At 45.1% G+C, this 57671-nt stretch carries 46 protein-coding genes and 1 riboswitch (2 of these 47 cut by a window edge); of the genes, 21 read left to right on the plus strand and 25 right to left on the minus strand.

Going from position 1 to position 57671, the window contains the following annotated elements; all coding sequences use genetic code 11:
• Both recB and recC read right to left on the minus strand, forming a co-directional pair.
• Positions 1-203: the 5' end (the start) of an exodeoxyribonuclease V subunit beta gene (gene recB / locus MHO32_RS03645; RefSeq protein WP_239210669.1), read on the minus strand. Its footprint begins 3436 nt before the window's first position; only the first 203 of its 3639 coding nucleotides appear in the window; the start codon lies at positions 201-203; its stop codon lies beyond the left edge, outside the window.
• Positions 204-815: 612 nt separating this feature from the next.
• Complete coding sequence (recC, locus tag MHO32_RS03650) at positions 816-4292, minus strand: exodeoxyribonuclease V subunit gamma (RefSeq protein ID WP_239210722.1); 3477 nt, start codon at positions 4290-4292, stop codon at positions 816-818.
• Between the two features lie 359 nt (positions 4293-4651).
• Between recC and MHO32_RS03655 the strand changes: the two genes are divergently transcribed.
• On the plus strand, positions 4652-6475 hold the full coding sequence (locus tag MHO32_RS03655; protein WP_045488863.1) for a DUF3413 domain-containing protein: 1824 nt from the start codon (positions 4652-4654) through the stop codon (positions 6473-6475).
• A 183-nt stretch (positions 6476-6658) separates the two neighbouring features.
• On the opposite strand, the gene MHO32_RS03660 is transcribed toward MHO32_RS03655, so the two are convergent.
• Positions 6659-7633 carry a TDT family transporter gene (locus tag MHO32_RS03660; protein WP_005450908.1) on the minus strand — a complete coding sequence of 325 codons (975 nt, stop codon included), beginning with the start codon at positions 7631-7633 and terminating at the stop codon, positions 6659-6661.
• A gap of 112 nt (positions 7634-7745) precedes the next feature.
• Here MHO32_RS03660 and MHO32_RS03665 point away from each other — a divergent pair, with 112 nt between their 5' ends.
• From MHO32_RS03665 to dapD, 5 genes are all read left to right on the plus strand, one after another.
• Positions 7746-8663, plus strand: a complete 918-nt coding sequence (locus MHO32_RS03665) for a LysR substrate-binding domain-containing protein (protein WP_005450906.1) — start codon at positions 7746-7748, stop codon at positions 8661-8663.
• A gap of 159 nt (positions 8664-8822) precedes the next feature.
• Positions 8823-9122 (plus strand): YebG family protein, encoded by a 300-nt coding sequence (locus MHO32_RS03670; protein ID WP_005380208.1) that lies wholly within the window; start codon positions 8823-8825, stop codon positions 9120-9122.
• A 156-nt stretch (positions 9123-9278) separates the two neighbouring features.
• Positions 9279-9354: riboswitch (Fluoride riboswitch) on the plus strand.
• A 260-nt stretch (positions 9355-9614) separates the two neighbouring features.
• Positions 9615-10307 carry an iron-sulfur cluster assembly scaffold protein gene (locus tag MHO32_RS03675; RefSeq protein WP_005450903.1) on the plus strand — a complete coding sequence of 231 codons (693 nt, stop codon included), beginning with the start codon at positions 9615-9617 and terminating at the stop codon, positions 10305-10307.
• A 23-nt stretch (positions 10308-10330) separates the two neighbouring features.
• Positions 10331-11314: a GGGtGRT protein gene (locus tag MHO32_RS03680; RefSeq protein ID WP_005450901.1), complete on the plus strand. Its 984-nt coding sequence runs from the start codon at positions 10331-10333 to the stop codon at positions 11312-11314.
• Between the two features lie 323 nt (positions 11315-11637).
• Entirely contained in the window at positions 11638-12669 is a 1032-nt protein-coding gene (gene dapD, locus MHO32_RS03685) for a 2,3,4,5-tetrahydropyridine-2,6-dicarboxylate N-succinyltransferase (protein ID WP_005391708.1), read from the plus strand.
• A gap of 396 nt (positions 12670-13065) precedes the next feature.
• Here dapD and glpQ read toward each other — a convergent pair whose 3' ends face one another.
• Positions 13066-14121, minus strand: a complete 1056-nt coding sequence (gene glpQ, locus MHO32_RS03690) for a glycerophosphodiester phosphodiesterase (RefSeq protein ID WP_239210671.1) — start codon at positions 14119-14121, stop codon at positions 13066-13068.
• 53 nt (positions 14122-14174) lie between these two features.
• Entirely contained in the window at positions 14175-15542 is a 1368-nt protein-coding gene (glpT, locus tag MHO32_RS03695) for a glycerol-3-phosphate transporter (protein ID WP_009707471.1), read from the minus strand.
• Positions 15543-16415: 873 nt separating this feature from the next.
• Between glpT and MHO32_RS03700 the strand changes: the two genes are divergently transcribed.
• From MHO32_RS03700 to mltC, 5 genes are all read left to right on the plus strand, one after another.
• Positions 16416-17270, plus strand: a complete 855-nt coding sequence (locus tag MHO32_RS03700) for an MIP/aquaporin family protein (protein ID WP_005450895.1) — start codon at positions 16416-16418, stop codon at positions 17268-17270.
• 58 nt (positions 17271-17328) lie between these two features.
• Positions 17329-18846 (plus strand): glycerol kinase GlpK, encoded by a 1518-nt coding sequence (gene glpK, locus MHO32_RS03705; protein WP_005450894.1) that lies wholly within the window; start codon positions 17329-17331, stop codon positions 18844-18846.
• A 190-nt stretch (positions 18847-19036) separates the two neighbouring features.
• Complete coding sequence (locus tag MHO32_RS03710) at positions 19037-19828, plus strand: DeoR/GlpR family transcriptional regulator (protein ID WP_005450892.1); 792 nt, start codon at positions 19037-19039, stop codon at positions 19826-19828.
• Between the two features lie 179 nt (positions 19829-20007).
• A complete protein-coding gene (gene glpD / locus MHO32_RS03715; RefSeq protein WP_050932214.1) occupies positions 20008-21567 on the plus strand; it encodes a glycerol-3-phosphate dehydrogenase in 1560 nt (519 codons plus the stop codon).
• 176 nt (positions 21568-21743) lie between these two features.
• A complete protein-coding gene (mltC, locus tag MHO32_RS03720) occupies positions 21744-22856 on the plus strand; it encodes a membrane-bound lytic murein transglycosylase MltC (protein ID WP_239210673.1) in 1113 nt (370 codons plus the stop codon).
• A 318-nt stretch (positions 22857-23174) separates the two neighbouring features.
• Here mltC and MHO32_RS03725 read toward each other — a convergent pair whose 3' ends face one another.
• Entirely contained in the window at positions 23175-24359 is a 1185-nt protein-coding gene (locus MHO32_RS03725) for an NnrS family protein (RefSeq protein WP_050903545.1), read from the minus strand.
• Between the two features lie 249 nt (positions 24360-24608).
• On the opposite strand from MHO32_RS03725, the gene MHO32_RS03730 reads away from it, so the two are divergent.
• Positions 24609-25160, plus strand: a complete 552-nt coding sequence (locus MHO32_RS03730; protein ID WP_005450884.1) for a gamma-glutamylcyclotransferase family protein — start codon at positions 24609-24611, stop codon at positions 25158-25160.
• A 38-nt stretch (positions 25161-25198) separates the two neighbouring features.
• Here MHO32_RS03730 and MHO32_RS03735 read toward each other — a convergent pair whose 3' ends face one another.
• Together MHO32_RS03735 and MHO32_RS03740 are read right to left on the minus strand one after the other, a co-directional pair.
• Positions 25199-25813 (minus strand): outer membrane beta-barrel protein, encoded by a 615-nt coding sequence (locus MHO32_RS03735; protein ID WP_005450882.1) that lies wholly within the window; start codon positions 25811-25813, stop codon positions 25199-25201.
• Positions 25814-25956: 143 nt separating this feature from the next.
• Positions 25957-26289, minus strand: a complete 333-nt coding sequence (locus MHO32_RS03740; RefSeq protein WP_009698684.1) for a tRNA-binding protein — start codon at positions 26287-26289, stop codon at positions 25957-25959.
• Between the two features lie 176 nt (positions 26290-26465).
• On the opposite strand from MHO32_RS03740, the gene MHO32_RS03745 reads away from it, so the two are divergent.
• Positions 26466-27464, plus strand: a complete 999-nt coding sequence (locus MHO32_RS03745) for a substrate-binding domain-containing protein (protein ID WP_009698687.1) — start codon at positions 26466-26468, stop codon at positions 27462-27464.
• 144 nt (positions 27465-27608) lie between these two features.
• On the opposite strand, the gene galM is transcribed toward MHO32_RS03745, so the two are convergent.
• From galM to galE, 4 genes are all read right to left on the minus strand, one after another.
• Positions 27609-28667 (minus strand): galactose-1-epimerase, encoded by a 1059-nt coding sequence (gene galM / locus MHO32_RS03750; RefSeq protein WP_239210674.1) that lies wholly within the window; start codon positions 28665-28667, stop codon positions 27609-27611.
• Positions 28668-28696: 29 nt separating this feature from the next.
• Positions 28697-29857, minus strand: a complete 1161-nt coding sequence (galK, locus tag MHO32_RS03755; RefSeq protein WP_038898357.1) for a galactokinase — start codon at positions 29855-29857, stop codon at positions 28697-28699.
• A 263-nt stretch (positions 29858-30120) separates the two neighbouring features.
• Positions 30121-31173: a UDP-glucose--hexose-1-phosphate uridylyltransferase gene (locus tag MHO32_RS03760; protein ID WP_005449058.1), complete on the minus strand. Its 1053-nt coding sequence runs from the start codon at positions 31171-31173 to the stop codon at positions 30121-30123.
• A gap of 150 nt (positions 31174-31323) precedes the next feature.
• On the minus strand, positions 31324-32343 hold the full coding sequence (gene galE / locus MHO32_RS03765) for a UDP-glucose 4-epimerase GalE (RefSeq protein WP_239210723.1): 1020 nt from the start codon (positions 32341-32343) through the stop codon (positions 31324-31326).
• Positions 32344-32799: 456 nt separating this feature from the next.
• Here galE and mrdA point away from each other — a divergent pair, with 456 nt between their 5' ends.
• The 6 genes from mrdA to MHO32_RS03795 all read left to right on the plus strand — a co-directional run bounded on the left by mrdA (position 32800) and on the right by MHO32_RS03795 (position 43606).
• Positions 32800-34704 carry a penicillin-binding protein 2 gene (gene mrdA / locus MHO32_RS03770; protein WP_050908448.1) on the plus strand — a complete coding sequence of 635 codons (1905 nt, stop codon included), beginning with the start codon at positions 32800-32802 and terminating at the stop codon, positions 34702-34704.
• A 370-nt stretch (positions 34705-35074) separates the two neighbouring features.
• Positions 35075-36967, plus strand: a complete 1893-nt coding sequence (locus MHO32_RS03775) for an enterotoxin (RefSeq protein ID WP_017817716.1) — start codon at positions 35075-35077, stop codon at positions 36965-36967.
• A gap of 234 nt (positions 36968-37201) precedes the next feature.
• Positions 37202-38188 (plus strand): transcriptional regulator EbgR, encoded by a 987-nt coding sequence (ebgR, locus tag MHO32_RS03780; RefSeq protein ID WP_005449063.1) that lies wholly within the window; start codon positions 37202-37204, stop codon positions 38186-38188.
• Positions 38189-38531: 343 nt separating this feature from the next.
• Positions 38532-41630 carry a beta-galactosidase subunit alpha gene (gene ebgA, locus MHO32_RS03785; RefSeq protein WP_239210675.1) on the plus strand — a complete coding sequence of 1033 codons (3099 nt, stop codon included), beginning with the start codon at positions 38532-38534 and terminating at the stop codon, positions 41628-41630.
• Between the two features lie 3 nt (positions 41631-41633).
• Positions 41634-42083, plus strand: a complete 450-nt coding sequence (locus MHO32_RS03790) for a beta-galactosidase subunit beta (protein WP_009698695.1) — start codon at positions 41634-41636, stop codon at positions 42081-42083.
• Between the two features lie 89 nt (positions 42084-42172).
• The gene (locus MHO32_RS03795; protein WP_005449069.1) at positions 42173-43606 is read left to right on the plus strand and encodes an amino acid permease; all 1434 of its coding nucleotides are present in this window, start codon (positions 42173-42175) and stop codon (positions 43604-43606) included.
• Positions 43607-43706: 100 nt separating this feature from the next.
• On the opposite strand, the gene MHO32_RS03800 is transcribed toward MHO32_RS03795, so the two are convergent.
• Positions 43707-44633: a LysR family transcriptional regulator gene (locus MHO32_RS03800; protein WP_239210676.1), complete on the minus strand. Its 927-nt coding sequence runs from the start codon at positions 44631-44633 to the stop codon at positions 43707-43709.
• 112 nt (positions 44634-44745) lie between these two features.
• Here MHO32_RS03800 and chrA point away from each other — a divergent pair, with 112 nt between their 5' ends.
• Positions 44746-45885: a chromate efflux transporter gene (chrA, locus tag MHO32_RS03805; RefSeq protein WP_239210677.1), complete on the plus strand. Its 1140-nt coding sequence runs from the start codon at positions 44746-44748 to the stop codon at positions 45883-45885.
• Between the two features lie 110 nt (positions 45886-45995).
• Entirely contained in the window at positions 45996-47102 is a 1107-nt protein-coding gene (locus MHO32_RS03810) for a phosphatase PAP2 family protein (RefSeq protein ID WP_005449076.1), read from the plus strand.
• Between the two features lie 61 nt (positions 47103-47163).
• Here the strand turns inward: MHO32_RS03810 and MHO32_RS03815 are convergent, their stop codons facing one another.
• The 12 genes in view from MHO32_RS03815 to MHO32_RS03870 are tightly spaced (at most 25 nt apart) and all read right to left on the minus strand, a layout consistent with a single transcriptional unit that may run on beyond the window.
• On the minus strand, positions 47164-48177 hold the full coding sequence (locus MHO32_RS03815; protein WP_017189178.1) for a tetratricopeptide repeat protein: 1014 nt from the start codon (positions 48175-48177) through the stop codon (positions 47164-47166).
• A 20-nt stretch (positions 48178-48197) separates the two neighbouring features.
• The gene (locus tag MHO32_RS03820; RefSeq protein ID WP_239210678.1) at positions 48198-49142 is read right to left on the minus strand and encodes a type II secretion system F family protein; all 945 of its coding nucleotides are present in this window, start codon (positions 49140-49142) and stop codon (positions 48198-48200) included.
• Between the two features lie 2 nt (positions 49143-49144).
• Positions 49145-50113: a type II secretion system F family protein gene (locus MHO32_RS03825; RefSeq protein ID WP_239210679.1), complete on the minus strand. Its 969-nt coding sequence runs from the start codon at positions 50111-50113 to the stop codon at positions 49145-49147.
• 11 nt (positions 50114-50124) lie between these two features.
• The gene (locus tag MHO32_RS03830; RefSeq protein WP_005449081.1) at positions 50125-51573 is read right to left on the minus strand and encodes a CpaF family protein; all 1449 of its coding nucleotides are present in this window, start codon (positions 51571-51573) and stop codon (positions 50125-50127) included.
• A 12-nt stretch (positions 51574-51585) separates the two neighbouring features.
• A complete protein-coding gene (locus tag MHO32_RS03835; protein ID WP_045488808.1) occupies positions 51586-52794 on the minus strand; it encodes an AAA family ATPase in 1209 nt (402 codons plus the stop codon).
• 12 nt (positions 52795-52806) lie between these two features.
• A complete protein-coding gene (locus tag MHO32_RS03840) occupies positions 52807-53325 on the minus strand; it encodes a TadE/TadG family type IV pilus assembly protein (RefSeq protein ID WP_017817711.1) in 519 nt (172 codons plus the stop codon).
• Entirely contained in the window at positions 53322-53786 is a 465-nt protein-coding gene (locus MHO32_RS03845; protein ID WP_053052961.1) for a TadE/TadG family type IV pilus assembly protein, read from the minus strand. The genes MHO32_RS03840 and MHO32_RS03845 overlap by 4 nt, the downstream gene beginning before the upstream one ends.
• A 1-nt stretch (position 53787) precedes the next feature.
• Complete coding sequence (locus MHO32_RS03850; RefSeq protein ID WP_239210682.1) at positions 53788-55050, minus strand: TadE/TadG family type IV pilus assembly protein; 1263 nt, start codon at positions 55048-55050, stop codon at positions 53788-53790.
• Positions 55051-55075: 25 nt separating this feature from the next.
• The gene (locus tag MHO32_RS03855) at positions 55076-55300 is read right to left on the minus strand and encodes a hypothetical protein (RefSeq protein WP_009707503.1); all 225 of its coding nucleotides are present in this window, start codon (positions 55298-55300) and stop codon (positions 55076-55078) included.
• A 12-nt stretch (positions 55301-55312) separates the two neighbouring features.
• The gene (locus tag MHO32_RS03860; protein ID WP_239210683.1) at positions 55313-56779 is read right to left on the minus strand and encodes a type II and III secretion system protein family protein; all 1467 of its coding nucleotides are present in this window, start codon (positions 56777-56779) and stop codon (positions 55313-55315) included.
• A gap of 7 nt (positions 56780-56786) precedes the next feature.
• Positions 56787-57542, minus strand: a complete 756-nt coding sequence (gene cpaB, locus MHO32_RS03865) for a Flp pilus assembly protein CpaB (RefSeq protein ID WP_005449090.1) — start codon at positions 57540-57542, stop codon at positions 56787-56789.
• Between the two features lie 12 nt (positions 57543-57554).
• Positions 57555-57671, minus strand: the 3' end of a protein-coding gene (locus tag MHO32_RS03870; protein WP_239210684.1) for an AAA family ATPase. The gene runs 1197 nt beyond the window's last position; 117 of the gene's 1314 nt are visible here — the last part of the coding sequence; its start codon lies beyond the right edge, outside the window; the stop codon is at positions 57555-57557.

A 57671-nucleotide genomic window follows, 5' to 3' on the forward strand; every position in this document is an offset into this window, starting at 1 on the left:
GTAAAAGTCACTACCAGAATTTGATCCACAGTCAACGGCACGCGATGTTTCGTATCGGCAGTGCCATGCCCTAGTAAGAGTCGCAGATACAAACCTGCGATGGTAAAGGTTTTACCCGTACCCGCCGATGCTTCAATTAGCCTTGCACCATGCAGCGGAAAAGTCATGGTTTGCAGTGGAGTTGGAACTGACATTTGCGCCATAACGCTGAATCTCTCCAAGTATTCAACAAGGACATGTGGATCTTCAAAGGCGTTTTGCATCTAAAGATCAACAAACCCTATAATGTGATCTATCGTTAAAAATTTTATTAATGAGTCTAATAGGTTGGAATATTTAAACCTTTGTGAGATCTCACTCACGGTTATCATTACGGAGTACCGTTAGTATGCGCCTCACGAGATAAGCCAAGCCATTCAGGCGGCTACACTCAAACGAATCATGGTCCCTCTGACCTTGTGGCCGTACAGCGAACGCCCTACAAAAAATAATGATTTTCTGGCGGCCACCCTACTCTCTTCTTTATCTAAATAATCCAACTTATTCTTATACCCAAGTGACTTCAAGATACAGGATTCAGAGCGTTGTCACTGATTCCCTGTTTATCGAAAATAAGCAAGGAAAACAACGCTGTGTAATAGATTGCTCTTTCCAAGTTGTTTGACGATGAAATTGCTTCAGTGACACGCTCCCGAAGGGCGAGTTGTCTTGGCTCGTATACTTCGTTGACGATTTTTAATTTAGAGCCACTAGATCTTCAAATCATCGCCTCGCCTACAAGCCAAGTCAATCTCGCTGAACCAAGCATCTTGAGGTTACTTGGGTATACTTTCAGCATCCATCGCCGTCAATCTTGCGCCTTGAAGAACCAATGCAGTCAGTGTGCGAACTTCTGCTGCAAGCTCATCATTCCAAGCAGACCAAATACGCGAAATATACGCATTGTTTCCTTCGCCTGGGCTCATGTACCCATCATTGAATGCGTCCGCCATTTTCTTCAGCGATTTCTCTTCGTCATCAGCCCAGTGGCCACGACTAAAGCCCGCCTCGACACACGCCAGTGCTGTTTTCGGGAAATATGGCAATGGCTTAGTCATGCCTTCAAAAAACAGACGTACTAATTCAGCAAGAAATTGTTTCGCTTGCTCAGCGTCTGCCATTGCAGGGTAAACTAAATGCACCGCGCCTTCCTTGCGGTCATAACCGATAACGTGGGTCTTTCTAGCCTGACCAGAGGCAGACATAGCAAGATGATCAATCCATGCAGCTAGGTAATCCTGCGCACGAATTTTACCGCTTCGGTAGCGAATCAACCCAGACTGATAACACTGAGTTAGCCAACCGGTTAGACGGATGTTTTTTCCTTCACCAAGCACATCGAAGGTAAGGTCGATTTCTAAATCGTCTTGCGGTGCGCCGGATAAAAACGCCAACTTATCCACCAGCTCTTCCGCTTGCACGCGGTTGGTTTCAAACTCGATATCACCAAATGCGCCAACCGGTAATTTGCCCTGCGCGCGTTGCTCACTCATGAAGTGCTTGAGTACGTCTGCTTTTGCGGACGGTTGAGTAATGGCGGTTTCGAGCAAGGTTTCTAATAACTCATCGCGCATCTGATAGCTTTCTAAGCCACCTAAAACAAACGGCTCATCGTCTTCCATCACAGGTAACGGCGGCTCGAACATCACTTTCAAACGACGGTTAAAGAAATACTGCACAGGCAAACGCCAGAAGCGTTGTAATTCCACCAAATCCAATTCGATTGGGAAGGTTGCGCCAAGCAAGTAATCATCCAATGCGCGGTTAAACTCGCCACGTGCATGACCTTGCGATTGATTGCTTTGGGTCAACGCAGCTGGAATCCACTCTTTGGCATAGCTTGAATGAGAACCTTGGAATGCGCTTGGGCTGAATGGCACCATGGCATGTACGTTCACTAACTCGTTGAGTAGTTTATCTCCGGAGTCATCGACAGGCTGGTCTTGATCGCCATCTAGGCAGTAGTTCTGATGGCAATATTCCATCAACTCCGACACCAGCACAGACGGCACGCGCTCAGTGTTGTCTTGGATAGAACGTCCAACATAACTGATGTACAAACTTTGCTGTGCAGACAGCACGGCTTCTAAGAATAGGTAACGGTCATCGTCTCGACGTGAACGGTCGCCCGGTTTAGTACGCCCTGTCATTAGGTCAAAACCTTCTGGTGGCATTGAGCGCGGGTACACACCATCGTTCATACCGAGTAAACATACGGTTCTAAATGGGATCGAGCGCATCGGCATCAGCGTACAGAAGTTCACTTGTCCAGCAAGGAAGCGCTGGCTGACCCGCGTCCCTGACAGCTTGTTTTGTAGATACTGGCTAACAATGGAAGGCGACAAGGCATCATCAAATGCCGCATCAGCTAGCTGTTCTTTCAGTTGGCTCAGGGTATCTCGAATGGACTTGAGCGCCATTTCCCCTTCTAGCTCAACGGAGAAGAAGTCATCCAACATCGCCACCAAGGTTTCACGCCATGCATCAATCGACTGAACATGGGAAAGTTTGCAGCGATATTGGCTAATTTGTTGAATAAAGTGGGCTAACTTACCAGCAAGTTCTGCGCCCATGCCTTGCACTTCATTGTATGGTGAGAGGCTACCTTCTTGCGCTTCAAACAAACCGGCAGATTCTGGCATCGCGTAGCCTAATAACATACGCTGAATACCAAATTGCCATGTGTTTTGGCGTGTTTCTGGCAGTTCAAATTCGCTGCCCGTATGGCTATCTAGCCCCCAGCGAATGCCGGATTCTTCTACCCATTGTTTGACTTGAAGGAAATCATCTTCGCTTAAGTCGAATCGCTTCAAAATCGCCGGCGTTTCTAACAACTCAAGTAATTCAGAAGCCAAACAACGTGTATTCGGTAAATTAACAAGTTGCATGAAAGCCGCCAAAATTGGGCTTTCTTGATCGGCCGTTCGGTCTGAAATCGAGTAAGGAATAAATCGCTCACCCGGCGCATTGCCGAACACCGCCTGAATCGCAGGGCTGTAGGCATTGATGTCTGCCACCATGACAATAATATCGCGCGGTTTCAGTGTCGGATCGGCATCGAACATCGCCAGAAGCTGGTCATGTAGCACTTCCACTTCTCGCATTGGGCTGTGGCAAGAGTGCAAGCTCAGAGATTTATCACCCAAACTCACCACTTGTTTGTGCTGACTGCTGTCGATTTGCTCGTCGTCTTGGTGCTCTTCTAAATTAAGAATGTCAGCTTGAAGTTGATGGAGCAGACTGTCGCGCTCAACATCAACAAAAGCTTCTATCTCATGGGATTCAAGCTGCGACAACAGATACATGTTATCGCGTCCAAGTTTGCCCATCGAAGCCAACAAACTGTTACCCACCACATCGGTATGCAGCTCATCCACCACGTTTTCTTCTAGTGAACCTTTTAACTGCTCAGTCTCACCTTGCACTTCAGAATGGTCTTCTTGCCACACCACGTGCTGACGATGTTTTGCTGCTAAGCGAGCTAGGAATTTACGGTCGCGTACTTCACCCCAATAATAACGGCAGGGGTTAGTAAACATTAGATGGACATCAATATGTTCACCAATGGCTTTTAGCGCATCCATGTAACGTGGTGGCAGTGAAGAGATACCAAACACAAACAGACGCTTCGGCAGATGATCAAAATTGCCGTTGAAGTTTTCTAGCGTATCAATGAAGTGTTCGTACAAATTGGCACGATGATAAGGCGATTGCCCAAGAGTAACCGTGTGGTCGTACAATGCTTGCCACAAAATCGGCTGCCATGGATGCTCGTCTTCAAGTTCAGGCACCGTTTCTCCTGCTTCCCAGCTTGCAATCCACTCTGGGCGGTACACCAAATAGCCATCAAAGATATCGGCAATTTTCTCTGCTAATTGATACAGCTTGGAGTTGTCACTGTCGTCTTGAAGATAACGTGCCAAAGGTTCGAATGACGCTTCGTTCAACAAACCCGGAAGCAAATGCATCAGCTTCCACGTCATGGCCTCTTTGTTGAAGGCACTGCGCTTTGGCACATCAGCCAATACTTGGGTAAACATTTCCCAGATAAAGGTCGCTGGCAGCGGAAACTCTAGGTTTGCCGCAACACCAAACTCTTTCGCCAATTCCATTTTTAACCACTGAGACATACCCGGGCTCTGCACCAGAATTTGCTCTTTTTCGAATGGGTTTTCTAATGGGTTGATGCGAATCAGTTCAACAAGAAGTGATTTGAGAACATCGACCTGATTGGAGTGATAGACAGTAAACAAAGTAAGTGCACCGAATGCCAATGGAAACTGCTAGCAAGCTTAGCACAGCCGCATTTATTCCTAGAGCGATCTCGATAGCTTAAATAACAAAAGGTTAGAGAACACTCAAACTGTGCTCAAATAACCAACAACTGACATTTGTAAGCAACGTCTTACACGCAAATACAAAGCGTGACATCAGTCACAAGTATTTCATGATAAAAAACACTGTTTTATAATCATCACAAATTTTTATAACAATACCCATCATATTGAATATTGGTTTGAAACCAACAATTGGAGGCGAAATTGCACCTCTCTTCGGTGGATATCCACTCTAAGTTCAATTAAATGGGCGAGAAATACTGGAATATCAAAGTATGTTACGCAAACTTTCTTCTAATAGTGCTTGGCTGATGGCTTTTTTTGCCTGCTTTGCTCTTTATCTGTCGATCGCTTGTTACCCATTTTTGCTGTCAAATAGCCAAGCAGAACCGCTCACATTTCTGCAAAAGTACTACTTAATCGCGACACAACTAGGCTGGCTGGGATTGATTGCTATGCCAATGATGTTAGGTTGTTTATTGCTGTCCTTTCTGCCGACACGCATGTTCAAAGTCGTTGTGATCGCCATTGCAATCGCAATCTTGATCATGCTGAAAGTCGATATCCTCGTTTTCCAGCAATACAAACTGCACATCAATGGTCTACTGATCCGCATGTTCTTTGAAGGCGGTCGTGACGTATTTGAAATCTCTTGGATGAGCTGGCTGATCTTTGTTAGCGACATTGCACTGCTTATCATTGGTCTCGCATGTACCGTTTGGCTTAGTCACAAACTTGTTCAGAGCCGGGGGAAGTTTATCCTGCTCAGCATTTGGTTTGCTTTGCTGCTAAGTAGCCAGATGATCCACGCTTATAAAAATGCGCTCTACGATGATGAAGTCAGCCAATTTTCAAATAACTGGCCACTGTATTACCCACTCACTGCACGCCAATTTATCTACCGTCACGGTTTAGTTGACCAAAGCATCGCATCTCAAAACCGAGTAGAACTCAAGAATATTGAAAGCAGTTCACTCAATTACCCATTGGCGCCTATTAAAGTCGAACGTAAAGATAAACAACCTAATGTCCTTTTCATACTGGTTGATGCGTGGCGCTACAGCGATGCAACACCTGACATCATGCCAAATGTCAGCAAGTTCACCGAAAAAACGGTCAACTTCTCTCAACACATGAGCGGTGGTAACTCTACTCAAGCGGGCATTTTCAGCCTGTTCTACAGCTTACCAGCAACGTATTGGAACAGCTTTTATGCGAGTCAGAAATCGCCTGTATTCATGGATACATTGCAAAACCAAGGCTATCGAATGGGCATTTTTGGCTCCGCACCATTAACCAGCCCACCTTTGTCTCGCACTGTCTTTAAGAAGGTGAAAGATCTTACGTTAAAGCAGACTGGCGAAACACAAATCGAACGAGATCAACAGATCACCGATGAGTTTATTCAGTTTCAAAAGCAGGATAGCGACAAACCATACTTTAGCTTCTTGTTTTATGACTCTGCCCACGGCACCAGTTTCCCAGAACCTGAATTTGCCAAATTCAAACCTTACTGGGAGCGCGTCGATCATATTCTGCTCGATAACGATTTTGACGCCTCGCTTTACCACAACCGCTATAAGAACTCGTTATATTTCATTGATAGTTTGATCGAAAAAGTTCTGAAAAACGTTGATCTGGAGAACACCATTATCGTGATTACCTCCGATCATGGGGAGGAATTTAACGATCATAAAATGAACTACTGGGGTCATACGGGTAACTACAGTGATACTCAAGTACACGTGCCGCTGTACGTTTATCTGCCAGATCATCAGCCGGAACAAATTAATTACCGCACAACGCACTTTGATATCGTGCCAACCCTAATGAACGAGCTATTCGACGTTAAAGGGGAAACCCAATCTTACAGTGTAGGACGAGACTTGTTTGACAATTGCGTTCCGCGAGATTGGTTCATCGCTGGAAGCTATTACAACTATGCGCTGGTAGGTAAAGAAACTATGTTAGTGGTAAACCCTGGTGGGCACTCTCAGCAACTCAATAACCAATTGAAAGTTGATAACGAACACCAAGTACCAGTGAACGCCATCCAACAATCGTTGGATGAAATGTCGCGCTTTTACAACAAGGGATAACCAGTCCCTAGTTTGATGGATTAGTATTGTGTCGAACTTTCCTGCCACCCTATTCGGGTGGCTTTTTTATCGACTCGTCAACATAGAATCTATTCGTCGACGTATAACCTAGTCTACCAATATAAAAAAAGCCTCTTGGCGAGAGAGACCAAAAGACTTTGCTTTACGAGTAAAACTTCAGCTTTATGCGTGATGTGTGGTCATCAAGCGTGGTTGAATGAGCAAGTTATTGATGTATTGCAAACCTACGTAAGTCACCACAATCGTTGCCACAATTAATTCGATGCCTGCTAGACCACGAACTTGTTGTACATAGTGCGCTGCTAGACCATTTGCTTCCATCCAATTTGCTGTTTTGAACAGAGCTGTCGCACCAATCACCATTGGGAAGGTAAACGCTGCATAGCCAGGGCTAAATGGCAGTCTTAGCAGTTTAAAGAAAGCTAAGTAGATGATGGCTGTCATCAATACCGCGATACCAAACAATAGAGCAATAATCACTGGTGAAGGCGTCGCTGTTACAGTTAGGTAACCGGCCAACGATAGGCTTGCTGGTGCCGCCATGATTGCCATTGTTGGTTTTGCTGCATCTGGAATTTCATGAGTGAACATGAAACGGTAGATCATCATTGGCAGCATCACAGCATAAGCCACCATACCGAAGATCAATGCACCATGTGCAATTGGTGCAAGCACTGGGTTACCAGAGAAAGACACGTCTGCAACGATAATACCCACTGGCGGTACAAACCAGCTTGGCACCATGTGGTGTAGTTCGAAGTCTTTCGCGCGGTGGTACAAAAAGCTCACAAGGAACACGATATGTAAAGCTACCGCCACTAACCAAAGCACGTCACCTGCAACAGAGAAGAAATGCCCTAGTGAGTTTGAAACCACCATAGTTCCCATTGCGAAAGTTGGAACGACACTACCCACCACAGGGTGCGCAAGATCTTGTCTTAACAAGTGATTGTGAAAAAGAAATTTAACCGCCAAGATTGCTAGCAATACACTTGCAATACCTGCGCTAATCCACTGTCCATAGCCATGTAATTCGGCGAAGTTTTCCCAACTCCAACCCAAGCTCGCAATACCAAGAGCCAGACCCGCCATTGGGGTTGGTGCTCCCATTACTTTTGCTTTTGTTCTTTGAATCATTACGACCTCAAAATCTAGGCTAACTTTCTATGGGGTGTATATTACTCTTGCACTTCGTTCCAATATATCTAATTATTTAAAACTAACGTTCAGATTTACTTAACGGAATATCATGCCTAGTCATATCTCTCTTAAACAACTGAAAGTTTTTACTACGATCACTCAGCACAAAACGCTGACAGCGGCTTCAGAAAGCCTGTTTCTTTCGAAAGCAGCGGTAAGTATGGCGCTGTCTGAGTTAGAGAAACAAATCGGACATCACCTATTTGACCGGGTGAACAACCGCTTAATTCTCAACCAAGAAGGACAAAAACTTTTGCCCCTCGCGGATGAACTCCTCAACCGAGCTCGGGATATTGAGAGTGTGTTCGATGGCGACCAAACCTTATCAGGGCTGCTTCGCATCGGTGCCAGTGACACCATCGGCAACCAAGTTGCGCCTTACCTGTTAAGTGATTTTCGTGATGAAACGAATCACCAATCACAGAGTTTGTTCATCTCCAACTCTGCCCAGATTTGTGACATGTTGATCGCTTACGAACTCGACATCGCGCTCATTGAGGGCAAGACCATACACCCAGAGCTAGAATCAACGCAATTCAGCGAAGATGAAATGTGTGTGATTTGTCCACCTGATTACCCTAACTATGACGAAGGACCTATCAGCCTAAATGAACTCGAAGACACCGAGTGGATTCTGCGTGAAGCTGGTTCTGGTTCTCGAGAGTTTTTTATGCGCGTTATCGCTCCGCGTTTAGAGCATTGGCATGAGGCTTTTCAGCTCAACACTACTGAAGCGCTGATCAATTCGGTATCTGCTGGGCTTGGTTTAGGTTGTTTGTCGCGCTTATCCGCAGAACCTGCAATTCGCGATGGTCGAGTGAAGATGCTCAACATGCCTTTGGATATGAAGCGCCGCTTCTGGCTTTTGATCCACAAAGAGAAGTATCAAAACCCACTTCTGCGCACGTTTATTGAATTCTGCCAAAATTGGGAACGCCCAGAGAACCCGCACCTTAAAGATGACTAGTTCGAGGTGGATAGTTCAAGGTAGAGAATCCAAGGTAGATAGCTCAAATGCTGGTCAGTTAGTTGTACCCGGCTCTCATTCTGAGGCTTGTAGCTAGACTTAATTGGTCAAAAACTGTATAAAAAGCCAGTATAAATTCATCAAGTTAGAGGACCAACCATGGCTGTAATCGTCAAGTACGTGGTAGAACGCAATGGAGAAGAGAAAATGACTTTTACCTCTAAAGCGGAAGCTGACGCATACGACAAAATGCTGGATATGGCGGACGAGTTATTCTCACTGCTAGGTAAAAGTGAACTTCTAGAAGACGAAGGTAAGCAAGAAGATCTTGCAATGTTCCTTGCGCAAAACAAAGAAGAAGTACTTTACGCTTTGGGTGCAAAACGTAAGCCTGCGCCAAAAAAAGCAAAGAAGCTTGAAGCTGTTGAAGAAGATAGCGAACAAGAAGACGCTGCATAAGCCTCTCATTTGTTTCAAAAAAACGTCGCACCATGCGGCGTTTTTTTATGCGTTGCATTAATCGCCATATATCTCTGAGAATATAAAGAACCGATTTAATATCCCAAATTGCTCTAAATTTCATGTTGCAGATTAGTGTGACTTAGATCTAATCTAAATGGGCACGGTGATGGGGTACCACCGGAATCGAAAGATTCAAACCGCTTTTAAAGCTGATGACTCCTACAGAAACGAGAACAGGTAAGCCCTGTTGGAAGTACTTTTGCCTCTAGTGTAAAAGTAAGAGTTCTGTAGTGAGCAATTCAACTCTTCTCCAACCCCGCTCCTGTTTTCTCAAAAATTAAAAAGATATCCAAAATAGTTGTTAACTCAACAAGGCGACAAACGCGTAAGCCTCCTGAACATAGTTTTTCTATTTGATGGAGCGAATAAGAGCAGTCAACGCCGTTGAGTCTGACCAATATGCTGGATATCGTACACTGGGAAAACATTATGCAATACTCACACGAAATCCAATCAATGTGCCCGATTCAACGCGGCGATCTTCATGCTTCTGCACCGATCCCTGTTGAAGGCGCAATGATCAATCCAAAAGACGTTATCGCGATTTCCGGTCTTAGCCACGGCGTTGGTGCTTGTGCTCCTCAACAAGGTGCAGCAAAACTGACCCTTAACGTCAAAAACGGCATCATCGAAGAAGCTTTGATCGAAACGATCGGCTGTTCAGGCATGACTCAATCTGCAGCGATGGCCGCAGAAATCCTAACCGGTAAAACCATTCTTGAAGCACTCAACACTGACTTAGTGTGTGATGCTATCAACGTCGCGATGCGCGAAATCTTCCTTCAATTTGTTTACGGTCGTACTCAATCTGCTTTCTCTGAAGGCGGCTTGGAAATTGGCGCGGCACTGGAAGATCTTGGTCAAACTCAACGCAGCCAAGTGGGTACAAGCTACTCAACCAAAGCAAAAGGCGTGCGTTACATGGAGTTAGCTGAAGGCTATGTAACCAAACTCGCGCTAGACGAAAACAAAGAAGTGATTGGTTACCAATATCTCAACCTAGGCAAGATGATGAAAGCCATCAACGAAGGCGTATCTGCAGCAGAAGCAGCAGAAAAAGCAACGGGCACTTACGGTCGTTTTGACGAAGCCGTAACGACTATTAACCCACGCCAACAATAATTGCCACCAAGAGGAAAGAGATTATGAACACTCCAATTACTGAATCTGTACGTCGCACATTAGACGAAATGCAACTTTCTTCTCTGGAAGCGGCTTACCAATACTGTATGGATCGTGGTATCGACCCTAAAGCACTAGTGATGGACACTCAACCTATCGCGTTTGAAAGCGCGGCAGATGCCTACACACTGGGCACCGCTTTGGCGATTTTCCGCGGAGCAAAAACAGCAGAAGAAGCAGCAAACATCATCGGTGAAGGTCTTCAGGCGTGCACTAAACCCGGCAGCGTGGCAGAGCAACGCCAAGTGGGTATCGGTCACGGTGCATTGGCGGCTCGTCTATTGAATGAAGAAAGTGGCTGTTTCGCTTTCCTTGCCGGTCATGAGTCATTCGCAGCAGCAGAGGGCGCAATCAAAATCGCACTAAACGTGAACAAATCACGCAAAAATCCGTTGAAAGTGATCCTGAATGGTTTAGGTAAAGACGCCGCTTACCTAATCTCACGCATCAATGGTTTCACTTACGTACGCACTCAATACAACTACCAAACTGGTGAGTTAGTGGAAGTAGAACGTCGCCGTTTCTCCCAAGGTCCACGTGGTGAGATCCTTTGCTACGGTGCAGACGATGTACGTGAAGGCGTGGCTATCATGCATAAAGAACAAGTGGATGTGAGTATCACTGGTAACTCAACCAACCCGACTCGCTTCCAACACCCAGTAGCAGGCATCTACAAAGCAGAACGTAACCGTGAAGGCATGCCTTACTTCTCTGTGGCATCAGGCGGTGGTACTGGTCGTACTCTACACCCAGATAACGTGGCGGCAGGTCCTGCCTCTTACGGTATGACCGATACCATGGGTCGCATGCACGCCGATGCACAATTCGCAGGTAGCTCTTCAGTACCTGCACACGTAGCGATGATGGGCTTCATCGGTATGGGCAACAATCCAATGGTAGGTGCAACTGTTGCACTTGCCGTAGCCGTCGGTGAACTTAGCCTTTAAGCCGATTTAATCGCTTTCTATCCAAAGCGATTAAATCCAACAAACCCAGTGTAGGGGGAGTGACTTCGGTCCTCCCCTTATTTTTTGCTGCGCCCCTTTTCCAACTTCACTTTGTCTTTACCCCAAATCGGTCTGAGAAGGCTTTTGCGACACATTTCTCATCAGACAAACATATCTCTAAAAAGACAAAAGGTATCCATCTACAGACTTTCTCCATTTCCCCTCTTTAAACTCCCCAACACTCTCTTTATGATGACTGACAACTTAATTATTTCTTGTCAGTGAACAGACGAGACACAAGACTCAACACATGGAGATCAACTATGGCTTTCTTCTCTCTAGCCTTTGGTACGGCAACTAAAAATCGCGACGGCAAAATCATCGAAGCGTTTTTCCCAAACCCAGTTCTTAACCCAAGCGAAGCGCTTGTTAACGCACTAGCAGCAGTAGCAGGTTACGAGCAAGGCAACCAAGCTATCGAGATCTCTGCAGCACAAAGCGCAGAACTGGCAGCAGCATTTGAAGCAAACGGCGATGCGGCAAACGCTTCTTTCGCAGCAAAAGCAGCAGAATCAGCACAACCACTTGTACTGGTTATCCTTGCAACTGACGAGCAGCCACAAAGCGTTGCTGAAGGTTTCCTAAAACTTCAACTTATCTCTAACCGCCTAGTTCAACCACACGGTACGGTACTAGACGGTATCTTCGGTCTACTACACAACATCGCATGGACTAATGAAGGTCCAATCGACCTACCTGAACTGGCAGAGCGTCAAATCGAAGCTCGCCTAGCGGGTCGTGCACTAAGCGTAGATTGCGTAGACAAGTTCCCTAAAATGGTGGACTACGTGGTACCAACTGGTGTTCGTATCGCTGACACTTCTCGCGTACGTCTTGGCGCACACGTTGGCGAAGGCACAACGGTAATGCATGAAGGCTTCATCAACTTCAACGCGGGTACAACTGGCGTGAGCATGGTAGAAGGTCGTATCTCTGCTGGCGTAGTGGTTGGTAACGGTTCTGACATCGGCGGTGGCGCATCTATCATGGGTACGCTATCTGGCGGCGGTAAAGTTGTAGTTTCTATCGGTGAAAACTCTCTACTAGGCGCAAACGCAGGTCTTGGTTTCCCAATGGGTGACCGTTGTACTATCGAATCAGGTCTATACGTAACCGCTGGCTCTAAAGTGCGCATGCTAGATTCTGCAGGCCAAGAAGTAGAAGTAGTAAAAGCACGCGATCTTGCTGGTGTTTCTGACCTACTATTCCGTCGTAACTCTGTAACAGGTCAAATCGAGTGTCTTGCAAACAAGAGCGCGGTTGAACTGAACAGCGAACTGCATAAAAACAACTAATAAGAATACCCAAATAACCTCGAGATGCTTGATTCAGCGAGGCTGACTTGGCTTGCAGGCGCAGCAACGAGTTGAAGATCTAGTCAATCTAAATCAAAGCTCGTTAACAAAGCATGAAAGCCAAGACAACTCGCCCTTTGGGAGCGTGTCACTATCACGATTCCCACGTCAAATAACTTGAAAATAGCGAGCTATTTCACTTCGTCATTTTATCAGTGACCAGACTCTGAACTGAGCATCTTGAAGTCATTTAGGTATTGCAGTGAATTAGCCCTACGAAAAATCCCCCAACAGGAAACTGTTGGGGGATTTTTTATTGCCTGAGAGAGGGCACATTGTTACGACATGGCGTGTGACGTAATACTGAGAACTTCAAATACTCAGCTTTTTAGAATTTTACTTGTTCAGAAAGTTGACTGCTTTATCAGGGAAGTCAGTAAACAAACCATCCACTTTCACCTGATTGTAGAAGATGTCCATCATGCCATCGAAGCTGTCGGTGTAAGCAGGAATACGCCCTGGATCCGCGCGGAAAGTATAAGGATGCACTTGCAAACCCGCGTCTTTTGCCGCTTTCATCAAAGGTTTGATGATGATGTTATCCTTGGTTGATTTGTCATCCACCAACATTGGTTTCCAAGGACCGATCCCTTCCGCGTATTCCGCGACCTTCTTCATACCATTGGCTTCAAACATCCAGTCATAACTGTATGGTGTTGCCCTGTCGCCTTTATACTCCATGGTCTCGTTCCAATCGGTGTAAGCCATAAGCTGAACGAGCTTTAAATCCATGCCCATTGCGGGCATGAGTTCACTATTGATGCGCTGAAGCTCATTCGCATCAAAACACTGAAGGTATACTTTGTCGTCTTGCGAATCGTAACCGTATTGTTTTAAAACTTTAAGCACCGCTTTTGAGATGTCTTTGCCTTCATGACGATGGAACCACGGCGCTTTGATTTCCGGGTAAATACCGATGTCATAACCCAGCGTTTTGTTTAAGCCTTGGATCAGCTCAATCTCTTCAGCAAAAGTAGGTACGGTGAAGTCTGATTTCCACATTGGGAATCGTGTCGGATAGCCAGCAACCTTGTTACCTTTATCATCAATGTTAAAGCCTTCAGTGACTCGCAATGATTTGATTTCTGCCAACGTGAAATCAATCGCATAGTAACGACCATCTTTACGAGCACGATCCGGGAATCGCTCAGCTACATCGGTCACGCGATCGAGGTAATGATCATGCAATACAACGAGTTGATCGTCTTTGGTCATCACCACATCTTGTTCGATGTAGTCTGGTTTCATCGCGTACGCCAACGCTTTTGCTTCTAAAGTATGTTCTGGTAGATAACCCGATGCGCCACGGTGCGCGATAACAAGCGGTTGTGCAATAGCTCCAGCTGAGATGCTCAGAGCGAGAACCGTCATGCAAACTGACGTTGTTTTCATTGTTCTTTCCTTAGCTTATTGAAGGGGCAGTATTCCACCGCCCCTTTAATGATTTATGACGCCAATGCTTCTTTCTCACGCGCTTTTTGTTCATGGTGAGCACGCTCGCCAAGAAATGCGTAAGTTAGACAAACGATAGAGGTGATACATGAACCGATTAGGATGATAAAGCCGCCATCCCAGCCGAAGTGGTCTACTGTATAGCCAAGAATCGCGTTTGCCGCTACCGCACCACCCAAGTAACCAAATAAGCCAGTTAGACCTGCAGCCGTACCTGCCGCTTTCTTAGGAGCAAGCTCTAGCGCATACAAACCAATCAACATTACCGGACCGTAAATCAAGAAGCCGATTGCAACCAGCGCCATCATATCTACTGCTGGGTTACCTGCTGGGTTGAACCAGTAAACCAACACCGCTACGGTTACTAACGCCATAAATAGAATACCGGCAGGAGCACGACGACCTTTAAATAGCTTGTCTGAAATCCAACCACACAATAGCGTACCTGGGATACCAGCCCACTCGTATAGGAAGTAAGCCCAAGAAGATTTATCAACCGAGAAGTCCTTCGCTTCTTTAAGGTATACCGGCGCCCAGTCCAGCACACCGTAGCGGATCAGGTAAACAAACGCGTTCGCAATCGCAATTGACCACAACAACTTATTAGAAAAGACATACTTGAAGAAAATTTCCTTCGCCGTCATTTCTTTTTCGTGTGACTTGTCGTAATCATCAGGGTAATCGTCTTTATACTCTTCAATTGGCGGAAGACCACAAGACTGCGGTGTATCTCTTACGGTGAACCAAATAAAGACAGCTACGAGCGTGGCAAAAAATGCAGGTACATAGAAAGCGGTGCGCCAATCGTCGTTGAATGCCCAAAGACCAAGGATGAACAGCGGACCAATTAAACCACCACCCACGTTATGTGCCACGTTCCAAACCGACACTATCTCGCCACGCTCTTTGCGCGACCACCAGTGAACCATGGTTCGACCACAGGCAGGCCATCCCATACCTTGGAACCAACCGTTTAGGAACAATAGAATAAACATCGCTGTAATGCTGCCAGTAGCCCAAGGCATAAAGCCGAAGCAGAACATCACAAGCGCTGACATTAATAGACCGCCACTTAAAAAGTAACGAGGGTTTGAGCGGTCAGAAACACTGCCCATTAAGAATTTTGATAAACCGTAAGCAATAGATACCGCAGCTAAGGCAACACCTAAGTCACCACGACTAAAACCTTGTTCAATAAGATAAGGCATCGCCAAGCTAAAGTTTTTACGAACCAGGTAGTAGCCAGCGTAACCAACAAAGATGCCGATAAAGAGTTGCCAACGTAAGCGGGAATAAGTGCCATCGATCTTATCGGACGATAAACGATCGATGTGCGCCTTAGGTTTGAATATTCCAAACATAGGAACCTCATTAATAATGTGAGCGATGGTAGGGAGTATAAAATCGCGAACGAGCAAAAAGGAGTTTCGTTCGAAAGTGAATGCATTTTATGAAATTCGATTTTTATTTCTGTGACAAATGTTGCATAAGAATTAAATTTCAGTAAATACAGAAAATTAGAGGCTTTTAATTAGACTGCGCTTCCACTTTCTGCAGATTTCGTTACTGTCCACATAGAACACGAAGTGCGCAAACGAACAAAGTCAGCACAATATTAAGTGAATCAAGTGCTCAAATGACCACAAAAATGGATAAAAGGTGGAAGTTGAAGAGACGAAGCACGTGATTTAAGCCATCAAACGCCTCAATTGTGGCGTGTTGCAACAATGTCATCGCGTTAACAATTAGGGTCAACATAAGCCCACCGCTTCCAACGTACATTTAGAGGCCGTCTCCAAGCAAAAGATGGCATATTTGCTACGGGGAAACGGTCTTCTTTCTTTGAGATGGCGTAGCTCTTAGCAACGAGCGAATGAATATCAAAAATCCCTTATCACCATTAGTGTTAGCTAGCTCTTTAGGGTTAGTTTTCGACCAATAATCTGAGTATTTTCCCACCATTCGCGAAGCAGGTTCACAAAACTCCTCTTACCAGTTTGTGCATTGATTTTCACATCGGTAGTTTTAGTCTATCAAAGCAAAATTGAAGACCATAATTCGTTTTATCGAGTTTCCTTTTTGAGCAAAAGATGCGTCAATTAACAAAAACGAAGAGTTTGATTAACAAATTTATGCTCAAACGCTCATTTTTAGCGCTCGTTTGTTTTCGCAAACGTTTATATATGCACAATAGAACCGTGCTAGATAAGCATAAATATTAAAGGACTCTTAACATGACAACGAACAAACACCCCTCACTGCTCGGAGAATGTTTGGCCGAGTTTATCGGTACAGGATTACTTATCTTTTTTGGCGTAGGCTGTGTTGCTGCACTCGTTTTGACCGGGGCTCAATTTGGTCAATGGGAAATCAGTATTGTATGGGGCTTTGGCGTCGCCATCGCTATTTACTGTACTGCGGGCGTATCCGGTGCACACATCAACCCTGCCGTAACTATCGCACTGGCGATGTTCCATGGATTTGATAAGGCGAAAGTTGTGCCTTATATCATTGCGCAAATGCTAGGTGCATTTTGCTCTGCTGCTTTGGTCTACAGCTTGTACAGCAACCTCTTTACGGATTACGAAATCGCACACAACTTCGTTCGTAGCAGCCAAGACGCATTAGCCACAGCGGGCATTTTCTCGACTTACCCACATGCTTCTCTCTCTTTCTTTGGCGCTTTTGCTGTGGAATTCGTGATTACCGCAGTGCTGATGTTTGCCATTCTTGCTCTTGGTGATGAGAACAATGGCGCACCTCGCGGCGCGATGAACCCTCTACTGATCGGTATCCTAATTGCGGTAATCGGCGGTTCTCTAGGTCCACTAACAGGTTTTGCGATGAACCCTGCACGTGACTTTGGTCCTAAGCTGTTTGCCTACTTCGCAGGTTGGGATTATGCCCTGACTGGCGCGCGTGAAATTCCATACTTTATTGTTCCAATTCTTGCTCCTATCGCAGGTGCTTGCTTCGGTGGTTGGTTGTACCCGAAAGCGATTGCTGCATATCTGCCAAAGCAAGGTCACGGCTGTACTATCCCTAACCAGTGCGAAACCGAAGAAGAAGCAGAACAAGCGCAAGCTTAACCCCTACCAATTCGAACATTTACTAAAATATAAATAACGAAACAAAAGGATTCTTACCATGACTGAGCAAAAATACATTGTTGCCCTAGACCAAGGCACGACAAGCTCTCGTGCTGTCATTCTGGATCATGACGCGAATATCGTAAGCGTCGCTCAGCGAGAATTTACTCAGATTTATCCAGAGGCTGGTTGGGTTGAACATGACCCAATGGAAATCTGGGCAACTCAAAGCTCTACCTTGGTTGAAGCACTTGCGAAAACCGGCATCCGTAGCGACCAACTTGCAGGTATCGGTATTACCAACCAACGTGAAACGACGATTGTATGGAACAAAGAAACAGGCAAACCGGTTTACAACGCGATCGTATGGCAATGCCGCCGCACTGCCGATATTTGTGAAGAATTAAAAGCGCGCGGACTAGAAGATTACGTTCGCGACAATACAGGTCTGGTTCTAGACCCTTACTTCTCGGGTACAAAAGTGAAGTGGATTCTAGATAACGTTGAAGGCGCACGTGAAGATGCTGAAGCAGGCAAGCTGCTATTCGGTACTGTTGATACCTGGTTGGTTTGGAAGATGACACAAGGTCGCGTCCACGTAACCGACTACACCAATGCTTCTCGTACCATGCTGTTCAACATTAATGACCTATGCTGGGATCAAAAAATGCTGGATGAGATGGGCATCCCTGCATCCATGATGCCTGAAGTAAAACGCTCATCAGAAATTTACGGTCAAACCAACATTGGTGGTAAAGGTGGTACTCGTATCCCAATTGCAGGCATTGCAGGTGACCAACAAGCCGCTCTTTACGGTCAGATGTGTGTTGAAGCTGGTCAAGCGAAGAACACCTACGGCACAGGTTGTTTCTTGTTGATGAATACGGGTCAAGAGAAGGTAACATCGAAAAATGGCCTGTTGACCACGCTAGCATGCGGTCCAAAAGGTGAGCCAGCTTACGCCCTTGAGGGTGCGGTATTCATGGGTGGCGCTTCAATTCAATGGCTACGTGATGAAATGAAGATTCTGGCTGGTGCCGAAGATTCAGAATACTTTGCGACCAAAGTTGATACTTCAAATGGTGTTTACGTGGTTCCTGCGTTTACTGGTCTGGGCGCACCATATTGGGATGCTTACGCTCGCGGTACGATTGTCGGTCTAACTCGTGGTGTAAACTCTAACCACATTATCCGTGCAACTTTGGAAGGTATCGCTTACCAAACTCGTGATGTGCTGGATGCAATGCAAGCAGACTCGGGCATCAAGCTCGCGAACCTTCGTGTAGATGGCGGCGCAGTGGCGAACAACTTCTTAATGCAGTTCCAGTCTGATGTTCTTAATACCGAAGTTCACCGTCCTCAAGTAACTGAAGTGACCGCTTTGGGTGCAGCATACCTAGCCGGTCTAGCGGTTGGTTTCTGGAATAGCATTGATGAGCTGCAAGACAAAGCAGTGCTCGATCGCACATTCGAACCACACGATGATGAAGAAAAACGTAACCGTCGTTACAAAGGTTGGAAGCGCGCAGTCAAGTGTGCTCAAACTTGGTCTGAGCTTCACGACGAAGACGATTAATTTCTGATAAACGATTAGTTTCCCCCTGATTAATCGTAAAGAGCGCCGACTTGGCGCTCTTTTTTTGCGTTCGATCGCGGATTCCCTATTCCCACGACTTCTCACAATGCGCTAATTCGAGCACAATAGAGCGAGTTTCTATATTCGAATTTGAAGCATTGGCGATTACCAGTGCACAAGGGAGTGCTAAGTGAAGCAAATACCAAGACACCAACAGATTGTTGAGTTGGTGAAAAAACAAGGCTACGTCAGCACGGATGAGCTGGTAGAAAAATTTAATGTCAGTCCTCAAACTATCCGTCGCGACTTAAACGACCTTGCTGATGAAAACAAGATTCGACGCTACCACGGTGGTGCTACCATTCCTCTCAGTTCAGAGAACACGTCATATAACACGCGTAAAGCGCTTAACTTCAATGAAAAAGATGTCATTGCGGAAGAACTAGTAAAACACATTCCAGATGGCGCAACCTTGTTTATTGATATTGGTACCACGCCAGAAGCCGTCGCTCGAGCGCTCAATAAAAACCACAAACAACTTCGCGTGGTGACCAATAACATTAATGTTGCCACCATTCTTTTACCAAACCCAGAAATCAAAGTTATTTTGGCGGGCGGTGAAGTTCGCAACCGTGACGGCGGTATTGTCGGTGAAGCGACGCTCGATTTCGTCAAACAATTCCGCCTCGATTTCGGCATTTTAGGCATCAGTGGTATCGATTTTGATGGCTCGCTACTGGACTTTGATTATCATGAAGTTCGCGTTAAACAGGCAATTATTGATAACAGCCGCAGTGTGTTCCTTGCAGTTGACCATTCGAAATTTGGTCGCAATGCTATGGTGAAACTGGGCAATATCGCGCAATTGAACATGGTATTCACCAACAAACAACCACCAGAAGAGATTCTTGCGATTCTAAAAGATGCCTCGGTTCCCCTTGAAGTGGTTGATACACAAATAGAAAGATCTGAGAACGAATAGCAAATTACCTATCTTTCTATACGAATAAATGACCTCTGTCTTAATTAGGCAGAGGTTTTTTTGTGCCCAAATCACACAAAACGCTCATAAACGAAAATAAATAATGACCACAAACGAAACCTAAGCTAGGATAAACTCATGTTCTAAAATGCTCGTTCGCTCACCAAGAGGTCAAATTTATGAGTATCCAACAAAATGCTTCCACGACTAACGCATCCCCTACTTTAGACCTGATCGTGATCGGTGGCGGCATTAACGGGGCTGGTATTGCTGCAGATGCTGCTGGTCGTGGTTTAAGCGTCGGTTTGTACGAAGCTAATGACTTCGCATCGGCAACCTCTTCTGCAAGTTCAAAACTGATCCACGGCGGATTACGTTACCTTGAACACTATGAATTTCGTTTAGTTTCGGAAGCGCTCGCTGAACGTGAAGTGATCTTACGTAAAGCACCACATGTGGCTCTACCAATGCGCTTCCGTTTACCTCATCGCCCATTTTTACGCCCAGCTTGGATGATCCGCTGTGGTTTGTTCCTTTACGATAACTTGGGTAAACGAACCACACTGCCAGGCAGCAAAACTGTCAACCTAGCAAAATCAGGTCTTTTGAAACCTGAAATGAAAACCGGTTTCGAATACTCAGATTGTTGGGTAGACGATGCGCGCTTAGTCTTACTTAACGTTCTGGCTGCAAAAGAGAATAACGCAGAAGTTCGCAACTACTGCCGCGTAGAAAAAGCACACCGTGAAGGCGGCATTTGGCATGTCACTATTCATGACGTCACCACAGACCAACGTTTCGAACGTAAAGCGAAAGCTCTGGTTAACGCTGCTGGTCCATGGGTGAAACAGTTCTTTGATGAAGGATTAGAGCAAACCTCCCCTCGCAACATTCGTTTGATCAAAGGCTCGCACATCGTTGTTCCTCGTATCCACAACGAGCCGCAAGCCTACATCCTACAAAACAAAGATAACCGCATCGTATTTATGATCCCTTACTTAGATAAGTTCTCGATCATTGGTACCACAGATGTGGAATACAAAGGCGATCCGCGTGAAGTCGCGATCTCCGAAGATGAAGTCGATTACTTGATCGATATTGTTAACCAACACTTTGTCCACCAGCTAAGCCGCGAAGATGTGGTATGGACTTACAGTGGTGTACGCCCACTGTGTGATGATGAGTCTGACTCACCGCAAGCGATCACACGTGACTACACACTAGAGTTGGATGCTGAATACGACCACGCACCTTTACTTTCAGTGTTCGGCGGCAAGCTCACGACATACCGTAAGCTTGGCGAAGCGGCAATGAAGAAACTTGCACCTTACCTACCTGAAATGGGTAAAGACTGGACGGCAAACCAAACCCTTCCTGGTGGTAACTTCAGTTGCAGCCGTGAGCAACTTGCGAAAATGATTCATGCGAAATACTCGTGGGCATCAGAAGCAATGTTGCTGCGCTACGTGACTCAGTTTGGTACACAAACTTGGGATCTGATGGAAGGCTCTAACAGCGTAGAAGATCTTGGTCACTGCTTCTCAGAGCAAGCAAGTGGCGTATATCAACGTGAAATTGATTACTTGATGAATCACGAAATGGCGCTAACCGATGAAGACATCTTATGGCGTCGTACAAAACTTGGCTTATACATGAACGAAGAGGAGAAAATCGCACTGGCAGAATATCTAAAAGAGAAGCTGCAACAAAAGGTCGTTAGCCTCTCACAAGTAAGTTAAATTGGACTCTCCTAATACAAAGCCTGCACCCCGCAGGCTTTTTTTTTGGAGCTAAATTCTAATATCAACACCTTCTATCGAAAGCACAAAAAGTTTTAATTTCAGACAATTAACACTCTTACTTATTATTTTCTTCAGTCGGCAATTGCCCTCACCTCTAATTAAATCGGTATCCGATGAAGAAATCGCTATTCCTGAGCTTACTTCTCCTCAGTGGTTGCTCTGTTGCTCCTGAAGAAACACCACCTTGCGCATGTGATGACTACGTACCTCCCTATGTAAAGCCGCCAAGTGCATCTAACCAAGAGAATATCCAACAGTTACTGGCTTACATTGCGCAAAAAGCCAAAGATCGCTGGGGTGAAGATGAGTTCGTCGAAGCGGGAAAACACCGCTACGTGAAATACCTTGATGGTTATAGCACCCGCGCTCATATCGACTTCGAAGCGGGAAAAATCTACGTTTCGACAATTTCCCAATACCAGCCAACGGAAAAGCTACAAAAAGCGATTGTACAGACACTACTCATGCCTGCCGATCCAGCACATGCGGAGTTGTTTAGTGACAAGGAAGCGGTATTACGTGGTAAGCCTTTTTTATTGGGGCAAGTTCTCGATCACGATGGAAAACCGATTGAATGGGAATGGCGCGCCAATCGTTACGCAGACTACCTACTCGACAACAAACTGCAAAAGAAAGCCATCAAACACGGCAGTGCTTACTATGTCGAAATCAACATGGTGAAAGATCATCTAGAACAACGCGAATACCAGTACGCTGGCTTGATACGTGACGCTGCAAAACGATATGGTTTATCAGAAGATCTGATTTTCGCCGTGATCAAAACCGAAAGTAGTTTTAACCCTTATGCGGTTTCTCATGCTGGCGCTTACGGCTTGATGCAAGTGATCCCAAAAACAGCGGGTGCGGATGTGTTTAATTTAGTAAAAAACAAACCAGGTATTCCTACCAAAGAATACTTATTCGATCCTGCCAATAACATTGATACTGGTGCAGCGTATTTCTATATATTGAAAAACCGCTATCTACGAGACGTGAAACATCCAACCTCGAAGCACTTTAGTATGATTTCCGCCTACAACGGCGGCACTGGTGGTGTGCTTTCGACGTTTGATAGCGACCGTAAGCGTGCAATGAATGAACTTAACAGCCTCAACCCAACTCAAGTTTATGATGCATTAACCACTCAACACCCAAAAGGGGAAGCGAGACGCTATCTACAGAAAGTTCTTTATTTCCAGAAAGACTTCAGCCAAGGGAATATCTAATTTTACCTAGCCACAAAACGAAAAACGCCGCTTAGTTCCACGGAGGTATAGAACTAAGCGGCCATGTAATTACACGAAAGACACCTATGGGTCTAAAACGTCAATTGGCTAGTTAATCACTCATATTCATACGAGCAATAACAGATACAGAGTATCGAACTCCGCCTTTTCTGGCACGAGCAAAACTCAGATTAGAATTCAACGTTTTTCACATTCTTAATAATTTCCTTACTATTAATGGGTTATTTGCTGAAGCAACATCAAACAAAAAAGGCTTAGCATCTCGCCAAGCCCTTCTTCACTTTCATTTTTCTTCGATTATCCCGGATGACCATCCACACGCGGAGTTATCAACATCACACCAAAACGCCACACAAACATACCAAATGCAAGAATCCATAATGCTGCGCTGATATCAATCCAAAAGAACATCTGTGAAGGAGCAAATATCACACCTAAGCTTCTCGCTAACGCCGCAGCAATCACCGCCGCAAACGCGATACTCATGTTCGGACCTTTGTAAATCATACGTCCAGTGTGCCCCATGGTGACACGAGTAATCATTGCTAGGATTAAGCCACCTAGCGCACCAATCGCAAACAAATGAATCAAGTTGTGGTTGGCAAACGCGTTATCCCAGCAGCCACGTAGGATAAGACTTAAAGGCAGACACAAATAAGCCGCATGTAAAGACCAAACAAGTGGCTCGCTCAGAGTCAACCAAGGTTTCCAGCGTAAGAATCGAACCAATTGGGCGATACCAGCAAACAACATCAGCGGCTTCCCAAGTTCAGCAAACGTCACAGGGAAGAAACTCAGTACAAACAACATGACCAATGGTAGGTTGGCGAGCCAATCTAGCCACATCAGCGGTTGAGCTTTTTCAAAGTTGAAACGACGTGCAGTAAAGAAAGGGATTACTCGCCCACCCATGACAGAAAGCAGTAAAGTGAACCACCACAGCATTGCTTGCCACACAGCAGAAGAGGTAAATGGAGGCATACCTTTCACCGTGGCATAACTGGCAAAGTTCGCAAAGATTGCAAGTAAGAATAACGGAACAAAAAATAGGTTACGCCACCCTTTAGCACGATAAACTCGTATGCCGACCTCATACGCTACAAACAGTAAAAACAGCGCTTCAACACTGCTGGTTAACCAAAGTGGTGCAGGCGTCCAAAGTAGAACTCGAGGAGCAAGCCATAACAAAAACAAGGCTAGCAAAGTGTAGTGCTTCGTTCCATTGATCCCCGTCCAGTTTTGTACCGCAGTCAGAACGAACCCCACCACAATCGCCATAGAGAAACCAAACAGCATTTCATGCACATGCCACCACAAAGCCGGAACACTCAACGCGCTAGGCTGCCCTGTTTGAAACATCCATACCCACAACGCAATCGCGATGATGGCGTAAATAGAGCCAAACAGGAAAAACGGTCTAAACCCAAGTCGCAGCCATGCGGGGATTTTTTCTTCCACTTTTTTATCGGTGATATTCAGCATTGTGATGCCCTTACGTACCAATTCGTACTGTCGAAAAACTTAACGTCAGCGATCTTAACACAAACATGCATAAAAAATACATGTTATAAGATCAGACTATCCTTTAGAGGTAAAACATTGCGCCTGATGCGGTGGAGGCATTTCCTCCCAAGAACGTAAAAATGCTGGGCTCAGTAAGAATGACTTAGATATCATATTTAGGTATAACGGATAGAACGGAATTCGTCGAAGTAAAAGGGAACAATCACGATGTATATATTTGGCTACGGCAGCTTAATCAATTCGGCCTCACGTGAGCTTACAGGGCAAACGGGTGAAGCAATTCCCGTTATTGCCCATGGGTTAGTGCGCTATTGGGGCAAAGTCGACGACAGCTATATCTTGTCACCGCTGGTTGTGAATGAAGGCGAAGGGCAAGTGAACGGTGTGCTGCTCGAAGTAGACCACCAAGCGCTGACTGAATTTGACCGCCGCGAACGTGGCTATCATCGTATTCAAATTCGTCCTGAACAAATCGAAACTGACATCAGCTTTAATCCAGATCATGAGATTTGGGTTTACGTGAAAAGCGATCCCCTTCCACCCTGCACGCTCAGCCCAATCATGCAAAGTTATGTAGATACTGTTTTAGCAGGATGCTTGGAAGTCTCTCACGCGTTTGCTGAACACTTTGTTCGCCATACTATAGGTTGGCAACACGCCAAAGAGAATGACCGCCACCAGCCCAAGTATGGCAACCTTGCGGGTGTGCAAGATCATCATTATGAATTAATAGATAACCTGATCAAAAAGGGAGCCTAGTGGCTCCCTTCCATTATTCATATTCGACAAATATCTGATTAGAATTTGTAGTCTAGACCTACGTAAAAGCCATCAAAATCAAAATCTAAATCACCGCCATTTTCAACATCAATCGTGACTGAAGACGCACGGTAACCACCAGAAACAATCAGACCAGAAGCAAATTCATAACCTGCTTCAGCACCGTAGTTGAAACCAATATCGCTACCATCTGTTGATATTGAGCTAGAAGATGCAGTTGGAACATCCAACTTCAGGTCAACACCCATCACGCCCAAGCCAGCCACAGCGCCTAAGTAGAAACCTGTGCCTGTGAAGTAGTATTTAGGTTTCGCATTAAGATTCGCAGCGTAACCCTCAACTTCAATGCTCGCATTGTGCGCAGTGCCAAACTGATCGATGAAGTATCCGTTCTCTTTAAAGCTGCCAAAGTGAATAAACTCACCCTCAAAAGCTAATACAAACTGCTGAGAGAGCGCCATCTCTTTACCAACAGCGATACCAAAGCCTGTTGAAGACGATGAATCAATGTTCAACTCTGTATCGATCTCAGTGTTATGAATATCCGCACCAATATACCAACCACTATTTGCTTGAACCGACGCTGAAGCAACCACTGCACCTAAAGCCAATAAAGGCAAAACCTTTTTCATTATAATTTCCTATATTTTCATACTGTTAAACAGTTTTAAATCAAGAAAATTATAAATAAAGGTGAATATGAATCAACTCACTCATTTATAAAATGAGACATAAGCCATAAGCATTTGTTATATAAATAAATTTAACTTACAGCTTAAACAATTCGCACGCCTGATGGCATTGCGCGTTCCGGTGTCAGTAATACGCTTTCCGACTCATCGTCAGTTTCAGCGCACAGCAGCATACACTCAGAGGTTTCACCACGCATCTTAGCTTTTGCTAGATTACACAGCACTACCACTTGTTTACCCATTAACTCTTCTTCTGTGTAGTACGGTACAAGGCTCGTTACCGTTTGCAGGGTTTTCTCACCAACATCGATCTGCACAATGTACAGCTTATCTGCATTCTCGTGGCGCGCCACCTCGATGATTTTTCCAGTGCGAATTTCTAACTTTGCAAAGTCTGAGTAAGCGATCGTTTCCATTAATTAAAACCCAAGTAAATTTTACTAAAAAGATAACGTTTACACTATCAGTAAGATTAATAATTACAAGAGGTAAAGATCGCAATTTAGAAAGCAACCACCTGTTAAAATTGCACTTATTACACAATGGGTGTTTAATACTCCGGTTAACGTTTTTAGCCAACGAAAGGTTCCTCATGGCAACAATCAAGGATGTCGCGAAAGAAGCGGGTGTATCAGTCGCTACCGTTTCTCGTGTGATCAACAAATCACCCAAGGCAAGCCAAACTTCTATCGATGCAGTGACTAAAGCGATGAGCAAACTTGGCTATCGCCCTAACGCGGCAGCACGAGCACTCGTCAGTCAAAGTACCAATACGATGGGCGTGCTGGTGAGTGATGTCTCAGACCCCTTCTTTGGCACCATGGTCAAATCGGTTGATAACGTCGCAAGAGAAAATGGTAAACACATTCTAATTGGCAATGGTTATCACAATCCAGAAGATGAACGACAAGCGTTAGAGCTGCTGATTAATAGCCGCTGTGAGGCGATTGTGATCCACTCTAAAGGCTTATCAGATGAAGAATTGATTGGCTATGCCAAAGAAGTAAAAGGGATGGTATTGATCAACCGCCACATTCCTGAGTTAGCAGAGCGTTGTATCTCTCTCGATAACCGTAAAGGTGCGTACCTCGCGACAGAATATTTACTTCGTCATGGGCATACCAAGATAGCTTGTATCGCTTCTTCACATGACATTGAAGATACCGATGAGCGCTTGCAAGGTTACCAAGCGGCGCTGAAAGACCACAAGATTGAACTGTCGAAAAGTTACGTTGAATATGGTGAACCAAACAGTGATGGTGGTGAAATAGCAATGACCAACTTACTGACGAAATCACTCGAAATCACCGGTGTCGTGGCTTACAACGATTACATGGCAGCCGGGGCACTTGCCGTATTAGATCAAAACGGAATCAGCGTACCAGAGAAAGTCTCTATGGTCGGTTTTGACGATGGTTTAATTGCTCGCTTCGTCAATCCAAGTTTGACGACAATTCGTTACCCAATTGAAATGATGGCAGAACGCGCTGCTCGACTAGCGTTGGCATTATCACGAGATGAACAAGTGGAAGAAGACACGATCATCTTCAGCCCAACCTTAGTTCGTCGCAACTCGGTTGACCGCCTCTAACTCTGCACCCAATCTAAAATACGAAATAAAAAAGCTCTGCTACAGAAGTACCAGAGCTTTTTTGTTTTTAGTTCAACTAAGCTTTTGACCTACTGTAGGCAAAAAGCTCATGGCAACCCAAAAGGCTAAAAATCAATACCTTAACTAAAAAGCAAACTGAAACGTGGTACTGAATCGATACGCTTGCTCAGGTTCAAGAATACAACTTGGTTGCCCCCACTCAGCATGGTTCGGTGAATCTGGCAAAAACTGAGTTTCTAACGCCAAGCCCGCGTAGTCTAGGTATTTCCCACCGCGACGGTTTGGTGCACCCGCTAACCAGTTCCCCGTATACAATTGCATGGCAGGCTTATTGGTCACGACAGACATATGCACTTTTCCATCCGGAGAAACCACCCGCGCAACGGGTTTTGAAACGTCGCGATGAGCATCAAATAGATAGCTGTGATCATAACCTTTCGCTGCAATCTGCTGCTCGTCTTGTAAGAAATGCTCCAATACTGGCTTTTCATTTCTAAAATCAAAGCCTGTTCCTTTCACATCTTGCAATGCCCCCAAAGGAATACCGACGTCATTAGTTGGTAGATATTGATCTGCTGCGATGGTTAAACGGTGAGAACGGCAATCCAAATCGGCTTCCGCTCCAAGCAAATTAAAGTAAGCGTGGTTGGTTAAGTTCACTGGTGTTGCTTTGTCTGTCTTTGCGAAATACGCAATGCTCACTTGGTTGTCATCAGTCAGGGTATACGTCACGTGGACTTCGAGGTTCCCCGGAAAACCTTGATCACCATCTTCAGACAACAAAGAAAACGTCACTTGCTGTTCGGACTGAGACTCAATGTTCCAGCGACGCTTATCAAACCCTTCCTCACCACCGTGTAAGCAGTTTCCCGCTTGGTTAGTGGAGACTTGAAATGCTTCGCCATTAACCTCAAAAAGCCCATTGGCGATGCGGTTTGCGTAGCGACCAACAGTGACACCCATATAACACTGTTGATGCATGAAACTCCCCATCGTCCCCACTCCGAGAAGCACCTCGCGCAACTCCCCATTCGCCAAAGGTAAACGACAACTCAGCCATGTCGCGCCAATATCCATAAAGGAAACGCTCATGCCTGTGTTATTTTTCAGTTCGACCACCTTAGCAGGCTCACCATCAAAAGCAGCCTGCTGTGTCATCGTGATGGTTAATGGTTCGGTCATATCTCGCTCCTACTAAAGCTGCGGTGCGCTTAAAGCACTTCGACTAAGCTAGCGCCATTTTTCGCTTGGCACACGTAGATAGATTCTTTCAACCCTGTTGCTGCTTGGTATTTAGCTTCAACGGTTGCTTTCACGTCATCCACTAATGCAGGCGGTACAAGAGCGACAATACAACCGCCAAAGCCTCCGCCAGTCATGCGTACACCGCCTTGCTCACCGATGACCTCTTTCACCATCTCAACCAATGTATCGATTTCTTTTACTGTGATTTCGAAATCATCACGCATTGAAGCATGAGACTCTGCCATCAATTCACCCATGCGCTTCATGTCGTGTGCGCGAAGAGCTTGTGCGGCTTCGACCGTGCGATCGTTTTCTGTGATCACGTGGCGAGCACGTTTTGCCACCATTTCATCCAGCTCAGACACTTTCTCGTTAAACTGCTCAATGCTCACATCACGGAGTGCTTTTACGCCGAAGATGCGCGCCGCTTCTTCACATTGCTCACGACGAGTGTTGTATTCGCTGTCTACCAAGCCACGTTTTTTGTTCGAGTTGATGATCACCACTGCCATGTCTTCTGGCATCGATACTGCTTCGGTTTCTAGGCTACGGCAGTCCAATAACATCGCGTGATTTTCACGACCTTCTGCCGAAATCATTTGGTCCATGATGCCGCAGTTACAGCCGACAAATTCGTTCTCTGCTTGCTGACCGTTCAGTGCAATTTCCGCTTGGCTGATTTCTAGATTGAACAGCACTTTAAACGTTTGACCAATCACCACTTCCAATGCTGCCGATGAGCTCAAGCCCGCCCCTTGAGGCACGTTGCCGCTCACTGAGATATCCGCACCAGAAAATTGGTAACCGCGTGCGAGAAGATACTTCACCACACCGCGAATGTAGTTGGCCCACATTTTGTCTTGTTGGAAAGTAATCTCTTGAGTGATATCGAACTCATCAACTGCGTTGCCGTAGTCCACAGATACCACGCGCACTAGGTTGTCTTCACGTTTTGCTGCTGCTACAACCGTTTGGTAGTTGATCGCACATGGCAATACAAAACCATCGTTGTAATCAGTGTGTTCACCAATCAGGTTGACACGACCAGGTGCTTGAATAATGTGGCTTGGAGCGTAACCCAGCACTTGTTCAAAAGAGGTTTTAACGTTTTGGATTAAATCAGACATAGTAAAATCTCAGCATAAAATTTTTGTGTGAATTCTCGACAGCTTTCATATCTCGCAATCAGAAACGACATATTTGATTGTCTAACATTTGTCATTCCGGGCGAGCCCTAGCGAGCATCCGGAATCTACGTTCAGCGCACTCTGATGGTAGATTCCGTATCACGCTCGTTCCTCGCTGTACGGAATGACATCTTTCGTATTTATCTTTAAGGTCTGTTGACCTTTCGAACAAAATTTAACCGCGAAAGATCAACAGACCCTAGTTACTGTTCTTTGTAATGCACATCGCTTAGGTCACGTAGGCGCTGTGCTGCTTGCTCTGCGGTTAAGTCGCGTTGGTTTTCTGCCAACATTTCATAACCCACCATGAACTTACGCACTGTTGCGCTACGCAGTAGCGGCGGGTAGAACAAGGCGTGCAGTTGCCAATGATCGATATCAGTACCTTCTTCAAAGAATGGCGCGTAATGCCAACCCATTGAGTAAGGGAAAGAACATTGGAATAGGTTGTCGTAACGGCTGGTTAGCTTTTTGATTGCAACCGCAAGGTCATCACGTTGCTCATCGGTTAGCTCACTCATTCGACGAATGTGCGTTTTAGGAAGTAGCATGGTTTCGAATGGCCACGCAGCCCAGTAAGGGACAACAGCAATCCAGTGCTCAGTCTCAACCACAGTACGTGAGCCATCTTTGAGTTCAGCTTGCACGTAATCCACCAGCAAGTTACTGCCATGTTCTTGGTAGTACGCTTTTAAGTTGTGCTCTTTACGCTCAATTTCATTTGGTAAGAAGCTATTCGCCCAGATTTGACCGTGTGGATGAGGTTGAGAACATCCCATCGCTTCGCCTTTGTTCTCAAATGCTTGCACCCACACGTAGTCTTTGCCAAGCTCTTCGATTTGCTCATTCCAGGTGTCAATCACGCCACGAATTTTGTCGACTGGTAGTTCCGGTAGCGTTTTGCTGTGATCGGGAGAGAAGCAAATCACTCGGCTCAACCCGCGTACGCCTTGAGTCTTGAACAAAGGGCTGTCTGACTCAGGTGCATCTGGAGAATCCACCATCAACGCAGCAAAGTCATTCTTAAACACGTAGGTGCCTTGGTAATCTGGGTTTACATCTCCAGAAATGCGCTCGTTCGTAGGACATAGGAAACACTTCTCATCGTAACTAGGCAGTTGATCGATAGACGGTTTCTCATCGGCACCACTCCAAGGGCGTTTTGCACGATGCGGTGACACTAAAATCCACTGACCCGTTAGTGGGTTGTAGCGACGATGTGGGTGATCCACTGGGTTAAATTCAACATTCGACATCTTACTTACTCAACTTTTAAAATTTCTTTCATCAGCATTCCCCAATGAAATTGGAGTTGCTGCTAGGCGGTAAGCTTTCCAATATCCATGAGCATAGGTTTTCTATGTGATTGGAATTGGAAAGTGCAGGCGACAGCGCTGCAGCATCAATTACGCAGGGGAATAGCCTTGCGGGTTATTTGACTGCCATTTCCACGTGTCCGCCGTCATTTCAGTAACGCTGCGAGTCGCTTTCCAGCCAAGAGCTCGCTCTGCTTTTTCAGTACTTGCCCAACATTCTGCAATGTCACCAGGACGGCGAGGACACAGCTCGTAAGGCACTGGCTTACCGCAAGCCAACGCGAACGCTTCCACCATATCAAGCACGCTAGAGCCCTTTCCCGTACCTAAGTTGTAAATGTGCAAACCAGCTTTATCACCGAGCGATTTCAGCGCTGCGATATGACCGTCCGCTAAGTCCATCACGTGGATGTAATCACGAACGCCCGTGCCATCTGGTGTTGGGTAGTCATTGCCGAATACCGACAGTTTTTCACGGCGACCGACTGCGACTTGTGCAATGAACGGCATGAGGTTGTTTGGAATACCTTGAGGGTCCTCACCCATGGTGCCGGATGGATGTGCACCCACTGGGTTGAAATAGCGCAGTAAAGTAATGCTCCAATCGTTTTCTGCGTTGAACAGATCACTTAAGCACTCTTCCACCATGTACTTGCTACGACCGTATGGGTTGGTGGTTGCGCCCGTTGGCGAGTCTTCTGTAATAGGTACAATGTCAGGGTCGCCGTACACCGTCGCGGATGAACTGAAGACAATGCTTTTCACCCCAGCTTTGCGCATACTGCGTGCCAAAACGAGCGAGCCATTCACGTTGTTATCGTAGTACTCCAACGGCTTCGCAACGGATTCTCCAACGGCTTTTAGACCAGCGAAGTGAATCACGGCTTGGATATCATGCTCAGCAAAAACCGAGTCTAAAAAGGCTTCATCACGAATATCACCTTGATGGAAGACGGGTTGTTTACCTGTCAGCGCTTCAATACGACTAAGCACTTCTACTTTGGCGTTACACAAGTTATCGACAATGATTGGCTCCATACTTGCTTCAATCATCTGTACGCATGTGTGGCTACCGATGTACCCCATACCGCCTGTGATAAGAACTTTCACTTTTGCTTCCCCATTGTTGCTGCTCATGCTTGGTAACGATTTGAGCCTATTAACCAAGCAAATTCGCTGATCGCTTAACTGGTTAAAAGTCTACCAACCAAAACCGATCCAGATCCGTGATCAAACTCAAACTTGTGTAAACGTTTCCACAAAATTACACAACACATAAAACTCAATAAGATTAAAGCAAATTTATTCATTTAAGGAATCAAAACGAAAAAATCCTAGACAAGATGTATAAACGTTTACATCTTCACAGCAACATTAAAAGGTGACGCGCAACGCAAGAAAGATCAGGCTTCGCTTTAGATCCCTGACATTGCTCTTACAAAACAAGGTGCAAAGCTCGTTACAGTAGCCCCGCCCCAAATGTAACCATTTGTAACAAGACTAAAATCCATGTCTTTTCTTTTATTGGGGCACATTGAGCACAAAGACCAAACCTAAAGGGCATCCATGCTACGCAAGCGAAACGAATTCCGAGACCACAATCAGGAAGTAAGACTGTTTAAAAACCGCGCCATCGTTGCTTTTATCGGCATGGTTATTTTGTTGGGAGGACTGGTTGCTAACCTTTATAACTTGCAGGTTAATCACTTCAAAGATTACCAAACTCGCTCGAACGACAACCGAATCAAGATCCTGCCAATAGCCCCTACCCGTGGTCTTATATATGACCGAAATGGCGTTTTGTTGGCTGAGAACCGTCCTGTTTATAACTTAGATATGATCCCAGAACAGGCGGGCGATCCAGATGCATTAATTGAAAAACTGCGTCACTATATTGATATCACCCCAGATCAAGTTGAATCCTTTAAAAAGCGTTACAAGCACACTCGCCGCTTTCGTTCTGTCACGATCATGAACGAACTGAATGACAAGCAAGTGGCGCGCTTTTCTGTTCATCAGCACGAGTTTAACGGCGTCTTTGTTACCGCAGATCTCAAACGTTACTACCCTTACGGCGAAGAACTGACCCATGTTTTGGGTTACGTTTCTCACATCAACGATCGAGACTTGCATCGACTGGATGAAGAAGGCAAAGCACAGAATTATCAGGCAACGCAAAACATCGGCAAGTTAGGTGTTGAACGTTATTACGAAGACATCCTCCACGGCACCAAAGGCTACGAGGAAGTAGAGGTAAACAGTCGCGGTCGCGTGATTCGTACGATCAAATATGTGCCGCCAGTTCCCGGAAAAGACATCGTATTGAATCTGGATATTGAGCTACAAGAGTATGTCTACAAACAACTCAACCATCGCCAAGGCAGCGCAGTCGTGCTCGATCCACGCGACAATAGCGTATTAGCTATGGCATCAAGTCCGAGTTATGACCCAAACCCTTTTGTTAACGGCATCTCTAGCAAAGCCTACCGTGCCTTACTCAATGATCCAGCTCACCCACTTGTGAACCGTACAACGCTTGGCGTTTACCCTCCTGCTTCTACGGTAAAACCTTTTATGGCTGTCGCTGGGCTTGAAGAACACGTCATCACACCAAGTACCGTGCGCAACGATCACGGCCTCTGGCGTATTCCTGGCTCTAAACCAAATTCAAAAGCATGGCGAGATTGGAAACGTTGGGGTCACGGCAACGTGGATGTCACCAAGGCAATTGAAGAATCGGTTGATTCCTTCTTTTATCAGACCGCATTTGACCTTGGGATTGACCGCATTTCGAAATGGATGAATAAATTTGGCTTTGGCTTGCCAACGGGCATCGATATTTACGAAGAAAGCAGCGCAAACATGCCGACACGAGAATGGAAAATCGCACGTCATCGCACCCCTTGGTATCAAGGTGATACGGTGCCTATCGGTATTGGGCAAGGTTATTGGACAGCAACACCAATGCAGATAGCCAAAGCAACATCATTCCTCATTAATCATGGCGAAATGAAAGCGCCACACCTTCTCAAAGCCGTGATTGAACATGGGGAAGACTTCGAAAACCAAGTCGATGTTAAACCAAAAGCGCTGCCTTCTATCGAAGGAGTACCAGAGAAGTTCTGGGATATTCCAATCAACGCCATGCGTTTGGTAAATAATGGGGCTCATGGTTCTGGTCGCCGTGCATTTAGAGGCGCAGAGTACAGCAGTGGCGGTAAGTCAGGGACTGCGCAGGTATTTGGCCTGCGCAAAGACGAAGTCTACAACTCCAAAAAACTCGCAAACCACCTACTCGACCACGCATTGTTTACCGCGTTTGCACCATACGATAAACCCAAATACGTGGCGACCGTGGTTATCGAGCACGGTAATGGTGGCTCTAAAGTGGGCGCGCCGTTCATTCGAAATGTGTTTGATCACTTGCTTGTCCATCACGACAAAGACGACAGCAATAAGGTGAAGTCTTAAATACGCCAGAACAACACCCAATAAACAAAGCCTGAGTGGATGTCCTAGCCACTTGGGCTTTTGTTTGTTTTCCAGCACAACCCCACCCACCTAAATTCTATAAAATACAAAAAATGTGAGATAAATCAGAAGCGAATAACAACGAGAAGAACATCACTATCAATAACCACCCTTTCGTTTGCTAAAACGAAATCATCAATAGCTCACCCCTCATCACTAAGAAAATAAAGTTTTTGGATTTCACTCTTTTTAAATCGAAAGACAATTTGCGCAAATTGGAAAAGCAGAAGATTTGTGACAGCAAGCTCAACGAAAACAGGGATGGTGATTTCAAATGTAAGAGCAATAAATAATCAGTAAGGGAAAATCGATGAACTACAAGACTTTGAAAGCTAGTGGGTTGGCGGTTATAGTCTCGGCAGCTTACATAGGGAATGCGTACTCAATGGAAATAGCCAATGATGCAATGGCAATAACATTTGATAATAACTCAGGTGTCGTGTCATTGATCAACAATAATACGGATGAACAAATCACCCCAACTGAACTTTTCTTCATTACTCTACCGAATGAAACAACACTTCATACCAAAGATTTTAAGTTGGAAAAGTACAAGAAAGATGGTGACAGCATCAATCTCACTTTTGTTCGCAATGATTTTGAAGTGGATGTCACTTTGAACGTAATCAAACAACGATATGTGAGTGTTGATTACAAAATCAAAGCTGTTGGTAACGATCGCAAGATCAAAAAAATCACTTTCTTGCCAACCAAAAAACAAACGCAAGCGCCTTATGTTGACGGTAGCATTAACAGCTCACCAATTATCGCGGATACGTTCTTCATGCTACCGCGTAAACCGATTGTAAATACCTATGCTTACGAAACGAAAACCAACCTCAATATTGATATTGTCACTCCAATAAGCACAAACGCCCCATTAAAATATACAACTTATATCGGTACGTTTAGCGAAGTCAGTCAATTAAGACGCGACTTCAACAAGTTCATTGAAGCAATGCGACCACGTCCCTACAAACCATATTTACATTACAATTCATGGATGGATATTGGCTTTTTCACTCCTTATACAGAAAGTGACATTAAAGGACGAATGAAAGAGATTTATCATGAGTTGGTGGAAAAACGCGGCGTAGTTCTTGATGGGTTCTTACTTGATGACGGCTGGGATGACTTAACAGGAAACTGGGATTTTGGCTCAGCATTTGCTGATGGGTTTGGGAGCGTAAAAGAGCTAGCCGATTCAATGAATACTAGTGTAGGTTTGTGGCTTTCCCCTTGGGGAGGCTATAACAAGCCACGTGACATTCGCGTTTCACATGCAAAAGAAAATGGTTTCGAAACGGTGGATGGTAAGTTTGCTCTCTCAGGTCCGGTGTACTTCAAAAACTTCAATGACAAAATCACCAATCTGATTAAAAACGAGCATATTTCGTCGTTTAAACTTGATGGAATGGGCAACGCAACATCTCACTTAAAAGGCAGTCAATTTGCTTCCGATTTTGATGCGTCAGTTCAGTTGATCGAGAACATGCACAAGGCCAACGATAAGGTATTTATCAACCTAACGACCGGGACCAACGCAAGCCCATCATGGTTATTCTTCGCTGACTCAATTTGGCGCCAAGGTGATGATATCAACCTTTATGGTGATGGCTCTCCAACACAACAGTGGGTCACTTACCGAGACGCTGAAACATATCGTTCGATTGTCCGTAAAGGTCCATTATTCCCGATGAGTTCGATAATGCTTCACGGTATTGTCAGCGCCAAAAACGCTTATTATGGACTTGAGAAAGTACAATCCGATCAAGATTTTGCCGATCAAGTATGGTCATATTTTGCAACTGGCACACAACTACAAGAAATGTATATTACGCCAGATATGCTCAATTCAACTAAATGGGACACCCTTGCAAAAGCAGCTAAATGGGCAAGAGAGAACGCCGATGTTTTAGTGGATTCACATTGGATTGGTGGCAATCCAACTAACTTAGCGGTGTATGGTTTTGCGTCATGGAATGAAAACAAAGCCGTAATTTCGTTGCGTAACCCATCGGATAAACCACAAAAATATTACTTGGATCTCAATCGTGATTTTGAATTGCCTACAGGCGCAAATGGGCAGTTCAAGCTAAAAATGGCTTACGGTGAAAACAACACAATTCCATCTCACTACACCGACCCAGTAGTTATAACCCTGCAGCCACTACAAACTTTAGTCATCAACGCGAATAAATAACCAGTAACCAAAGAAAAGGCACTGTTATGGTGCCTTTGTTCGCTTCTTCTCAGACCTTAATACCATCAAATACGATAGAGCAACGAGTGCTTAACGTATTCTTCCGGCAGATAACTTCACTTCCCCGATCGCACAGTTTTACTAAAAGTTTGTGCATCCATAAGTAGCTGTTTACAATGGTGGGATTATTGCTTTTCTCACTGGGACAGTGAGCTTTGCCTACGGGAAGTGCACATGGCAACACTAAAAGATATCGCTACTGAAGCTGGCGTCTCACTCGCGACCGTATCGCGCGTGTTAAATGATGATCCGACTTTGAGCGTAAAAGAAGAAACCAAACACCGCATCTTAGAAATCGCAGAAAAGCTGGAATACCGCACCAGCAGTTCCAAAAAAGCCACCAAAGAGGCAAGACAAAAACACCACTTCTTAGCCTTGTATAACTACAAGCAAGAAGCCGAGGTGAATGACCCTTATTACTTGTCGATTCGTCACGGGATTGAAACCCAGTGTGACAAATTGGGCATTACGCTAACCAATTGCTACGACAGCATCATCGATGTAGAAACGCAAAAGATCACCGGAATCCTTCTGGTCGGTAAAACTGACAGCGCCGTGATTCGTAAATTGCCTAAACGTCTTACTGACAGCATTTGCTACATCGACTTCTCTGACAGCGATAGCACATACGACTGTGTTGATATCGATCTTGCGCGAATCAGTAAACAAGTGGTCGACTTCTTTGTTGAACAAGGCTACGAACGGATTGGTTTTATTGGTGGTCAAGATGAACCAAACACTGCAGACATTCGTGAAAATGCATTTGTAGAATACGGCAGCTTAAAAGGCGTGGTGTCAGAAGACGATATTTATCGCGGCGACTTCTCTAGCTTATCTGGTTACGATTTAGCAAAAGCCATGTTAGCAAAAGGCGATTTTCCTAAAGCGCTCTTTATCGCTTCAGACTCAATTGCAATTGGTGTTTTACGCGCGATTCATGAATTCGGTTTGAACATTCCACAAGACATTGCCCTAATCAGCGTCAATGACATTCCAACCGCCCGATTTACCTTCCCACCACTCTCAACTGTGCGCATTCATTCTGAGATGATGGGTATTCAAGGGGTAAATTTATTAGTAGAAAAATACCGCGACGGTCGCGCACTGCCTCTACAAGTGCATGTGCCGAGCAAATTAAAACTCCGCGGCACCACTCAGTAATTCCCTTCACATTGTCAAATTTATAAAGCACTGAATATTCAGTGCTTTTTTATTATCCCCTCTTTAAATCTAGCTATTTTTTATCCACTTTACCTAAGAAATCGGCTTGGGATGCCATTCCTTTATCCTGATCACATCTTGTTCAATGATCGTCCAATAAAACGTGACCAAGTTAAAGTTAAACGTTTTCACTAATTTATTTTAGTAAAACTTTTACTAATATCTTTTCCTAGATAATTCATCACTCTTTTTCAAATGACATCGGCTGCATTTCTTTTGGATAGCTTCAAGCATTGGACTCCTCCTTTGCCTGCTACCAAACTAAGCCGAGGGGAGAACAAACGTGAACAATTGGGAAAACTTCCTTCACCTGCATGAGAATCGTATGGCACCACGTGCTTACTTCTTCTCTTACGATTCAATTAAAAACGCACAAACATTCCAACGAGAACTGAGCAGTCGCTTCAAACTGCTAAGTGGTCAATGGACATTCAACTACTTCACCAATCCTCTCTTGGTGCCAGAAGAGTTTTACTCGCAAAAAATGGAAGAATGGGGACAAATTACCGTTCCAAACATGTGGCAAATGGAAGGTCATGGCGACCTTCAATACACAGATGAAGGCTTCCCATTCCCTATCGATGTGCCTTTTGTTCCGACAGATAACCCGACAGGTGCTTACCAACGCACGTTCACTCTGGGTGAAAACTGGAACGACAAACAAACCATCATCAAATTTGATGGCGTTGAAACCTACTTCGAAGTTTACGTAAACGGTCATTACGTTGGCTTTAGCAAAGGCAGTCGATTGACCGCAGAGTTCGACATCTCTTCTTATGTACAACAAGGTGAAAACTTACTGTCTGTACGTGTGATGCAGTGGGCAGATTCGACTTACATTGAAGACCAAGACATGTGGTGGACGGCGGGTATATTCCGCGATGTGTACCTTGTCGGAAAAGAGCACGTTCACGTCCAAGATCTGACTGTTCGTACTGATTTCGCCGACGATTACCAAAGTGCCACCTTAAGCTGCCAAGTTGAACTAGAAAACCTATCGACTACGGTTACGTCTGGTTACACGCTGGAATATGCCCTTCAAGATAAAAGCACTGTGGTTGCAAGCGGTCAATGTGATTCACTGACTATTCAGGACAACAGCCAAGCAAGCTTTGCCATTGATGTGGTGAACCCAACCCATTGGACAGCGGAAAATCCATACCTTTACCAACTGTTCATTACACTAAAAGACGCACAAGGCAATATTGTCGAAGTGATTCCGCAACGTGTTGGCTTCCGAGACATTAAAGTGCGTGATGGTCTGTTCTACATCAACAACCAATACGTGATGCTGCACGGTGTAAACCGTCATGATAATGACCACCTAAAAGGTCGCGCTGTTGGCATGGATCGCATCGAGAAAGACCTGATCTTGATGAAACAACACAACATCAACTCAGTTCGCACCGCGCACTACCCTAACGACCCACGCTTCTACGAGCTGTGTGACATTTACGGCTTGTTCGTAATGGCAGAAACCGACGTAGAAACCCACGGCTTCGCTAACGTTGGCGATCTCAGCCGCATCACCAACGATGCAGCATGGGAAAGTGTGTTTGTCGATCGCGCAGAGCGCCATGTTCATGCTCAAAAGAACCACCCTTCGATCATCATGTGGTCACTGGGTAATGAGTCTGGTTACGGCTGCAATATCCGCGCTATGTACAGCGCAACTAAGGCGATTGATAACACTCGCTTAGTGCACTACGAAGAAGACCGCGATGCGGAGGTTGTTGACGTCATCTCAACCATGTACTCACGTGCTCAGCTCATGAACCACTTTGGTGAACACCCGCACGACAAACCTCGCATCATCTGCGAATACGCACACGCGATGGGTAACGGACCTGGCGGTCTGACGGAATACCAAAACGTGTTCTACAAGCATGACCACATTCAAGGTCACTACGTTTGGGAATGGTGTGACCATGGCGTATTAGCGCGCGATGAAAATGGTCAAGAGTTCTACAAGTACGGCGGTGACTACGGCGATTATCCAAACAACTACAACTTCTGTATGGATGGTTTGATTTACCCAGATCAAACGCCGGGACCAGGCTTAAAAGAATATAAACAAGTTATCGCACCAGTGAAAATTCACGCGGTGGAAGGCACAAAAGACCGCTTTACCATAGAGAACAAATTGTGGTTCACCAACCTGAATGATTACACCATCACTGCAGATATCCGAGCGGAAGGTGAAACGCTGCGCAGCGTGCAGTTTAAGGTCGAAGAGCTTGCAGCAAACAGCACACGTGAAATCACGATTAATTTGCCTGAACTGGACGAGCGTGAAGCCTTTATTAACTTCACCGTGCGTAAAGACAGTCGAACTCTGTACAGCGAAGCAAACCACGACATCGCGAGCTACCAGTTCCAGCTAAAAGAAAACACAGCAAGTGAAGCCGAGTTTGTTAACCACAATGCGCAAGCGTTAGTAACAACAGAAAGCCGCTTGGAACACGTGATTGAAGGCCACAACTTCACGCTGATTTTCTCTAAAGTCAACGGCAAGCTGACCTCATGGCTCGTCAATGGTGAAGAGCTGATTCAATCTGAGCCTAGACTGAACTTCTTCAAGCCAATGATTGATAACCACAAACAAGAGTACGAAGGTTTGTGGCACCCAGCACACTTGCAAATCATGCAAGAGCACTTCCGCACGCTGCAAGTCGAAGCAACCGATGGTTCGGTTTCGATCACGACCACCAGCATCATTGCACCGCCGGTGTTCGATTTTGGCATGCGCTGTACCTACCGCTACCAAATCAACGCACAAGGGCATTTGAATGTGGAACTGAGTGGCGAGCGCTACGGCGATTACTCGCATGTTATCCCTGTGATTGGTTTGGATTTGGGCATCAACGGCAGCTTTGACCAAGTCAGTTACTACGGTCGCGGTCCTGAAGAAAACTACCAAGACAGCCGCCAAGCCAACTTGATTGATGTTTACCACAGCACGGTAGCCGACATGTTTGAGAACTACCCGTTCCCACAAAACAACGGTAACCGCCAACACGTTCGTTGGGCATCACTAACGAATCGTCACGGGACGGGGTTGTTGGTGAAACCACAACAAGAAATCAACTTCAGCGCGTGGTTCTACACCAACCAAAACCTGCACGAAGCGCAACACACCATTGAGCTAGAAAAGAGCGGCTACATCACGCTCAACCTTGACCATCAAGTGATGGGACTAGGCTCAAACTCGTGGGGAAGCGAAGTGCTCGACTCATACCGCGTGTACATGGATGAATTCCGTTATGGCTTAACGCTGATACCGCTTCAAGTTGGCGATTGCAGTGCACAAGCCATGGCAAACCATGATTTCGACAATGCGTTCTTCACTCAATCCAATACTCAAACAGCAAACGAGGCGTAATCCATGATCGTGTTAGACAACTTAGACCAATTCAAAGTCGTGTACCGCAATGGGCGTAAATGGCAGCGCTGTGTCGAGGCAATTGAGAACACCGTAAACCTTAAAGATGGCGTGATGTATTCCATCGGAGACTCCTTGGTTTACATGATTCAAGACGGCACAAAACAAACTGAAATGTTTGAAGGCAACCGCCGCTACTTCGACGTGCATTACTACCTTGAAGGTCGCGAAACGGTGGAGTTCGCTGACAAGAAAAACCTACAACCTGAGCAAGCTTACCAAGATGAAACGGACCGCGAGTTCCTTTCCGGTCAAGGGGATACTCGTGAGCTTTGTGAGGGCCAAGTAGCAATTTTCGATAACACCAAAGCCTACCGCTTCCACGGTGATAACCGCGTTAGAAAGGTCGTGCTGAAAGTCACTATCGAAGATGGCTACTTCTTAAATAAATAACAAAAGCAAAGAACAAGAGAAGGGCTGCGCTCACAGCAATGCAAGCCCTTCCTCCCTACAATTCCAACGTGATTCATCGGAGATAGAAAATGTCTGAATCCAAACGTAATACGATAGGCAAATTCGGGTTGTTGTCCCTTACCTTTGCCGCGGTCTTTAGCTTCAACAACGTAATTAATAACAACATTGAGATCGGTCTTGCTTCAGCGCCAATGTTCTTCTTGGCAACCATTTTTTACTTTATTCCTTTCTGTTTGATCATCGCAGAGTTTGTATCGTTAAACAAAGACTCGGAAGCCGGTGTATATGCATGGGTAAAAAGCTCACTTGGTGGACGTTGGGCGTTTATCTCTGCCTACACCTACTGGTTTGTTAACCTATTTTTCTTCACGTCATTGCTGCCACGCGTTATTGCTTATGCGTCATACGCGTTCCTTGGTTATGAATACATTCTGACCCCACTCACCACAACAGCACTGAGTATGATTCTGTTTGCGTTCGCAACTTACGTATCAACCAACGGCGCGAAGATGTTGGGTCCAATTACCTCAGTCACTTCTTCTTTGATGCTGCTACTGACTATGTCATACATCCTGCTTGCTGGCGCTGCATTAGTCGGTGGCGTTCAACCTGCTGACCCAATCACAGTAGAAGCTATGGTGCCAGACTTTAGCTGGGCATTCCTCGGCATTACCACTTGGATCTTTATGGCTGCAGGCGGTGCTGAATCGGTGGCGGTTTACGTAAACGACGTGAAAGGCGGCTCAAAGTCTTTTGTTAAAGTGATCATCGTTGCAGGTATCTTCATCGGCGTACTTTACTGTGTCGCTTCAGTGCTGATTAACGTGTTCGTACCTAGCGAAACACTTAAATACACGGGTGGTTCTGTACAAGTATTTGAAGGTTTAGCGGCGCACTTCGGCTTGCCTGAAATATTGATGAACCGCTTTGTCGGCTTGGTGTCGTTTACCGCGATGTTCGGCTCTCTACTAATGTGGACTGCGACACCAGTGAAAATTTTCTTCTCTGAAATTCCAGAAGGTATCTTTGGTAAGAAAACCGTAGAGCTAAATGAAAACGGCGTGCCTGCTCGTGCTGCTTGGTACCAATTCCTTATCGTTATTCCACTGATGATCATCCCGACTTTGGGCTCAAACACAGCGCAAGATCTGATGAACACGGTCATCAACATGACGGCTGCAGCTTCAATGTTGCCACCACTGTTTATCATGTTGGCTTACCTAAACCTACGCCTAAAACTGGACCATCTAGAACGTGATTTCAAAATGGGCTCTCGTATGACAGGTATCGCTGCGGTTTCTGTGCTTATCGTTATCTTTACTGTGGGCTTCCTAGCGTCAACCTTCCCAACTGGCGCAGACATCATGACGATTATTTTCTACAACGTTGGTGGCATTGTGATTTTCCTTGGTTTTGCTTGGTGGAAGTACAGCCAATACGAAAAATCACTCGACCAAGAAGAGCGCGCAAAAGAAGCAGCGCCAGCAACTCAAGCAATGTAAGCCTTACACATAACGCTTGATTGCACCTGACCACATTCGTCAGACCAAGGGCACCCATCGGTGCCCTTTTTTATACCCAAGTAACCTCGAAATGCTAGGTTCATCGAGAGTGCGTTGAAGTAACGATATCTGCCACCAGCTGACGTAGCCACATCCCTTTGTCTTCATTGTTACGACTGGTGTGCCACAGCATAGCAATATCAAAATCGGCAACCGCAATCGGCGGCAACACAGACACTAAGCCATCTGAAAAGCCTTCTGCTGATGCCATTTTTTCCGGCACAATGGCAATCAAATTACGTTGTTTAAGCAGATTACGGATCGTCAAGAAGTTACGTGAAGCTACTGTTACCTTGCGGCTTAAACCATGTTCCGCGAGTTTTTTGTCTACCTGGGTACTTAAACTGCCATCCGGACTCACCAAGGCTTGTTCAATATTGGCAAATGCTTTAATCGATAATTCAGTTTCACCGTTTAAAACCTGCTTATCGCATAGGCACACATGCTTTTCAGTGTAGAGATATTGGCTATCAAAATTGTCATCGAGTACGGGCATGCTACCAAGAATGACATCGAGCTTGTCGTGTTCAGTAATAGCGACATAGTTGCTACGGTTAACATTGATAAAGCTGATTTGCGCTTCTGGCGCGCGCTTGCGGATTTCATCATAAAGCAGAGGGGCGAAGATGAATTCAGCGTAATCGGTAAGACCAATGCGACACACGCCAGTGTAGTTTTCTGGCTGAAACTCGGACTTCGTCAGCAAGTCTTTGGCAATGGAATCCAATAAATGATGCACTGTTGGCGCGATATGATGCGCGTGCTCAGTCGGATCCATTTTATGTCCTTTACGCTCAAACAGAGGGTCATCAAACAGCACACGCAAACGCGATAAGCTGTGGCTCATGGCGGACTGACTGACAAAACTCTTCTCGGCAGCCAAACTCACACTGCGATAGCGATACAGATAAGAGAAGGTCACCAACAGATTCAAATCGATGTTACGCCACTGAATATCATCTTTCACAAATCACCCAATCCCATTTCATTCATAGATGAAATTAAAACTATTAATTTGAGTCATCTTAGTACATTTCATACAGTAACTGGAGTGTTATTGGAGATTTAACAGGCTCAATATGTTTACCATTTTTAAAACCTTTTTTTGGCTCGGTTGGATCAGTTTCGGTGGTCCTGCTGCACACATCGGTTACTTCCGCCAAACGTTCGTAGAAAAACTCAAGTGGATTGATGATAGCGAATACGCACAAATCGTGGCGTTGAGCCAATTTTTACCGGGACCGGGGTCAAGCCAAGTTGGCTTTGCATTGGGTTACAAACGCGGAGGTCTGGGCGGCGCTTGTATGGCGTTTCTTGGATTCACGCTGCCTTCGGTGATCATCATGTTGGCACTTGCAATGGTGAGCAGCCAAATCACGGATACAGCACTGTTCCAAAACATCGTACACGGCTTGAAGTTACTGGCTGTTGTGGTGGTCGCTGATGCGACATGGGGAATGTACAAAAACTTCTGCCAAAGCAAACTAACAGCAGGATTGTGTGTAGCAACCGCAATAGCGTTATTGGTTGCACCTAGCATCATGACACAAATGTTGGTCTTAATAGTGGCAGGCTTGATTGGTACTCAATATCTAAAGAAAGAATCGACCACACCAGCAGAGCCGTTTAAACCAACTATCGCTCCACTCGCTCTGTTTGCCTTACTTCTCCTTGGCTTACCTTTGGTGGCTCACACGCTACCGATGCTGGGGTTATTTAGCGACTTCTTCCAAGCCGGCAGTTTAGTGTTTGGTGGTGGTCACGTGGTTCTTCCATTGCTGCAAAATATTGTTGGCGATCAGCTCAGCCAAGATGCGTTCCTAACGGGCTACGCAGCAGCACAAGCTGTACCTGGACCGATGTTTACCTTCGCAACTTACATTGGCTATGAGCTATCGGATACACCAATTCTAGGGGCGCTAGTTGCAACACTGGGTGTCTTTCTTCCGGGCTTTTTGCTGTTACTTGGCGTGCTGAAAAACTGGCAAGCTCTAGCTGGCAAACCTGCGGTATCTGGCGCAATTAATGGCGTGAATGCCTCAGTAGTTGGTTTACTCTTAGCGGCACTTTACCAACCAGTATTCACTAGTGCTGTGATTGCTCCGATTGATATCGCATTAGTCATTGCCGGTTTCTACCTCCATAAAAAGCTCAATCTATCTGTACTTTGGATGATCGTATTCTTTGTCGCAGCAGGCATTGTGACCGGCATGATGTAGAGAGTGGCACAGACTTAATCAAGCAATAAACAACGGGCACTCAAACACGAGTGCTCGTTTTCTCAACTACGCTTATAGAATGTGGGAAAAATCAGGATGATGGACCATCTATGGCGCAAAACAATAACTATGACCTGCAACTTAACTGGCAACAGAAAGTTTCTCTTTGGCTTAGCGAACTGAAAGCAAACTTGCTCAAAGACAAAATTCTCTACTTCTATTGTGCTTCAACAACATTCCTCATTTTTTCGTGCTCTCTGTATCTTGATTCACCGATTCGTTATTCACTCACCACTTATTTCGAAACCATTGGGCTAGCAAGCTATGTCACCTTCTTAGCATGGTGCACTTATTACTACTTCTCTCTCATTTTTCGTAAAGAGCCTCATCCTGCTAAACAATTTCTCAATAAACTTAGACGGATGTTTTTTCCTCTTACCAGAACGCTGTCTGTCATTGCACTGTTATTGGTTCTTACCATTGTGTTTTCTAACCACACGTTCTTAAAGTCACTGATCCCGATACTTCACCCGTTCTCCCTCGACAGCGCATTTATCGATATTGATCGCTTCCTGCACTTTGGCATCGATCCTTGGGTTATCACCCACACAATATTGCCGGGTCCGTGGGCGTCGCTGGTTATCAACACGGCTTACAACGCATGGTTTTTCTTTATGTGGGGAATGTTGATCTTCTTTCTGATCTACAAAAAGCAACCGCTACTTCGGCAGCAGTTTTTTCTGACATTTGTGTTGTCATGGATGGTGATTGGCTTCGTGCTTGCCACGTTGTTGTCCTCAGCAGGTCCCTGCTACGTTGAACCTTTAATGGACAACACCTACTTTTCGCCATTGATGCGGACGCTACAGGAACAAAGCCAATATCTACAAGACATCCAAGTGGGTCAGTTGTGGGCGCTTGCCACGCAAGATCACCTATGGAATGACTATATTGAACAATCAAATGGCATTGGCTCAGGCATTTCCGCAATGCCGAGTATGCACGTATCCATTGCAGTATTACTGGCTCTGAGCATCTATCAAATCAATAAAGTGGCAGGTTATGTGGCTTACGTATTTGCGCTGTTAATTCAAATAGGTTCCGTTCATTTGGCTTGGCATTATGCGATTGATGGATACCTTGCCACAATCCTTACTATATTGCTTTGGAAAGCCGTAGGAGCGTTTATCCATCGCTTTCCTCGACTGTTCGCTTGATAAGCCTGTCGACATAAAAAAAGCCACGCTTACTAGGGCGTGGCTTTACCGAACTATTGCTTTATTGAAGGAATGCCGTAGAGGTGTCTTTTTGCTCTCTGACCATAGAAAGTGCACGCTCTAAGTTTTTATTGGCTAAATCATAATAAGCAGGATTTTTATCAATGGCTTGTTGTAAGTAAGGGATGGCTTCATCCGGCTTACCATTGAGGATTAGGAAATAACCAACGTTATTTAACGCTTCAGGTTCAGTCATATGACGACTAAAGATGTTGAGTGCCTGTCGTGGTTGATCTTTTGCAATCGCAATTAACCCTAGGTTGTTTATCGCTTTTTCATTACTTGGTTGCAGCCCCAAAGCGGCTTTCGTAAAGTGTGTCGCTTTTGAATACTCTTTTTCCATGTAATAGGAGTAACCTAAACTCACCAATGCATTGACGTTTCGTGAATCAACATCCAACGCTTTTCGAAATAGAGTCTGAGCTAAATCGTGGTCCCCTCGAATATCGTACAAGACACCCAGCCCGGAATAAGCACCAACGGGTGATTTATCATCATAACGGTAGGTGGCAATGCTCTCTTTAGAAATGTTGTCTTTGGTGATGTTTGGATCACCACCTAAACGGATTTGATCAGCATTGAGCGCTCTTAAGTAATAGCTTTTACCTGCCTCTCGATCACCACGTTTGGTGTACATCGCGCCAAGCTCTTGTAGCGAGCCTACGTTGTCTGGGTTTTCAGCAAGCGAAGCACGGAAGGATTTATCCGCAAGCTCTAAGTTATTACGTGCGAGGTGGATACGCCCAACGGTGTACAGTGTTTTGTCTTTGTGTTGCGCATTGGGGAAGGACAAAGAGCGAATGTACTCGTACAGCGCTAGGTCCGCATTTTTATTACTCAAAGCGATATCACCGCGGGAAATCGCTTCTTCTTCTGTTTTCGGTGGCTCATCATTGGTCAGCGATTCAACTGGCTTACCGGAGTAGAGTTCCGAGTCAAAATCCGATGATGTATCGGTTGTTGAACATGCTGTAAGCAATAACAACGAAATAATGGCAAATCTCTTAATCCACATAACAAATCCCTTTTCTGCTCTTATTTAAATGCTTCAGCCAGTGAAATCAGCGCCGGACCTATCGCCACAATAAAAAAACATGGCCAAATAAACAGCACCATTGGAAACATCATTTTCACTGGGATTTTGGCAGCTACCTCTTCCGCTGCTTGTTGGCGCTTATCCCTATAATCTTCGGTGTATTCGCGTAAGGAGTTGACTAGGCTCCCCCCAATTCTTGATGCGTGACTGAGCATACTCACCAGCCCCATCAACTCATCTAACCCTGTTCTATAAACCAGTTCACGAAGTGCTTCAGGCATTGGCTTACCGGCCTGAATTTTGTTACATACAGTATCTACCTCGTCAGCCAACTCAGGGTGAGAAATGACCAGCTCATCTGCAACACGGCGTAACGCGGCATTAAAGCCGAGACCAGACTCTGTACACACCACCAGCAAATCCAACATATCTGGCACCCCAGCACGAATGGCCTTTTGGCGACTATTGATCATGCGGCGAAGAATAAAGTCTGGAATGACAAGTCCGACAAACACCGCCAATGCCATCAAGGTGTAGAGATATTTAGATTCTGGAATGGTTAAGTAAACGAGCACTGCGACCATCACTCCAAAGATGGTGGTCACTGACTTAATGGCGTAGAACATCGACAGCGAATTACTTTGGTGAAAACCCGCATGCATCAGTTTATTACGTGTTGTTTGACGTTCTTTTTCGCTAGTTGGAGAAGTCAGTGGAGCCAATGACTCAAGCGTGTCTGCTACTTTGCTGTTTGTGGGGGTAGCCTCTCTCTTATCACCAGACAGCTCAGCAAGTTTTCTCTTGATCGGCGAATTGACACCAATAATAATCGAGCCAACAGTCACCACCACCAATACCGTCGTAATCAAGATCAATGCAAATAACAGAGTCTCTTGATTTACAGCGAGGTCACTCAACCATCCTTGAATATTTTCTATATCCATAGTTACACCTCAATGTTGACGATTTTTCGAATCCACAAGGTACCAACAAACAAAGACACCATGCCCCCCACGACCATCTTGACTCCCATAGGCGTGGTATGAAGCAATTCAATGTATTCAGGACGTACAAGTGAAATGATGACGTAGAGCCCAAATGGCGCGAGTACAAGCACCCAGGCAGACATTCGAGATTCCGCAGAAATGGTTTTGATTTTTCGCGCCAGTTTGAAACGAGCACGTAAGATTTGAGAAAGCTTCTCAATGTTCTCAACCAAATTACCGCCGGTTTCTTTTTGCAATAGCACCGCACTCGAGAACGCCAGCATTGATACAGTGGGGGTACGCTCTGACATTTGCATTATGGCTAGCCTCAAGTCATAGCCATAGTTTAAGAGGTTGAACGTATTAAGGAACTCAGGTCCAAGCGGTGTACTCATTTCTCTCCCTACCTCACCAAACGCTTGGGTAATGGGTTGACCCGCCTGCAATACACGTTTGATGATATCCAGTGCCTCTGGCAGTTGTTCCTCAAATTTCATCAACCTATCGGCAATCATTTTTTGAAGATAAAAGTAGATAGCAACCCAGCACGCAATGGTGACGCCAACACACATGTACCAGACCTGACCAAACAAGAAGATAACCAGACCAACGGCGACACCTGCAAGAAAAGACAAAAATAAGAAGCGTGTAAAGCCCATCGAAATGCCCGCTAATTCGAGCTTTTTCTTCAAACCATCGAAGAGACTAAAATTCACTAACCAACGCTCTAACGGAGAAAGGTGCTTCAGCGAGTTCTCTCTAAGTAACGAGATACTTTCTTCATCAATGTGCTTGTGGCTATCGTGAATCCGTTTAATTAGTTGTTTATGTTTTACTTTTTTACCCGCAGACGGAAGTATTAACGCTTGGCTAATAAAGAAAACAGACAAAAATAACAGCACAAGAAAAAGTGGGAATTGGCTTTCCATAGCGCACTCTCCTAACGGGCTTTTTCGTTAAAGATTTCGAATGGTACGTCTAAGCCTCGTTTAACAAGATGATCGTGACAGCTAGGGACAATCCCTGTGGCTTCATAGTCCCCAAGAACGTTGCCTTCTTTGTCTACCCCTTTTCGACGGAAGGTGAAGATTTCTGACATGGTGATCACTTCTCCTTCCATACCATTAATTTCCTGCAAACTGACCATACGGCGCTTACCATCTTCTTGTCGTTCCATCTGGACAACGATGTTGATTGCTGAAGCTATCTGCGCTCTTAAGTTTTTCGTTGATACGTTCCACCCTGCCATGGAAAACATGTTTTCAATTCGACTCAATGCATCACGAGGGGTGTTAGCGTGGATCGTCGCAAGAGAACCATCGTGACCCGTATTCATCGCCGAAAGCATATCCACCGCCTCAGCACCACGAACCTCACCAATAACGATACGATCAGGGCGCATACGCAGTGAGTTTTTAACGAGATCACGCTGAGAGATTTCCCCTTTTCCTTCGATATTCGAAGGGCGCGTCTCAAGGCGAATGATATGTGGTTGTTGCAATTGAAGCTCCGCTGAATCCTCAATCGTCACGATACGCTGATCACTTGGGATAAACCCAGAAAGAATGTTCAATGTCGTCGTCTTACCTGAACCTGTACCGCCAGAGATCAAGATGTTCATTTCCCCAACAACAGCGGCATTGAGAAACTTACCCATTTCTGGCGATAGCGAGTTCAGTTCAAGCAAGTTATCCATATTGAGCCTTTCTACGGCAAAACGACGAATAGAAACGGAAGGTCCATCAATAGCTAAAGGAGGGATGATGGCATTGAAACGAGAGCCATCCTTCAAGCGTGCATCCACCATAGGTGACGCTTCATCAATACGTCGACCTACTTGACTTACAATACGGTCAATAATATTGCGCAGGTGGCGCTCATCTAAAAAGGTGTGCGGCGTTTTCTCCAGCTTACCGAAGCGTTCAACATAAATGTTTTTCGGACCATTGACTAAAATATCGGAAATGGTTGGGTCATCTAAAAGCGGCTCAAGTGGACCAAGACCAAATACTTCATCCTCAATTTGGTGAATCACGCGGTTACGCGCTTCCGAGCTTAGGGGGTGAGTTTGGTCTTCCGCAATTAATTGAACTACGGCTTCCCTAAGCTCTTCTTTTGCTCGGTCTTCTTGCAGGTGGGAAAGTAGACCTAGATCCAAAGTATCGAGTAACTTTTTATGATAGTAATGTTTGATGGCAAGATCTTGTTCCAGCAGTTTTTTCTGCTCTTCAATCGCTTTTAGCTTAGCTTCAACCGGAGACATCGATGCTTTCTCTGCGCTCGATTCTTCACTTTCGACACGTTCAACGTCTTTATCTTTTGTTTGTGACTCTTTTTCGGCATCGACCTGACCAAACGCACTTCCGACGCTTTTTCTTTTGAAAAACATGACTCCCCCTTATTAAGAAAATAATTTCTTAATCCAACTTTGATTTTCCTTGGTTGGGCTTTCCAATAAATGTGAGATTTCAGCTAACGATGCTTTTATCGCACTGTTTTTCTTAGATTGAACAATTGGGTTACCTAAATTTGCACTCTCAATCGCGATAGCGAAATTATTTGGAACTAAGTGTATTGAGTGCCCACCAACAGCATTTTCAATATCTTTCAATGAAATGGTCGATTTTTTTTCGAATCGATTAACGATAAGTTCGACCTGATGATTATTTAAACCATAGTCCAGTTCTAAGGTTCTAATGTAATTTACTGCGTGTTTTACCGACGTGACGTTCTGTTGCATGACCAAGAATATATGGGTCGCCGGAGAGACAATCTGTTGAAAAACATGCTCAACACCATGAGACATATCAACAATAATATGTGAATAGAACTGTCTAAGAATCGGTAGTAATTTACTCACATCACTGGCATATCTATGATTATTCTGCAAATTACCCTGCTCAAAGCATAAATAATTTAACCCTGAAGGGTGCTTATGGACGAGCCCCTCTAATGAGAGTTCGTCCAAGTCATTAACGGAATCGATAACATCATTGATATTATATTTTGGCTTGCAGTTTAGGTAATCAGCGGCGTCACTGAACTGCATATCGAGATCAACCAGCAACACGTTACTCTTCGCATAACTGGATAGCTCGATCGCTGTATTGAGCGCTAGTGTTGTTGCACCTGAACCGCCTTTGGTATTGATAAATAAGGTTAGGTCACCCATTTTCTTGTTATAGACTTTTTCTTCTGCAGTGGATTTGAGCAGCGGGTAAAGCTCACCTAAATCAACCGTGCGTGAGAAGTAATCTGTCGCCCCTAATCGCAGCGCCATCTTTAAAGAGGCGGTGTCCGATTCATCACCAAAGACGATCAATGCAGTATGGTTGTGCTGCAAATTACTATCGCTAGAATAAACATGAGCGACCTTCTGAGCCCAACTTTCGCCAGTTTCAATGTAAATAAGATCTGGAATTTGCTTATTCTTAACCAAATCAAGGTTAAATAAACTGAGTTCAATCCATTCAATATTAACATTGACACATTGGGACAACTCATTCGTTAAATGCACTTTGAAATTGGACGTAGAATATACAACCCAAACTATCAAGTTTGTCTTTAAGTTTTTATAACTATCTTGGTTCATCTTTATTGACTTAAGCATATTCCCACCCCATCAGCAATTCTCTTTTACGCTAGTGCCTTCTGGTCTTAAAACACCCAAACTTTCAGCTGGTAATATTGTCTCAAAAGCAGGTGTTGTTCCTACAGCATTAATTAAAGCAGCCAAAACAAAAAACTGAAAAGTATAATTAACCGCTCGTGCTCTAACGTATTTAATCTGAGAAAACTGAGAGTTCAATGTTGCACTGTCTGCCGGTGGATTGGACAAAAAACCAGATACGTCGACATTACTGCCGTTGGAATCAAGATACGCTATCTCTAAATTTTCAGCTGTAAAACCAGAAGGATATAAGTCCGAAACTGCAGGCAAGTTTGGGATATCATCTCGATCAGCAATGTAACAAACCGTCGCTAATCGTGCCGCTCTTCTGGTGACCTCATTTACCATCTGAACAGAGAAGAAATAGAGGGCAAATTCCATAATCAAAAACAGCACCAAAATGACAGCAAGTGCAATAATGGAAAACTCTACTTGAGTGACTCCTTTCTGCTTCTTTTTCATTCGAATCATGGTCCAGTCCTCATACTTGAAGATGCCCCGATGCTGAACTGCAAAGACTCACCAGAAAAAGGCAAAGACGAAAATATAGGCACATAATCATATGTAGCTGAAACGGTGACTTGTTTTGTCGCTGCTGTCGGTTGTGTAATCGTGATATCACCTACACCAATATGATCAATTACTGGTGTCCCTCCTCCTGTAGGCTTTCCGTATACAACCACATTTTTGATACTGGACTCATCCGCTATCGCACTAAAGTCTAGCGTGCCGTAAGTATCAACCAGTGCGTACCTTGCACCATTTTGCAGCGCTTTATTTACCTCTGTGTATTGGATAAATGCACGGCATACATCGATAATTAGAACACTCATAATAAGCAATATAGGTAATGCAATAATAAACTCGATGATCGCAAGCCCCCTTTGCGATGCCATGATGTGTTTTGGTGACGAGCTGAATAGCTTTTTCATATCATGACGCTCCCGAGAACGGGTCTTTATACAACTGAATCTTGTACAGCCCTTTATCTGTAGGGTCAGTTCCTGTAGAGCCATTGTTGATCACGCAATCTTCTAAGAATTGACCAAATATTTGGGATTCATTACCTTTTTGCTTCACTTCTTGAAGAAGAAAGAAGCATCCTAACCCCAACACCGTAACTGATTGCTTACCGCCAGTAGTAGAGTCACAATCGATAATCGGAACTCTCAAAATCCTGCGACCACTGGAGCCATCAGCGTCATAATGTGAATTGTTACAAGCTCCACCAGACTCACAACTGGCTAGAGCGGCAACATAATCAGCGTAATAAAAACTACTGTTTTGGAATGTGTTCTCATTAAGATTAGGTGACGGTTCCTCAGTGTATTTATCGCTTTTAACCGTACCACCTTCTTGAGTCGGTCCATTAAACTTACCAAACCTAGTATTAATACCTTGTGCAACAGGTCCAGTCCCTTTACCCGTTTCTGTATCAATGTTATTCCCTATGGTAATGCAGTTGTTTGTAGCACCAGCAAATGCATCACGAACAGCATTTTTACCCGATGTACCAAGGTCCAATAGATGAAAATTACCTGGACCAATTCCTCCACTCTTGTGATCGGCAGGTTTCATTTGGTAAAGCGTGCTAGGAATTCTATCCACGGTAGGATCATAACCAGGTTGCGGAACATAACCCCAAGTTGTATTTGGTGAACTCGTATCAGCACACATAGCTATTGGTGATATGTTGCAAGTATATGTGATAGCAGCACTACGCCCCGCCACAGCACTTGCAGATACGTTTTTATTAATCCCGAAGAGATCACTCAAATACTGCGTTAAACCAATATCTGTCACTGCTACTCGGACATAAATGTCATACTCACCTGAGATTGGAGGCGTAAAACTCGCAGCACTCACAAATGTCGATCTATCTGTCGAAAACGTCACAGCAGTATTACTATCTGTGAAGGTTAATTCCGCATTTCCTTCAGACGCTGAAATGCTCGTTAATGTTGCTCTAGCCGCATTCTCAGCCGCTGAAACATTTCCGTTATCATCAACGACAACAGCACCAGCTAGTGCTGCAGCATCAACCGCATTTTGTAAACGCGTTTTGTTTAAGACTTGGTGGTTAAGGTCAATACCAAACGCCGCCATGCCCAATAAAATCAGCAATACCATGCTGATCAACACCAAGGTAATCCCTTTTTGAGTTCGCCTTGTTGCCCTTTGCATTTTCCGTCGCATAGCCCCTCCTAAGTGAGAAAATCACTTAATCATCTTTGGCTACCCCGTTGTTGTCATATACCTCTAAACTGGTCTGCGTACGTTGTCCGCTCCCTTCTGGCAGATACCCAAGATTCTCGTACCATGCTTCCGGATTCAGTGTTTGTTCTGCACGTAGCTGACTAACAGAGATACCAAGCTCAGGGTCATTCGCACAGCCAAACAAGCCGAATGAAGTAAAACAAATGGTCATTATCATTATGTTTTTCATCTTATCCTCCACTTATAGGCTGTGCCCGAATTTGCCCTCAGAGCCACCTTCTGACGAACCGTATTGATCAAAACGATTGTTTGTTTCTTCTTCTCTAATTTCATTGAGTTGGTATCGTTCAAAATCCAACTCGGCACCTTTACCTAACAGATAAAACTCCACATCGTTAGGGCTAACAAAACCATCCGTCGGCAAGGTAATTCGACGGCGGTCAATTGGGGTCGCGAGCCTTGGTGTCACTAAAATAACAAGCTCGGTTTCACCGGATGTAAACTCTTCACTCTTGAACAGTCGACCTAGAACAGGAAGATCACTCGCTCCAGGGATACCATCAGCAACATTACGCGCGTTTTCACTCAATAAGCCTGCAATACCAATGGTCTGCCCATCAGCAAGCTCAATTGTTGTACCTGCGCTTCGTTTAGTAATTGGCGGGATAAAGAAAGTCGCATTGACTTCATTCGGGTTGAAGGTCAATACACCAGAGTTGGAGATTTCACTGACGTTGACATTCATCTTCAAGTTAATACGCTTATCGCTAAGGATATAAGGCACGAAATCGAGTTGAACACCGTATTCTTTGTAGTCAATCGTGATGCCATCTTCATTTGGTACTGGGATAGGAAATTCACCACCAGCAACAAATTCGGCTTGTGTTCCACTCAAAGCAGTAAGGCTTGGCTCGGCAAGGACTTTTGCAACACCATTTTGTCTGGCAACGTCTAATGCAAACGTAAACAGTGTATTGCTATCGATGAATGAACCAAGGAAACCAAAATCTTCCACTGTTGGCACGTTCAAAATAGGACCGATATTATCGATACCGCCACCAGCAGTGGTTGCTCCCCATGTAAAGTCGCCACTCTTTTGAAAGAAATGAAAGTTTGAGTCAAAACGACGAACCAGTGTGCGTTGAACTTCAGCTACCGTCACTTCAAGCGTCACTTGCTGTGCGCCACCAATGCTCAAGAGATTGATCACCATACTGTCATCTCTTGTATCATCCTCATCTTCTTTTTCATCCGCGGCATCACCTGCTGCAAACGTTTCTGCAATCTTGACGGCGATATCCATATTTTGCTGATTGCTGACTAAGCCCCTTAGTACCACTTTTTCCTGCGCACTGTGGACCTCAATACTTTCGTCTGGGAGGAATTGGTAGAGTTTCGATTTCAGCGTGTTGAGATCATGGGTCACTTCGACATTAAACTGCTCAATTAAACGTCCTCTGCTATCCCAAACTGAAACGTTCGTGGTGCCAAGCTTTTTACCGACTAAAAATAGCTCGTTGGAACGCAAAACAATAATGTCTAATACCTCAGGGTCCCCTAATGTCACCTTTTTCGCCTTACCAGAAATAATTAACTGGGTTGACTGGTGATGAGCAACACTCACCACTTTCCCTGACTGCGCCGGTGCTGCATTCACAGACAAGCTGACAAAAAGTAACTGGCTAATGAGTAATATTATTCTTTTCATAAATCACCTAATTACTGACTCGGACATTGGATGCCTGAGATCCCTTAATAATGGTCACACTAGGTCTCGGTGTGTATTTTCGTGCAACGGGTGGTTTATCGACTTCATGAGGGTTGCGTAAAGCAAGCTGAATCGTGCCTTTGCTGTTTTCGGATAGCAGCTTTTCCGCCTCTTTCGGTGTCACTTCTAACGTCACAGCACGCACGATTACAGGTTTGTTATCATTGGTTTTCGCGGTTTGGTCTACGGCTAGAACTTTGATGTTTTTTAAGACTGTTTTGGTGGAAGCGTTTTTGCCTTTACCAGAACTGATGGTATTGAGAATATCGACTTTATTCCCAGGCAAAAGGAAGCCGGCAACCCCAATAACGTCATTAACTCGAATAGTAATCGCACGTTTGTTCTCTGGGATTAATGCAGCGAGCGTCGCCCCTTCTCCCGGCTGAGCAAGTCGATTTGGATTCACCATTTCTCCTGAATAGATGGTGTTTGCAACAATGCGACCAACCGCTTGCTCCGGTACTTTTAATGTTTCTTCTTTAATCCAATCCACTTCCATCAATTTGGTGGTTAGATGCTTTGCTTCTAAAACAGTGCCAGGCTCTAGTTCCATCGCAGCCACCAGTACCGGATGTCTTTCGACTTCTTCGAGTTCTACTGTTGGTTGGTTTTGACCATCAATCCATTGTTTTGCAATCAAAACAGCGGCAAGACCAAACACAATGGAGAGCAGCAATAACATGACAACTTGAGTCTTACTCATAACTAAATCTCCCTATTCATCCACTGTAAAATACAGCGCCCAAGCTCGGGTTAACGTGTCTGGAGAGACAAGCTTCTTTTTATCTTCAAACACTAAAATATCGCGACTGATTCCCAACAAATCTTTCGG

Source organism: Vibrio sp. MMH1-50 (genome assembly GCF_022347645.1).
Taxonomy (GTDB): Bacteria; Pseudomonadota; Gammaproteobacteria; order Enterobacterales; family Vibrionaceae; genus Vibrio; species Vibrio harveyi.

What these genes read in the sequence shown, in the direction of transcription:
- MHO32_RS03655 (WP_045488863.1), top strand. Translation starts at nt 4,652, where the DNA reads ATGTTACGCAAACTTTCTTCTAATAGTGCTTGGCTGATGGCTTTTTTT.
- MHO32_RS03660 (WP_005450908.1), bottom strand. Translation starts at nt 7,633, where the DNA reads ATGATTCAAAGAACAAAAGCAAAAGTAATGGGAGCACCAACCCCAATG.
- MHO32_RS03665 (WP_005450906.1), top strand. Translation starts at nt 7,746, where the DNA reads ATGCCTAGTCATATCTCTCTTAAACAACTGAAAGTTTTTACTACGATC.
- MHO32_RS03670 (WP_005380208.1), top strand. Translation starts at nt 8,823, where the DNA reads ATGGCTGTAATCGTCAAGTACGTGGTAGAACGCAATGGAGAAGAGAAA.
- MHO32_RS03675 (WP_005450903.1), top strand. Translation starts at nt 9,615, where the DNA reads ATGCAATACTCACACGAAATCCAATCAATGTGCCCGATTCAACGCGGC.
- MHO32_RS03680 (WP_005450901.1), top strand. Translation starts at nt 10,331, where the DNA reads ATGAACACTCCAATTACTGAATCTGTACGTCGCACATTAGACGAAATG.
- dapD (WP_005391708.1), top strand. Translation starts at nt 11,638, where the DNA reads ATGGCTTTCTTCTCTCTAGCCTTTGGTACGGCAACTAAAAATCGCGAC.
- glpQ (WP_239210671.1), bottom strand. Translation starts at nt 14,121, where the DNA reads ATGAAAACAACGTCAGTTTGCATGACGGTTCTCGCTCTGAGCATCTCA.
- glpT (WP_009707471.1), bottom strand. Translation starts at nt 15,542, where the DNA reads ATGTTTGGAATATTCAAACCTAAGGCGCACATCGATCGTTTATCGTCC.
- MHO32_RS03700 (WP_005450895.1), top strand. Translation starts at nt 16,416, where the DNA reads ATGACAACGAACAAACACCCCTCACTGCTCGGAGAATGTTTGGCCGAG.
- glpK (WP_005450894.1), top strand. Translation starts at nt 17,329, where the DNA reads ATGACTGAGCAAAAATACATTGTTGCCCTAGACCAAGGCACGACAAGC.
- glpD (WP_050932214.1), top strand. Translation starts at nt 20,008, where the DNA reads ATGAGTATCCAACAAAATGCTTCCACGACTAACGCATCCCCTACTTTA.
- mltC (WP_239210673.1), top strand. Translation starts at nt 21,744, where the DNA reads ATGAAGAAATCGCTATTCCTGAGCTTACTTCTCCTCAGTGGTTGCTCT.
- MHO32_RS03725 (WP_050903545.1), bottom strand. Translation starts at nt 24,359, where the DNA reads ATGCTGAATATCACCGATAAAAAAGTGGAAGAAAAAATCCCCGCATGG.
- MHO32_RS03730 (WP_005450884.1), top strand. Translation starts at nt 24,609, where the DNA reads ATGTATATATTTGGCTACGGCAGCTTAATCAATTCGGCCTCACGTGAG.
- MHO32_RS03735 (WP_005450882.1), bottom strand. Translation starts at nt 25,813, where the DNA reads ATGAAAAAGGTTTTGCCTTTATTGGCTTTAGGTGCAGTGGTTGCTTCA.
- MHO32_RS03740 (WP_009698684.1), bottom strand. Translation starts at nt 26,289, where the DNA reads ATGGAAACGATCGCTTACTCAGACTTTGCAAAGTTAGAAATTCGCACT.
- MHO32_RS03745 (WP_009698687.1), top strand. Translation starts at nt 26,466, where the DNA reads ATGGCAACAATCAAGGATGTCGCGAAAGAAGCGGGTGTATCAGTCGCT.
- galM (WP_239210674.1), bottom strand. Translation starts at nt 28,667, where the DNA reads ATGACCGAACCATTAACCATCACGATGACACAGCAGGCTGCTTTTGAT.
- galK (WP_038898357.1), bottom strand. Translation starts at nt 29,857, where the DNA reads ATGTCTGATTTAATCCAAAACGTTAAAACCTCTTTTGAACAAGTGCTG.
- MHO32_RS03760 (WP_005449058.1), bottom strand. Translation starts at nt 31,173, where the DNA reads ATGTCGAATGTTGAATTTAACCCAGTGGATCACCCACATCGTCGCTAC.
- mrdA (WP_050908448.1), top strand. Translation starts at nt 32,800, where the DNA reads ATGCTACGCAAGCGAAACGAATTCCGAGACCACAATCAGGAAGTAAGA.
- MHO32_RS03775 (WP_017817716.1), top strand. Translation starts at nt 35,075, where the DNA reads ATGAACTACAAGACTTTGAAAGCTAGTGGGTTGGCGGTTATAGTCTCG.
- ebgR (WP_005449063.1), top strand. Translation starts at nt 37,202, where the DNA reads ATGGCAACACTAAAAGATATCGCTACTGAAGCTGGCGTCTCACTCGCG.
- MHO32_RS03790 (WP_009698695.1), top strand. Translation starts at nt 41,634, where the DNA reads ATGATCGTGTTAGACAACTTAGACCAATTCAAAGTCGTGTACCGCAAT.
- MHO32_RS03795 (WP_005449069.1), top strand. Translation starts at nt 42,173, where the DNA reads ATGTCTGAATCCAAACGTAATACGATAGGCAAATTCGGGTTGTTGTCC.
- chrA (WP_239210677.1), top strand. Translation starts at nt 44,746, where the DNA reads ATGTTTACCATTTTTAAAACCTTTTTTTGGCTCGGTTGGATCAGTTTC.
- MHO32_RS03810 (WP_005449076.1), top strand. Translation starts at nt 45,996, where the DNA reads ATGGCGCAAAACAATAACTATGACCTGCAACTTAACTGGCAACAGAAA.
- MHO32_RS03815 (WP_017189178.1), bottom strand. Translation starts at nt 48,177, where the DNA reads ATGTGGATTAAGAGATTTGCCATTATTTCGTTGTTATTGCTTACAGCA.
- MHO32_RS03820 (WP_239210678.1), bottom strand. Translation starts at nt 49,142, where the DNA reads ATGGATATAGAAAATATTCAAGGATGGTTGAGTGACCTCGCTGTAAAT.
- MHO32_RS03825 (WP_239210679.1), bottom strand. Translation starts at nt 50,113, where the DNA reads ATGGAAAGCCAATTCCCACTTTTTCTTGTGCTGTTATTTTTGTCTGTT.
- MHO32_RS03830 (WP_005449081.1), bottom strand. Translation starts at nt 51,573, where the DNA reads ATGTTTTTCAAAAGAAAAAGCGTCGGAAGTGCGTTTGGTCAGGTCGAT.
- MHO32_RS03835 (WP_045488808.1), bottom strand. Translation starts at nt 52,794, where the DNA reads ATGCTTAAGTCAATAAAGATGAACCAAGATAGTTATAAAAACTTAAAG.
- MHO32_RS03840 (WP_017817711.1), bottom strand. Translation starts at nt 53,325, where the DNA reads ATGATTCGAATGAAAAAGAAGCAGAAAGGAGTCACTCAAGTAGAGTTT.
- MHO32_RS03845 (WP_053052961.1), bottom strand. Translation starts at nt 53,786, where the DNA reads ATGAAAAAGCTATTCAGCTCGTCACCAAAACACATCATGGCATCGCAA.
- MHO32_RS03850 (WP_239210682.1), bottom strand. Translation starts at nt 55,050, where the DNA reads ATGCGACGGAAAATGCAAAGGGCAACAAGGCGAACTCAAAAAGGGATT.
- MHO32_RS03855 (WP_009707503.1), bottom strand. Translation starts at nt 55,300, where the DNA reads ATGAAAAACATAATGATAATGACCATTTGTTTTACTTCATTCGGCTTG.
- MHO32_RS03860 (WP_239210683.1), bottom strand. Translation starts at nt 56,779, where the DNA reads ATGAAAAGAATAATATTACTCATTAGCCAGTTACTTTTTGTCAGCTTG.
- cpaB (WP_005449090.1), bottom strand. Translation starts at nt 57,542, where the DNA reads ATGAGTAAGACTCAAGTTGTCATGTTATTGCTGCTCTCCATTGTGTTT.